A 45,689-nucleotide genomic window follows, 5' to 3' on the forward strand; every position below is an offset into this window, starting at 1 on the left:
GGGTCAGGTGCAGCACCGGCCGCAGCACCATGCGCGCCCGCGGCAGGCCGAGCGGAACCGGCACCACGCCAATCAGGTTGATGCCCAGGCTGACCCATTGCAGCGGATCGTTGCTGGGATTTCGTACCAGCTCGGCGATATCGAGCAGCGCATCCACCAGGGCGAAGGCGTTGGCCACAACCGGCACCGAGGCTTCGAGGTGATAACGCACCGATTGCAGGTCGAGCAGACCGCAGCTGATGTCCTGCAGCCACTGGTCGACGGCGGCGGCAGCGGCACCGAGGTCTTCGCGCAGCAGGGTTTCCAGCGGGGCGATGGCGATCTGGACCTCGCGCTCGGACAGCGCGGATCCGGGGGAACCTTGGGGCATTTGGCAGGCCTTCCTAGCCGGGGGATTACCCCGGGAAATCCGAGAAGGCCAAAGGGTATGAGTGGGGTTACCTGACTAGATGCCAGGCAAATTCGATCCGCACTGTAGGAAAAGTCGACGCGTGCAGATCGGATCTTGTGCGCCGATCTTCCATTAAATGACCAGATACCCCGCACTGGCCACCAGCAACGCCGCCAACCCTCGATTGAACACCCGCACTCGCCGTGGGTTACCCAGATACCGTCGAATCACACTGCCGGCCCAGGCCCAGCCGGCCACCGACACGAAACAGATCGGCCCGTAGATCCAAGTGAACAACCACAGCAAGTGCTGCTCGCCACCGGTGTAGGCACCGACCCCGGCCACCGCCGCCAGCCAGGCCTTCGGGTTGAGCCATTGCATGACTGCGCCATGCCAGGCAGTGGGGGCACTGTGGTGCAGTGCACTGTTCAGCTGACCGTCATCCAGGGCCAGCTTCCATGCCATGTACAGCAAGAATGCTACGCCCCCCCAATGCAACAGCACACCAACCATGGGCCAGCGCGCAAGGAGTTCGTGCACCCCGAGCCCGACCAGCAGCAACAGTGCACAGAACCCGAGCGTGGCGCCTGCCACGTGGCCCAGACTGGCCCGCAGACCATGGCGGGCACCGCTGCCCAGGGCAACGATGTTTACCGGGCCCGGTGAAATGGAAGCTGCCAGCGCAAAGGCGGCCATGGAAAGCGCGAGAGTCATGGGTGCATTTCCTCGTGTGGAAGATGCCACGATCCTGGCCTGGTAGGTGGGCGATGTATTGAAGAAAAGTCCCTCACAGCGGCGGTTACAGCTTTTGTAATATTTTTGCGCTGTCGAAAGAACCCACGGTGATTGTAGGATCACCTTCCTATTTCTTGATCAAGGTACGTATGAGCACCTTCGCGGAGCCCCCCAGTCTCCGGCCTTCCTGGCCATCCTTCCCCCGTCCTTGTGACGCTTTCCCCGTGAGTACCCGCTAATGGAATGGCTAGCCGACCCCACGGCCTGGCTGGGCCTGCTGACGCTTATCGTCCTCGAGCTGGTGCTGGGTATCGACAACCTGGTGTTCATCGCCATTCTGGCCGACAAGCTGCCACCCCATCAGCGCGATCGCGCGCGGGTGATTGGCCTGAGCCTGGCCTTGATCATGCGCCTGGGCCTGTTGGCCAGTATCTCGTGGATGGTCACTCTCACCGCGCCGCTGTTCGAGGTATTCGGCAAGAGCTTCTCCGGCCGTGACCTGATCATGCTGTTCGGTGGTGTGTTCCTGCTGTTCAAGGCCACCATGGAGCTGCACGAACGGCTGGAAGGGCACGTGGCCCAGAGCAGCGGGGTGGCACGCCATGCCGCGTTCTGGCCTATCGTGGCGCAGATCGTGGTGCTTGATGCGGTGTTCTCGCTGGACGCCGTGATCACCGCCGTGGGTATGGTCGAACACCTGTCGGTGATGATGATCGCGGTGATCTTCTCGATCGGCATCATGATCGTGGCCAGCAAGCCGTTGACCCGCTTCGTCAACGCCCACCCCACGGTGATCATGCTGTGCCTGGGCTTTTTGATGATGATCGGCTTCAGCCTGACCGCCGAAGGCCTGGGCTTCCATATCCCCAAAGGCTACCTGTACGCGGCCATTGGCTTCTCGCTGCTGATCGAGCTGTTCAACCAGTTGGCCCGGGCCCGTCGCAAGCGCAGCCTGCAACAGCACCGACCGCTGCGTGACCGCACCGCCCATGCCGTGCTGCGCCTGTTGGGCGGGCGACGGGTGGAAGCTGACGAGGTGGGCGAAGAAATTGCCGACCTGGTCGAAGGTGGCGAGGAGCAAGTGCTGTTCGACCGTCGCGAGCGGGTCATGATCAGTGGTGTGCTGAACCTGGCCGAACGGCCGATTCGCACAGTGATGACGGTGCGTACCCAAGTTGATGCCATCGACCTGGCGCAACCGGCCCAAGCCATTACCCAGGCGCTGGCCCATTCTCCGTATTCGCGTCTGCCGTTGATTCGCGATGGCCGGATCGACGAGCCGCTGGGCTTCGTGCACAAGAAGGAACTGCTCAAGGAGCTGTTGTCAGGCAGCCAGTTCGACCTCGAACGCATGGCACGGGCGCCGCTGAACCTGCTGGAGAGTTTCAGCATCCTTAACGCGTTGGAGCAGATGCGCAGCCAGTCGACCCACATCGCGTTCGTGGTCAACGAGTTCGGTGATTTCACCGGTCTGCTGACTATGACCGACATCCTCGAGTCGATTGCAGGCGAGCTGCCCGATGCCAGCGAAGTCGAGGGCCCAGGCGTAGTCGAAGACAGCGATGGTTTCGTGGTCAACGGCGCCCTGAACCTGAGCCAGGTGCAGGCGCGAACCGGCTTCAGCGCCCGTGCCACCGAGGACTACCAGACCCTCGCGGGCCTGGTCATGAGCTTGCTGGACCGCTTGCCGGTGGTCGGTGACCGTCTGGCCTGGAATGGCTGGGTCATGACGGTGGTGGCGGTGGAGGAGCGCCGGGTGCGCCAGGTGCGCCTTAAACCGGACGACGACGTTGGCGTAGCAGGTGCTTGATTCCTTCGAGCACCAGCACCAACACCGCGGCCCAGATCGGCAGGTAGGTCAGCCACTGGTCTGGGCCGATGGTCTCGCCCAGCAGCAACGCTACACCTACCAGCAAAACGGGTTCCACATAGCTGAGCAGGCCAAACAGGCTGAACGGAAGCAGCCGGCTGGCAAGCACGTAGGCGATCAGGGCGCAGGCACTGATCGCTCCCAATAACGGAATCAGACCGTATAGGGCAGGGTGCTGCAGCAGGTCGTTGGCGCTCAGGGGGCCTTGGGTCACAAAATACACGGCCCACGGCAGCAGCAGGCACATGTCGCACCAAAGCCCGCCCAGGTGGTCGGTGCGACAGCGGCGACGCAGCACGAAGTAGATCGGGTAACCGAGGGTCACCAGCAAGGTTTCCCAGGCGAAGCTGCCGTTCTGGTACAACTCGTGCCCCACGCCCAGCGCGGCGCAGGCCACTGCCACTTTCTGCAGGCGGGACAGCCGTTCGCCGTACACCATGCGCCCGGTCACCACCATCGCCAGGGGCAGCAGGAAGTACCCCATCGACACTTCCAGGCTACGCCCGTGCAGAGGAGCCCAGAGAAACAGCCACAACTGCACGCCCATCAACCAGGACGTGCCAACCATGCCCAGCAACAGCAGCGGATTCTGCCGCACTCGGCCAAGCAGCCCGCCGACCAGCTTGATGTCCTTGGTCAGCAGCATGAACAGGGTAAGGCAGGGAAGGGTCAACAGCGTGCGCCAGCCGAAGATTTCTTCGCCGTCGAGCGGTGAGAGCAAAGAGGTATAGAAGTACATCACAGCGAACAGACAGGACGCCATGACCGACGAGAGAATGCCTTTTGACACGAATGCCTCGAAATAGGGGGAGTTAAGCCGCTGGATCAGCCGCGCATGATCTCAGGGGGCGCGCCCTGCGGCAACTGCGTGATGCCTGGGCGGGCCGCCAGTGCCTGGAGAAACTGCGCCGCCGGCATGGGCTTGGCGAACAGGTAGCCCTGCTGGAAATCCACCTGGTGGTGTGCCAGGTAGTCCCGTTGGGCAGTGGTTTCCACACCCTCGGCGACGATGCCCAGGCCCAGCTTGCCCGACAGTTCGATAATGCTGTCGAGGATATGCTGGGACAGGGCATCGCCACCGATCATGGCAACGAAACTCTGATCGATCTTCAGGTAGTCGACCTGGAACTGCCGCAGGTAGTTGAGGCTCGATTGGCCGGTACCGAAGTCGTCCAGGGCGATCATCACCCCCATTTCATGAAGTTTCTCGAACAACTCCAGGGTGACGGGTGTGGGCTCGATCAGTTTGCGCTCGGTCAATTCCAGAGTCAGGATCACTCGGCCGGGCGGGAAGTGCTGGAGGAAAGTTCGACAGTCGTCGAGCAAGCCGAGGTCGCGGCAATGGTCGGCGGTAATGTTGATGCCGATGTGGAATCCGTCTTCGATCAGCGAGCAGTAGGGTGCCAGGGTCTGTGCCGTGTGCACCATCAGGGCGCGGGTCATGGCGACGATCTGGCCGCTGTGTTCGGCATATGGAATGAACAGGTCGGGGCGCACCAGTCCTTCGCGAGGATGGTTCCAGCGCATCAGCACCTCGGCCCCCGCCCAGCGATAGTCACCCTTGCGCACCACCGGCTGGAAGTACGGCAGGAACTCGTCGGCCTCCAGGGCGCGCCTTAGTTCATTGCGCGGCGACGAGGCACGGCGGATCTGCCAATGACATGCAACCCCGGCCACCGCGCCGATGAACAGCAACAGGCTGAGCAGCGCCGGGTAATGACTGCGCAGCACCGCGCCTTGCTTGCCTGCCTCATAACCGCCGTGGATGCTGAAGGGATAACGGGTGGAGCTTCGTTCGACACTGGCGATGGGCGCAACGGGGGGCATGCCCTGGCGTACCACGCCGTCCTTGCCCATCCATTTATCGCCGACACGGATCTGCAATACTTCATCTGGGCCGATCAGGCGCAGCGCCGTAAGCAGGTGTTCACCATCGACCGTGGTGATGGCGCCCCGGTCACCTTCGCTGGCACGGTACACCAGCAATGGATGACCGGGAGTCACCGAATTGCCGTCCATCAGCCACAGTTTACCCTCGGTGTAATCGCGGGCATCGACTGGCTCGTCGAACTCGCCGAACAATGAGGTGCAGTACAGGCTGTTGTGCTGGAACAGGTTGGTCGAGCGCACGAACGCGTTGCGGGTTACCTGGCCGCGCAGGTTGAGCTTGATCTGCTCGCATGGGCTGCCGGCCAGTGGCAGCAAGGCCTGGGCGGCTCCAGAGAGGTTGTCGAGAATGCGCTCGACATGGGTCACCACCTGACTCGTGGTGGCCAGGCTGTTGGCGCGCAGCTCGCGTTGGGTTTGCCAGTCGATGACCACCAGCCCGCACGCCAGTGGCAATACGCCAATGAGCCAGGGGAGCAGTGCTCGCCAACTCCAGCGGGCGGGGCGTTTAACCGTGAGGGGCATGCTGACCTAATCTTGTAAAGGAAGACCTGCACAGGATAGCCGCTCGTCGGCGTGCAGCGCGAACTAAAGCGCGACAAAGGTATTTACGCAATGTAGAATCGGTTTACGAATACAACAATAAGGTCCTTCGCCTACGGAGGATCCAGCCCGCCGAGAATGGGTCCATATGACATACCATGGGTTCAAGCTGATCATTGGTGACTTCCTCGCCCGCAGCGTGCGGGGTATCCCGTGCTCCCCACCATCTACGTTCCGCATCACAGGCAATTGATCATTTTTCGCTGCAGATGAGGACACGAACATGGCTGATATCTTCGACAATCCAATGGGCCTGATGGGCTTCGAGTTCATCGAGCTGGCGTCGCCGACGCCGGGGGTGCTGGAGCCGGTATTCCAGATGCTCGGTTTCACCAAGGTGGCGACCCACCGCTCCAAGGATGTGCACCTGTACCGTCAGGGTGGCATCAACCTGATTTTGAACAACGAACCGAAAAGCATCGCATCGTACTTCGCAGCCGAGCATGGCCCGTCGGTGTGCGGCATGGCATTTCGTGTTCGCAATTCCCATGAAGCCTACGCCCGCGCCCTGGAGCTGGGCGCTCAGCCGGTCGAAATCGAGACCGGACCGATGGAGCTGCGCCTGCCGGCAATCAAAGGCATCGGGGGGGCACCGCTGTACCTGATCGACCGTTTCGAGGAAGGCAGTTCGATCTACGATATTGACTTCAATTTCATCGACGGCGTGGATCGCAACCCCGTCGGTGCTGGCCTGAAGATCATCGACCACCTGACCCACAACGTCTATCGCGGGCGTATGGCTTACTGGGCCGGCTTCTACGAGAAGCTGTTCAACTTCCGCGAGATTCGCTACTTCGACATCAAGGGCGAATACACAGGTCTGACCTCGCGCGCCATGACCGCGCCCGATGGCATGATCCGTATCCCGCTCAATGAAGAGTCGTCCAAAGGTGCAGGGCAGATCGAAGAGTTCCTGATGCAGTTCAACGGCGAGGGTATCCAGCATGTGGCCTTCCTCACGGACGACCTGCTAAAGACCTGGGACGCCCTCAAGGGCTTCGGCATGCGCTTCATGACCGCACCGCCGCAGACCTACTACGAGATGCTCGAAGAGCGGCTGCCAGGCCACGGTGAGCCCGTGGCCGAGCTACAGGCTCGCGGCATTTTGCTCGACGGCGCGTCCGAAGCGGGCGACAAGCGCCTGTTGCTGCAGATTTTCTCGGAGACCCTGCTGGGGCCAGTATTCTTCGAGTTCATCCAGCGCAAAGGTGATGACGGCTTTGGTGAAGGCAACTTCAAGGCCCTGTTCGAATCCATCGAACGCGACCAGGTGCGCCGCGGTGTCCTGAACGTCGATTGACGACACAGGGGTGCTGCCGTCATGACCTGATGGCGGTGGCACCCAACGCCTTGCGACGCACCCTTACCATCCCCCAGTAGACGATCGAGCCTGTCAGTATCCCGACCAGGGCGATTGACGGCATCGTCTGCAACAACGACTGGCGGGCTTCTCGAGCGGTAAACCCTGTTTCATAGCCGCCTTTGACGGTATAGCCGTACTTCTCGGAGTGAGCCGTTTCAAAGAACTCCGATTGGGAAGGCCGATCAGCGTCGCGGCTGTCGCCATGACTCCAGATATAGTCCTCGCCAAATTCAAGGAGCAGCGTCAGGCCATCCTGGAAGCCGCGCAGCTCGTTACGGAGTTCCATGCCATAGGCTGATGCGTAGACACGCAGGTTGTCCTGCCTCAGCTGATACACGACCAACACTGCGTTGGGCGCAGTGGGCGGGTCGAAGACGAGCATTGCAGGGTGGTCTTGGTCGATGAACAGGCTGTCGTACAACAGCGCGTCATCCATCGACGAGCAATAGCCCTTGCCCTCCTGCGCCAGCACCAGCGATTGAAGGCGTTGCCCTCCCTGCAGCAGGCCCACCAGCTTCTCTTGGGCTTGCGAACAGGGTTTGCCAGCCAAAGGCAAAACCAGTTCTGCCGACGCGTGCAACCGATCCAATGCGCCATCGATCGCGTAGACGGCTTCCTGAACGGAAACTCGCGCGTTTTCTTCGAGCTTGCGCTCCAGTTGGTAGAACATCACCACCAGCCCACTGGCAACCGGCATCAGGCTGGTGGTCAAGGCCAGCATCGGTGCCAGCATGATGCGGCCGATCTGTGTGAGTTTCGCCATAGCCTGCATTTCCCCCTCGTAGGTCTGCCGCATGAGCAAACGAAGGGTGAGCCTAAGTAAGCTGTGTTACTCAGGCTGTAATCCGCAGGCGATGCGTAGGTAGGGATCAGGGGGAAATCGCTGTAAGGTTCATCGCACCTTGAGCTTTGCCAGTACCTTTTCCGCCAGCGCACCCGTGGAGGCGGGGTTCTGACCTGTAATGAGCCGGCCATCTTCAACCACGAAGGGCTGCCAAGGGTCGTCGTGTTTCAGGTACTGACCGCCCCGCGCTGTCAGTTCGTTCTCGGTCAGGAAGGGCACCACGGCATCGAGCTCGGCCAGTTTCTCTTCAATATTTGAAAATCCGGTGACTTGCCGATCTTTCAGCAACAGGCTGTTGTCACTGAGTTTTATGTTCAGCAAGCCCACGACACCGTGGCAGACGGCGGCAACGATGCCTTGGTTTTCGTAGATTCGACGCGCAAGGTCCTGCAGCGCCGGGTTGTCGGGGAAGTCATACATGACCCCATGTCCCCCCGTGTAATAGATGACCTTGTACTCATCGGCCTTGACCTGCCCGGGCTGCAGCGAAGCGCCTAGCCGGTTCATGAACGTCTTGTCGTTGTACCACTGCCAGTCCAGGTCTGGGGCCAGTTGCAGGCTGTGAGGGTCGATCGGCACATAGCCGCCGCTGGGGCTCACGTAGTCCACGGCATAGCCGGCCTGTTGCACTTTTTCGACGAAGTGCACTGCCTCCCCCAGCCACAGTCCGGTCGCTCGCTTGAGTGTCGGGTACTTGGCTGTATTGGTCAGCACAACCAGAATCTTCTTACTCATGACCAGGCTCCATTGGCAGCGAAGGAATAAAGCAACAGGCGGCAGGTGAGGCCTAATCAGCATAGCTGGGGTTTTCGCTCACGCCATTGTGATGGTGGCGTTATGCTATCTTCCTGAGGGCGCGCCATTTCGCAGCGCGTGTGGTGCACGCGTAATGGTTAACATTACAGATGTCTTGCAGAGGCGCTCGTTCGCGCAGATGATGCAGCCAATCCTTTCTTCTACCCCACAGTGGAATCGACATATTGGGCGCAAACCGTACGCCACACCCACCCGGTCCGCGGGGCGTTCCCCAGGCGACAGACACCGATGCCGCAGGCACCCTCGCCGAGCGAATCGCGCGCTTCGACTGGGGGCGTACTGCTTTGGGCCCCTTGCCGCGTTGGCCAGCTCCGCTGCGCATTGCGGTCGACATGGTGCTCAACACCCCATTCCCTAGCGCCTTGGTCTGGGGGCCGGACCTGACGGTCATCCACAACGAGGCTTACCAGGCGCTGCATCCCGTGCAACAGGATACCTTGGGCCAAGGGTTCGACAGGCTATGGCATGAGGCCTGGGACGAAGTGGGGCCGTGGGTATTCAAAGCGCTGCAAGGCCACGCGAGCTGCATCGGGGACAAGCCCATTGTGGTCGGTCGTGGCGCCCAGGGAGAGCAGGGCTCCTTCGCCTTTTGCTACTCCCCTGTGCGTGATGACCATGGGGAGGTGGCAGGTTTTCTGCACACGGTGATGGAAACCACGGCCGGCGCCGAGTTGCAGCGAGCGTGGCGGGACCAGGTGCAGGTGTTGCAGGCGCAAATCCAGAAATACATGGTCGACCGCGAGCACCTCTGGGCGCTGTCGCGCGATGCGATGGTGACTGTCACCTCGGAACTTGTGTTGAAGGATGCCAATCCCACCTGGTACCGCATTCTGGGGTGGAGTGAAGACCAGGTACGCGACCGTTCGGTACTTGAGTTGATCCATCCGGCGGACCGCGCCGAGGTGCAGGTGGCGGTGGTCGACTTCATCCTTGGCAATGCCGACGATACGTTCGAAACCCGTTTGCGTCATCAGGACGGGCACTACCGATGGTTCCGCTGGACCGCCAAGTTCGACGGCTCGCTGTTGACCGCGGTCGGCCGCGACATCACCGATGATCGTGACGAGGCCATGCGCCAATCCCAGGCGTTGCTACGCAACAGTCAGCGACTCGAAGTCGTTGGCCAGCTGGCAGGCGGTATGGCACATGAGATGAACAATTTGCTGTCCGGCATCGGCGGTAGCCTTGAGTTGTTGCAGCGACGCTTGGACCAAGGGCGTCTGGAGCGTTTGGGGGACTACGTCGACATGGCGCGCGATTCAGTGCAGCGCGCCATGAACCTGACCCATCGGTTGCTGGCTTTTTCCCGCAATCAACCGCTCAAGCCCCGTCCGTTGAACCTCAACCGGCAGTTGTCGGCACTTCAGCCCGTGTTACTTCAGACCCTGGGTGCCGAGATGCGCCTGCAATGGCAACTGGATATCGAACCCTGGACCGTTTGCCTTGACAGTACGCAGTTCGAGACGGCCTTGATCAACCTGTGCAGCAATGCTCGCGAAGCCTGCCTGGAGCGTGGCTGCGTGACCATTCGCTGCGCCAACGAGCGCCTTGCCACCGCGTTTCCCGATGAGACGGGTTTGCCGCCAGGGGATTATGTAGCGGTGCACGTGGAGGACGATGGCCATGGTATGTCCGAGGTGGAGATGGCCCGTGCCTTCGAACCGTTTTTCAGCAGCAAGTCCATAGGTAGCGGTGCTGGGCTGGGGCTGCCGATGGTCTACGGTTTCGTTCGCCAGTCCGGCGGATACGTATGGATCACTTCAGCACCGGACAAGGGTGCCAGGGTCTCGATGCTGTTCCCGCGCTGCCACCAACCACTGCCCGTTGACCCCCCCCCACCGACGCCGGTGGTTGAATGGGCCCGCGGACAACGCCTGCTGCTGGTGGACGATGAGCTGAACCTGCGCGCGCTGATGCGCGAGTATCTGCACGAGTGTGGCTTCGACGTTCACCAGGCCAGCGATGCTGGCGAGGCCCTGCAGCGTTTCCGCCAAGCTGGCCCCTTCGACCTGGTCATCACCGATATCGGCTTGCCGGGTGGATTCAGCGGTCGGCAGCTGGCACGGGCGATGCGCCAACTGGTGCCCGAACAGCGGGTCCTTTTCATCACGGGTTTTGTCGAGCCTGCATTGCAAACCCAGTTGTTCGAAGAACCGGGCACCGCGCTGCTGCTCAAGCCTTTTGAGTTCCAGAGTCTCGCCAGCCAGGCCTTACGGTTGCTGGCCGAGTGAGTCATCTCAAGGTTTGCCCAGCATCCTGGCAACCTGTCGCTGCAGCTCCTTGAGCTCGAACGGCTTGCTGATCAACTGCATGCCAGGCGCCAGGAAGCCTTCGCGGGCCATGGCCGTCTCGGCATAGCCAGTGATGAACAGCACCGCCAGCCCCGGCCGGAGGGTGCGAGCAATCTCGGCCAATTGTCGGCCATTCATGCCAGGCAGACCGACGTCGCTGATCAGCAAATCCACGTTTTGCGCAGAGCGCAACAACTTCAACGCGTCGTTGGCATTGCTGGCGCTCTGGCAGTTGGCCCCGTCCTCCTGTAGTGCCTGGCACAACAAGCAGCGCACATGTGGGTCGTCCTCGACCACCAGCACGTCACGGCTCTCCATGGGCGAGGTCGGTGGGTCCACGGCCTGCACTGTCTGCGCCGGCCCAGCATGGCGTGGCAGGTAAAGGTCCACCCGCGTACCCTGGCCGATCTGGCTGTACAGGGCGACATGGCCACGGGACTGTTTGCTGAAACCGTACACCATCGAAAGGCCAAGGCCGATACCCTGGCCCACGGGCTTGGTGCTGAAGAACGGTTCGAAAGCGTGTTCGAGGGTACTTTGCGACATACCTTGGCCATCATCGATGATGCTCAGCCGCAGATAGTCGCCGGTACTCAGGCTGTCACCCCTTCCGGGATCGGCTTCTACCCGCTGGTTGCTTGCCTCTATCCTCAACGCGCCGCCGCTGGGCATGGCCTCACAGGCGTTGAGCAGCAAATTGTCGAGGGCCTGCTGCAGTTGCACACCGTCCGCCTCGACGGCCCATAGTGTATCCGGCAGCTGCAGCTCAAGCGTGACCGAGTCGCTGTAGTTGTCCTGCAACCGCTGAGCCTCCAGTAAGGCGCGCAGTTCGATGCGCTGGCTGTGCAGCGACTGTCTGGAAGAAAATGCCAGTAGACGGTGGGTCAGCAGGGATGCCCGGCTGACGGCCTCCCGGCCCATCCGCAGCACGCTTTCGAGGCCCTCGCTGCGGCCTTGCTTCAAGCGGCGGTCGATCAGTTCGAAACTGCCTCCGATGCTGGTCAGCAGGTTGTTGAAGTCATGCGCCACGCCACCAGCCAACTGGCCGATGGCTTCCATCTTGCGTGCTTGATGCACAGCCAACGCCGGCGTCTGGCTGCGCGAATCGAGTTGTTGTTGCAGCGCTTGGAGCTGGTCGCGTGCCAAGTACTGGCGGCGACGATTACGCAGCGCATTCCTGGCCAACAGCAGAAGTTGTTCATCGGCGAAGGGTGAGCCCAAAAGGGACAAGTTTCCCAAGGGGTGCCCAAGGGGGGCGGTGAGGGGGGAGCGGGGGGCGGTGAGCAGGACGATGGGCAGGTCCGACCAGCAGGGCTGATCCTTGATGAACTCCCGCAACAACGTATCTTTGCAACTTCTGAGTGTCTTTTCGGCGATGATCGCCAAGCCTGCGCCCTCGACCAGGCAGCTATGCAGATGGTCGATATCGCGCGCGCACAGGCAGTCTATACCGGCTGTCGCCAGTAGCTTCGAGGTGCTCGCGCCGAGCTGGGCGGGGGCCAGGATCAGGGCGCGCTCATCCAGCGACAATGAACTGGCCAAAACGACTCTCCCGTGTCGATGGGCAGCGCCTGGGGGCGCTTTCGCCTTGAGGTCCGATAACCTCTGGACCACGGCGCATCGTCAAGGGTTCAACGACAATCTCCGAGCTTGCTACAAACCTTGTTGAAGCACCGGATCATCAGGGTTCTGTCGTTCCAGTTCAGCCAACAGCACCTGCACGTTCTGCAGTTGGCCGGTCTCTTTCCAGTACTTGATCAATAACAGCCTGGCGCGCCGGTTTGCCGGTTGACGGTTGAGCAGGGTTTCCAGTTGCTTCTGCGCGGCATCGCCCTGTTCCAGGTCGTGCAGGGTCACCGCCAGGGCATAACGATAATCAGCGTTGTCGGGTTCCAGTTCCACCGCGCGGGCCAGGGCCAGCAATGCGTATTCGCGTTGTTCATGACGGTTCAGCCATCGCCCGAGCTCGTACTGCAGAAACGCCGAGTCTGGGCGCAAGGCCAGCGCCTTGCCCAGCACCTGACGTGATTCATCATGCTGTCCCTGGCGCTCGAGCAAGCGCACCTGAGTGGCCAGGGCATCGAGGCCGTCCGGCGCCACGGCCAAGCTACGTTGCAGGGCCATGGCAGCCTGGTCATAGTCGTTTTCATGCAGATACAGGCGAGCCAGGTGCACCTGCGCGGCGGCATCCTCGGGCTGCTTTTCCAGCGCCTGCTGGTACTGCTCCAGCGCCGCTTGCAGGGGGCCGAAATACAGGCCGATGGCGTCCGGGTCCAGACCCAGCAGGGCGTCCACCGCCGCGAAGCGCACACTCTGGTCGTCGTCGTCCAGCAGCGGCCCCAGCACCAGGCTGCGCTGCGCGGCAGGCAGCAACCGACGAATGCCGGCGATGGCAGCCCGGCGTACCAGCGGCTCGTCATGCTCCAAATCTTGCTGCGCAAGCTTCAGTGCTTGTGGCGACGGGTAGTTGGGCAACTCGGCGTAGAGTGCGGCGCGGCGAATCGGCGCGAGGTCGTTGCGTTGCAATTGCTGGTACAGCACCCGCGCGGCGCCTGGCAGGCCTTCATGGGCCTGGCGCAATGCCTTGGCATAACTGTGCGCAGGCAAGGTCGGCGGCGTGGGTTGGTCATCGCGGCGCAGGAAGACCAACGCAGTCGTCGCCAGGACCAGCGCCAGCAAGGCGATCAGGTAGTGGTGGCGTTTGAGCATCGGGCGATCCATGGCGGTGGGAAGGCAGAGCTTGGGGCAGAATGCCCCTGTCTGCAAGGTGCATTGGCTCAACCCTTGTCTGCGGTCGGCTCGGTGCCGCGTAGGCGAAGGATGAACAAAAAAGCCCCGCAGGCGCGAGGCCAGCGGGGCAAACGGTTGGCGGAGGATCCAACCAAAGGAGTCGTTGAATCAGTGGGCGCTGGCCACTGTCTCGGGTTGCCAGCCGCCACCGAGGGCTTTGTAGATCGAGACGATGCCGCGATACAGCTCGACTTCACCCTGGGCTTGGGCGTCTTCGGCGCTCAGGCGTTCGCGTTCGGCGTCCAGTAGCACCAGGTAGTCCACCGTGCCCTCGCGGTAGCGCACCGAAGCGAGTTCGGCGGCCTTGCGGCTGGCGTCGCTTTGGCGCATGAGCGACAGCAAGCGTTGTTGCCGCTTGCCGTAGTCGCTGAAGGCGTTGGCCGATTCTTCCAGGGCCAGCAATACCTGCTGCTCGTAGTTGGCCAGGGCGCCTTCGGCATCGGCTTTGGCTCCACGCAAGCGTGCCCGCACGCTGCCCAGATCGAAGGCGGCCCAGGTGATGCTGGGGCCAAGCGCCCAGGCATTGGCCGCGGACGAGCCGATCTGCGAACCGCGCGCGGCGGTGAAACCCAGGAAGCCGCTGAGGCTTACCCGTGGGAACAGGTCGGCGGTAGCCACCCCAACGTTTGCCGTGGCAGCGGCCAGTTGGCGTTCGGCGCTGCGGATGTCCGGGCGGCGGCGCAGCAGCTCGCCCGGGTCACCCACCGGCAGGGCCTTGGCGATGGCCGGCAGCGCCTTGGGCGAGAGGTCGACACTCAGTGCATCCGGACGCTGGCCAAGCAGGGTGGCGATGCGGTTGCGCGCCCGGACCTGTTCGGCCTGCAGTTGCGGTACGGTCGCCTCGACCCCGGCCAGCCGCGCGTCGGCGCGCACTACGTCCAGTTCGTTGCCGACCCCGGCGTCACGCAGGGTTTCGGTGATGGCACGCGACTCCTCCTGGGTCTTGAGGTTGGCCAGGGCAATTTTCTCGCGCAACTGAGCACCGCGCAGTTGACCGTAGGCGTCGACCAGTTCAGCGATCAGGCTGACCTGCAGCTGTTGCAGGTCGGCCTGGGCGACTGCCTCCTGGGCTTCGCTGGCCTCGATCTGGCGTTGGATGCGGCCGAAAAGGTCGAGCTCCCAAGCCATGTCCAGGCCCAAATCATAGCGCTCGCTGTTGACTCGCTGTTCGGTCTGGCCGGGAATCTGGCCCTTGCCGATTTCGCTGCTGGCGCGACTGGTCACCACCGGCAGTTGATCGTTCGAGGCATCCTCACGGATCGCCCGCGCCGACTTGAGGCGGGCGAAGGCCACGCGCAAGTCGCGGTTGCCTTCCAACGAGGCCTGCACCAGCTGGTTGAGCACCGGGTCGTCGAACTGCTTCCACCACACGCTTTCGAAGTGGCTGCGATCGAACGCCTGGGCTTGGGCCTGGGTGTCCAGATGCGCAGGTTCGGTGTCCGGTGTCTTGTAGTCCGGGCCCACCGCGCAGGCCGCCAGGGCCAGTGCCAGCAGGCTAGGCGTCAGGGGTTTGAGCAGGTTCATGCGTGGCTCTCCAGCGATGGCACGTGCGAAGCCTTGCGGGCCTGGCGACGCTCGACGAAACGGCGGATCAGGAAGAAGAACACTGGCGTCAGGAACAGCCCGAACACGGTCACCCCGATCATTCCCGAGAACACCGCGACACCCATGGCATGGCGCATTTCCGATCCGGCGCCGGAGGAGAACACCAGGGGTACCACACCCATGATGAAGGCGATCGAGGTCATCAGGATCGGGCGCAGGCGCAGACGGCAGGCTTCCAGTACAGCCGCCAATGGGTCCAGGCCCTTGGCCTGTTCATCCTTGGCGAACTCGACGATCAGAATCGCGTTCTTGCATGCCAGTCCGACCAGTACGATCAAGCCGATCTGGGTGAAGATGTTGTTGTCGCCACCCGATACGATCACCCCGGTAATGGCCGACAGCAGGGTCATCGGCACGATCAGGATCACCGCCAGCGGCAGGCTCCAGCTTTCATACTGGGCGGCCAGCACCAGGAACGCCAGCAGCACGCACAGCGGGAACACCAGCAGTGCGGTATTGCCCGAGAGGATCTGCTGGTAGGTCAGGTCGGTCCATTCGAAGGTCATGCCATTGGGCAGTTCCTCTTTGAGCAGCTTCTCGATGGCGGCCTCGGCTTGGCCGGAGCTGTAGCCAGGTGCGGCCGCGCCGTTGATTTCCGCGGTGATGAAACCGTTGTAGTGCATCACCCGATCAGGTCCGGAGGTGTCGCTGACCTTGAGGAAGGTCGCCAGCGGGATCATCTCGCCGAGGTTGTTGCGTACCTTCAACTGGCCGATCTGCTCGGCATCGAGGCGGAACTGCTGTTCGGCCTGGACGTTGACCTGGTAGGTGCGACCGAAGCGGTTGAAGTCGTTGGTGTACAGCGAGCCGAGGTAGACCTGCAGGGTGTCGAAGATGTCGGTGATCGCCACGCCATGGGTCTTGGCCTTCTCACGGTCGATGGCGGCATCGACTTGTGGCACATTGACCTGGTAACTGGTGAACAGGCCAGCCAGCTCCGGCACGTTGTGGCTCTTGGCGATGATGTTCTGGGTTTCCTTGTACAGCGCTTCGTAGCCCAGGTTGCCCCGGTCTTCGATCTGCAGGCGGAAGCCGCCGATGGTGCCCAGGCCTTGTACCGGTGGCGGTGGGAAGATCGCGATGTAGGCGTCTTGGATGTCAGCGAACTGGGCATTCAACGCAGCGGCGATGGCTGCAGCCGACTGGCTCGGGTCCTTGCGCTCATCGAACGGCTTGAGCGGGGTGAACACGATGCCGCTATTGGGGCTGTTGGTGAAGCCGTTGATCGACAGCCCCGGGAAGGCTACCGAGTCGGCGACGCCGGGTTGCTTGAGGGCGATTTCGCTCATGCGCTTGATGACCGCCTCTGTACGGTCGAGGCTCGCCGCGTCTGGCAACTGGGCAAAGGCCACCAGGTACTGCTTGTCCTGGGCCGGTACGAAACCGGTCGGGGTGGACGAAAAGCCCAGGTAGGTGAGGCCCATCAGGCCAGCGTAGACGAACAGGGCGATGCCGCTGGAGCGGATGACCCGGCGCACGCCGCCGACGTAGCGATTGGAGGCACGGTCGAAGAAACGGTTGAACGGCGCGAACAGCCAGCTACCCAGCAGCTTGTCGAGGAACCGCGAGAAGCGGTCCTTGGGCGCGTGATGCTCCTTCAACAGCACGGCAGCCAGCGCCGGCGACAGGGTCAGCGAGTTGAATGCCGAAATCACGGTCGAAATGGCGATGGTCAGGGCGAACTGCTTATAGAACTGCCCGGTCAGGCCAGAAATGAACGCAGCAGGCACGAACACCGCGCACAGCACCAGGGCAGTGGCAATGATCGGACCGGTCACTTCGCCCATGGCCTTTTGCGTGGCCTCAAGCGGTTTCAGGCCAAGCCCGATGTTACGTTCGACGTTCTCCACCACGACGATGGCGTCGTCCACCACGATACCGATGGCCAATACCAACCCGAACAACGACAGGGCATTGAGCGAGAAACCGAACAGGTGCATCACCGCGAAGGTGCCGATCAGCGACACCGGGACGGCCAGCAGCGGGATGATCGAGGCGCGCCAGGTCTGCAGGAACAGGATCACCACCAGCACTACCAGCACCAGCGCTTCGAACAAGGTGTGCACTACCGCTTCGATGGAGCCACGAACGAAGATGGTCGGGTCATAGACGATGCTGTAGTCCATCCCTTCCGGGAAGTCCTTCTTCAGCTCGGCCATTTTCGCCCGCACTTCGTCGGAGATTTCGATGGCGTTCGAGCCAGGCCGCTGGAAGATCGGGATGGCCACCGCCGGCTGGTTGTTCAGCAGCGAGCGCAGTGCGTACTGGCTGGAGCCCAGCTCGACGCGGGCGATGTCCTTCAGGCGAGTGATTTCGCCATCGGCACCGGCACGGATGATGATGTTCTCGAACTCTTCCTCGTTGACCAGGCGACCTTGGGTGTTGATCGACAGCTGGAAGCTGGTGCTGCCAGGGGCGGGCGGGGCGCCCAGCTGGCCGGCGGCCACCTGGCGGTTCTGCTCGCGAATGGCGGCCACCACATCGCTGGCGGTCAGGTTACGCGAAGCGGTCTTGTTCGGGTCGAGCCATACCCGCAGCGAGTAGTCGCCCATGCCGAACAGTTGCACGTCGCCGACGCCGCCCAGGCGCGCCAGTTCGTCCTTGATGTTGAGGATGGCGTAGTTGGACAGGTAGAGCATGTCGTAGCGGTTGTCCGGCGAGGTCAAGTGCACGACCATGGTCAGGTCGGGCGATGCCTTGTCGACGGTGATACCAATGCGGGTCACTTCCTCAGGCAGCTTGGGCTGGGTACGCGTGACGCGGTTCTGTACCTGCACCTGCGCGTTGTCCAGGTCGGTGCCCAGGGCAAAGGTGATGGTCAGGGTCAGCTTGCCATCGGCGGTGGACTGCGAGGACATGTACAGCATGTTCTCGACACCAGTGATGGCCTGCTCCAACGGCGCGGCGACGGTTTCGCCAATCACCTTGGGGTTGGCGCCGGGGAAGTTGGCGCGCACCACCACGGTGGGCGGTACCACTTCCGGGTATTCGCTGATCGGCAGCTTGAACAGCGAGATCGAGCCCGCGATCAACAGCACCAGCGACAGCACGGCAGCGAAGATCGGCCGGGTAATGAAGAATTTCGAAAAGTTCATCGGTGTGATCCCTTAACCGCGTGGCGCTTGGGCGCTGGCGACTTTTTCGGTGGAGCCCGCTACCTTCTGCGTCCGATTGCTGGCCTCGAGGGCTTGGCGTTGCTGGGCGAGGGCGGCGAGGGTCTGCTCGCTGGCCATAGGCGTTTCTTCCGGCGTCACTGGCGACCCCGGACGCACACGCTGCAGGCCCTTGACCACGATGCGATCGTCCTTGGTCAGACCGCTGCGCACGATGCGCAGGCCTTCGAGCTTCGGCCCCAGTTCTACTGGGCGATAGCTGGCCTTGTTGTCCTTGTCCATGACCAGCACGAACTTCTTGCCAAGGTCCGTACCCACGGCTTCGTCGTTGATCAGCACCGCATCGTACTGGGCGCTGCCGACCAGCTTCAGCCGCGCATAGAGGCCTGGCGTGAACTGGCCGTCGCGGTTATCGAACACGGCGCGGCCGCGGATGGTGCCGGTACGTGGGTTGACCTGGTTGTCGACGAAGTTCATCTGGCCCAGGTGTGGGTTACCGGTTTCGTTGGTCAGGCCCAGGTAAACAGGCGTGCTCTGACCGCGCTGGCCTTCGCGGGCCAGTTGGGTGTACTTCAGGTACACGCGTTCGTCGGCGTCGAAGTAGGCATACACCTTGTCGGTGGACACCACGCTGGTCAGCGGGGTGACATCGGCGGTGACGATGTTGCCGGCGGTGAACTGAGCGCGGCTGACCCGGCCGCTGATCGGCGCAGTGACGCGGGTGAAGCTCAAGTTCAGGCGGGCCAGGTCCAGTTGGGCCTGGATGGCATCGACACCGGCACGGGCTTCGGCGGCGGCACTGCTGCGCGATTCGGCCAATTCCGCGGAGATCGCGTTGCTGTCGCGCAGGCGCTCGCCACGGCGGGCTTCGTTGGCGCTGCGAATGGCGGTGGCCTTGGCTTGTTGCAGTTGGGCTTCGAGTCGGCGGACTTCAGCCTGGAACGGACGTGGGTCGATCTGGAACAACAGGTCGCCTTTCTTGACCTGGGCACCTTCGGTGAAGGCTACCAAGTCGATCTGGCCTGAGACCCGAGGGCGTACTTCAACGGTTTCTGGCGCTTCGAGGCGGCCGGTGAACTCGTCCCACTCGTTGATCGGTTGCTCGATCACCTTGGCGACGCTGACTTTCGGTGCGGCGGGGGCCTGCACGGCGTCCGGGGTTCGACCGCATGCGCTCAGCACCACGACTGCCAGGGCAGCGAGGGGGAAGCGCAAGGGTTTGAGTGATTGTTCCATGGAGAACTCCGCCAATGTATTAGTAGTGGACGGAGTGTGAGTGTCTTGCGCGTAGCGCACGAATCGAATGGAACGAAGGTTATTATCACGCGCAATGATAAGGCGTGGTCAGACATCGATGTGGGGCATGGATCAGCGCTGCAGGCGTCCCTCCGAGCGAAGCGGCCCCGTTTCTCCAGGCTCTGTACGAAAAGCCTTGAAACTCGGTGGTGCTGCGTTGAAAACAGCCTCGGAATGCTCTTTACAACCCGTAAACTCCGCTTCCTCGGCTGTTTTCGCCTTGCCAGACCTTCGTCTCAAAACTTTTCTTACAGACCCTAGCTCAGCACCTGGAATCCATGAGTGCCATCGCGCTCCAACTGCGCAATCAGACCAAACTCCCAATCCAGATAACCTTGCATGGCCTCGCGCGGGTTATCGGTGCCTTCATAAGGCCGGCGGTAGCGGTCGGTGCGCGCCACCGCCAAATGGGTCTCACCGCTCTCCAGCGGCTTGCCAGCGGCAATCCAGCTGGCGGTGCCCCCGCTGAGCAGATACACGGGCGTGTGGGTCAGTGCTTGCAGGTCGACGGCTGCGAAACGGGCGAGCAGGCCAGTGCCGCAAGTCAACACATAACGTTCGGCTACAGGCAACCGCTCCAGGGCCTGGGGCAGTTGCGCCCGGATAGCCCAATGGGCACCCGGAACATGATGCTTGACGTAGTTGGCACTGGCCGTGAAATCCAGCACTACGGTACTGGCGGATTCGAGCCAGCCTTGCAACTGCTCGACACTGATTTCGGTCACTTGCGGCAGTGGCGGCAGCGGGGCTTTCCAGTCACCTGTCTCGCTGAAGTGGTCCTGGGTAAGCCCATCCAACACAGCCACCTGCCAGCCCATCTGCGCCAGCCACGAAGCACTCATGTTCGCCCGCACGCCATCGTCATCGACCAACACGATACGCGCACCGCGCACGCTGGCCACATGGTCGGTCTCCTGCACCAACTGCCCGCCAGGCACCGAACGGCTTCCAGGCACATGGCCCTTGGCATATTCCTCAGGTGTGCGCACATCGAAAAGGTACGTGGTGCGGTGGCTGTCGGCCTGCCAGACCCTGAGCCCCTTGACCTCCAGGCGCAGGACACCGGCCTTATCGGCAACCTTGCGCGCACGCTTGGCTGCCACGGCACGGTTGGACTCGGTCACTTCGGTAAAGCGGCGCTGTTGGCCATGGGCCAGTTGTTGCCCCGCCAAGGTCCAGCCGATGGTGCCATTGCGCAGCGCTGCCACCGGGTTGGGGATCCCGGCATTGACCAGTGACTGAGTGCCGATGATGCTGCGGGTGCGCCCGGCGCAGTTGACGATCACCTGGGTGTCGGCGCTGGGCACCAGCTCGGCAACCCGCAGCACCAATTCGGCACCCGGCACGCTGATACTGCCCGGTATGCTCATCGTCTGGTATTCATCGAAACGCCGGGCGTCGAGTACCACCACATCGGCCTTGGCATCCAGCAACGCCTGCACCTGCTCGGCCGCCAGCGACGGGGTATGGCGCACGCTCTCGACCCACTCGCCAAAGGCTTTGCTCGGTACGTTTACGTCTCTGAACAGCTCGCCGCCGGCAGCGCGCCAGCCGGCCAGGCCATCCTGCAGCAATGCCACATCGCTGTAGCCCAGCGCCAGCAGGCGCTCCGCCGCTCGGTCCGCGAGTCCTTCACCATCGTCATATAGGGTGATGGCGGTACTGCGACGCGGTACGCGGGCGAACATTTCCAGTTCCAGTTTCGACAACGGAACGTTGGCGGCGAACAATGGGTGCGCCTGGGCAAACGGGTCTTCTTCTCGGACGTCGATCAGTGCCAGCTCCTGATGGGCCAGCAGGGCTCGACGAATGTCCTGGTAGGTCCGGGTGGTCACAGTACTCATAGGTCAGGGGTCTCTTTGGACAGGTCCCAGATGTTGGGCAAGCGGGTATTGGTGTATCCGGAAATGAAGGCTTTTTCGCTGCCGTCGGCCAGGTATACGGCGCGCCGAACGGCACCGATGTTGGCGCCATAGACATGGATGCTGATCGACACCCTGTCGTCGAAGGCATTGCTTACTTGATGGATGTCGCCGATGCGGGGCGAGACAGCTTCGACATGCCCCGGATCGATGCGTACAGGTTCGCCAGCGGGCACCAGTGCGCCCTGTTCGGTGCGGGCAAAGCCTTGCGAGTATTCGGCTCCGCGCAGCATGCCGATCAGGCCCCAGACGCGATGGTCATGGATCGGGGTGCGCTGCCCCGGTGCCCAGACGAAACTGACGATGGAAAAGCGTTGGCGCGAGTCGCAATGCAACAGGTACTGCTGGTAACGGGTCGGATCGGGCTGAGCCAGGTCCGCGGGCAGCCAGTCATCGTGAGCGACCAGGCTGCCAAGCAGACCCTGGCCGTGGTCGAGGAGGGCGGCCTCGTCGGTCTCCCGGTCCAAAAGATCGGAAAGTTCGCTTATGAACAAGCGCAAACGGTCAAGACGCAGCGGTTGGCTCATGGTAAGGGCTCGATGGAGAGGTCTGAATCACCCTAGCAAAGTCAGAGAATATTCTCAAAATGCAAAATAATCATAAGCTAATATGCATAATTGGTATTTAGTGGCGCGCATTTCAGAAACATTAGGTTATGCCTAAAACGCATTTCACAGGGGTGTTTCGAGTCGTTAGCTTATAAACAGGCCTCTGTTTAGATTCAAAACACATAAATAATCTGCGAGACCGCACGGGCGGATCGACTTGCCATGCCGTGCCCCAAGGGCACCTGGAGACGAACGTGCGATACCTCAAAAAATTGGCTGCAGGCGTGCTGGCCTCAGCCCTGAGCCTGGCCGTCAGTGCGCAAACCCTGGTAGTGGGTGACCAGAGCTTCAATGCCCGCTCCGTGATGGAAGCGGCGGGTGTGCTCGATGACTTGCCCTACACACTGGAATGGAAGCAGTTCACTGCCGGCTCCCCAGTGGCCGAAGCGCTGAACGTCGGTAGCTTGGACCTCGGCCTGCTGGGCGATGCACCGCCGCTGTTCCTCGGGGCCCTGGGGGCGCCGATCAAAGTCATCGCGGTGAGCCGGCAGAATCTGGACGGTGTGGCGATCCTCGCGCGCAAGGATTCGAACATACACAGCCTGGCTGATCTGCGCGGCAAGCGCGCAGCGATCTGGAAAGGCTCGTGGAGCCAACAACTGTTGTTCAGCGCCCTGGACAAAGCCAATGTGCCCCGCGACTCGCTCGAGCTGCGTTATCTCAGTGCACTGGATGCTTCTCACGCCCTGGATGGCGGTTCGGTCGACGTGATCGCCACCTGGGAACCCTACGTCACCCAGCAGGAGCGCCAAGGCGCACGGGTACTGGCCACTGCGCAAGGGCTGATTCCAGCGCAGAGCTTCGTGGTGGCGAACGCCAAGGCCGTCGAGGGCAAGCGCGCGCAAATCGCGGACTTCCTGCAGCGCCTGAAAACAGCCCGCGAATGGGCCTTGGGCGACCCGGCCAATACCGAAGCCTATGCCGACGACTGGGCCAAGCGTACCCGGGCCGACCGCGACATCGCCCGCATCTGGTTCGCTCGCGCCCGTACCGACCTGGCACCGTTGAACCCACAGGTGGTGGTCGATGCGCAAAAAACCGTGGACTTCTTCGCAGGGCTCGGTTTGATCAAGGCGTACCCCGCCGCTACCCTGTTCGACACTTCGTTCTCTGCCGCTCTGCAACAGCCAGCCACGGCGCAGGCCAAAAACCAGTAGGTCCAAGGAGGCTAGCCCGTATGAGCAAGAGACAGATCAAATTGGGCGCGCTGACCATGGGTTGCGGCGGCCCTGGGCGGCACAACCTGTGGCTGGACCCGGAGTTGCCGGCTGATGCCAGCGTCAATATCGACTGGTATATCGATATCGCCCGCCAGGCCGAAGCTGCGCTGTTCGACCTGGTGTTCATCGTCGACAGCCAGTTCATCACACCTGGCTCGCCGTCGCATTATCTCAATCGCCTGGAACCGCTGACCCTGTTGTCGGCGCTTGCGGTGAGTACCCGCCATATCGGCCTGGTCGGGACCCTGACCACATCCTACAACGCGCCTTTCAACGTAGCCCGTCGCCTGGCGTCCCTGGACCTTATCAGCAAAGGCCGCGCTGGCTGGAACGTGGTCACCAGTGGCGACGCTGGCACCGCCGGCAATTATGGTCGAGACGAACACTACGATTACGATACTCGCTATGCCAGGGCCCAGGAGCACGTCCAGGTGGTGCAAGGGCTCTGGCATTCCTACGAGGACAATGCGTTCCCCCGCGACCGGGCCACGGGGCAATTTCTCGATCCGTCCAGGCTGCATGCGCTCAACCACAAGGGTGAGCATTTCTCGGTGGTGGGGCCACTGAACATCCAGCGCTCGCCCCAGGGGCAGCCGGTGGTCTTCCAGGCGGGTGATTCGCAACAAGGGCGTGACTTGGGCGCAGCCACTGCCGATGTGGTGTTCACCCATGCGTCTAGCATCGAGCAGGGGCAGGCGTTCTACCAGGACATCAAGGGCAGGGCGGCGCGACTGGGGCGCGACCCGGACCAGTTGCTGGTCTTGCCGGGCGCCGAAATCTACGTCGGTGACAGCGATGCCGAGGCCCGTGAGATCGAGCGGCACTATCACCAGCAGGACCACAGCTTCGAGCTGGCGCTCAAGGAATTCGGGCGCAATTTTGGCTGGCACGATTTCAGCCAATACGACCTGGATGCGCCGTTTCCCCAAGAAAGCCTTGAGTACGCGCGAAGTAGCTTTTTCACCAATGCCAAGCGCATTGCCGATCAAGCGCGGGACAAGGGCTTCAGTCTGCGCCAAGCCGTGGAGTACGGGCGCCAGCTGAGGCCGGGAGCGTTCGTCGGGTCGGCCGAAACCGTGGCGGCTAAGATGACTGAGTGGTTCGAGGCAAGGGCGCTGGACGGGTTCAATATCTACATTGGGCATCCGAGCCAGTTCAAGCGCTTCACCCGGGAGGTCGTACCGTTGCTGCAGGCGCGCGGGGTGTATCGCACCCAGTATGAAGGCACGACGTTGCGTGAGAGCCTCGGCCTGCGGATTCCGCGTTTCGTCCGGTAGCGAAAGCCGCTGGGAAAGGGGCGCAATGCGCCCCTCTGGCTATCAATGTGGCGCGCGGACAATGGTCTTGAGCAGGTCTTCCGGGCTGATGTGTCCCACTACCTGAGCCACCCCACTGCCAGGTGTCGGCAGGTCGATGATGTGCGGCTTCATCTTGCCGATCACATGCATCTCGCAGGGCTTGCAGTCGAACTTCAGGGTCAGTACTTCATCCCCCTGAATCAGCTGCATCGGCGCCACCTTGGTGCGAACGCCCGTCACACCCTTGGCCTGCTTGGGGCACAGGTTGAACGAGAAGCGCAGGCAGTGCTTGGTGATCATCACCGGCACTTCCCCATGTTCCTCGTGGGCTTCGTAGGCGGCATCGATCAGTTGCACACCATGGCGATGGTAGAACTCGCGAGCCTTCTGGTTGTATACGTTGGCCAGGAACGACAGGTGCGACTCCGGGTACACCGGTGGTGGGTTGGTTTCGGCTTTGCGTCCACCCCGCGGGTGAGCCTTGACCCGCGCTTCGGTCAGCGCCTCGATGGCTTCCCGGCGCAGGGCCTTGAGCTGCGAGTTGGGGATGAAATAGGCTTGCGGCGCATCCAGTTCGATGGCATCGGCGTGGTACTGGGTGGTGCCCAACTGACCGAGCAGGTCGTGCAGTTGTTCCAGCGCCTGTTGCGGCTTGTTGGCCTCGCCGAACGGGCCATCCAGCGCCACTTGCACGCTCACGCCTTCCTCGCTGGTGGCCGTCAGCGCCAGCCGCTGTTCGCGTAGCACGGCGTGCCATTCCACGCCTACACGACGCTCGGACGAAGTGCGCAGCAGGGCCTGCTGCCAGTTGTGATCCAGATTGCGCGACAGTGGGTGGTTCGGGCGCAGCTTATGCAGGCCCTCGGGCATTTCGTTGGGTTCGACCCTGTAGCGGTAGCGTTTCTGGCCGTCTTCTTCGAACTCGCCCCGTGGTTCGGCGATATTGGCGCGGAACCCCACCACCTCACGCTTGACCAGCACATTCAGGCCGTCGCCATTGGTCAGCGGCACCTCGGTGACCACCAACAGGTCGCGCTTGCCGACTTTCTCAACCACGCCTACCGGCAGACCGGTGAAGGTCGGCGAGTCGAAAGCACCGATGTCGACCTTGCGGTCGGTGACGAAGTAGTCGGTGCTGCCACGGTGGAACGTCTTGTCCGGGTCGGGCACGAAGAAGTGCTGGGTACGACCGCTGGAGGCGCGTGCCAGGTCCGGGCGGTCTTCGAGGATGGCGTCCAGCTCTTTGCGGTAGTGGGCGGTGATGTTCTTCACATAGCCCATGTCCTTGTAGCGGCCTTCGATCTTGAACGAGCGCACGCCAGCATCCACCAGGTCGCGCAGGTTGGCGGTCTGGTTGTTGTCCTTCATCGACAGCAGGTGCTTTTCGAAGGCCACCACACGGCCCTGGTCGTCCTTGAGCGTGTAGGGCAGGCGGCAGGCCTGGGAGCAGTCGCCACGGTTGGCGCTGCGACCGGTCTGGGCATGGGAGATGTTGCACTGGCCGGAGAACGCCACGCAGAGCGCGCCATGGATGAAGAACTCGATGGCGGCGTCGGTTTCGGCGGCAATGGCGCGGATCTGCTGCAGGTTCAGCTCGCGGGCCAACACCAGTTGCGAGAAGCCGGCCTGGTCGAGGAACTTGGCCCGCTCCAGGGTGCGGATGTCGGTCTGGGTACTGGCATGCAGCTCGATCGGCGGAATGTCCAGCTCCATCACACCCAGGTCCTGGACGATAAGCGCGTCGACACCTGCGTCATAGAGCTGGTGGATCAGCTTGCGCGCCGGCTCCAGCTCATTGTCGTGGAGGATGGTGTTGAGGGTGGTGAACACTCGCGCATGGTAGCGATGGGCGAATTCAACCAACTCGGCGATATCGCTGACTTCGTTGCAGGCGTTGTGGCGCGCGCCGAAGCTCGGGCCGCCGATGTAGATGGCGTCAGCGCCGTGCAGGATGGCTTCGCGGGCAATGGCCACGTCGCGGGCAGGGCTAAGCAGTTCCAGGTGATTCTTTGGAAGGGACATGTCGTTATGGTCGGGCTGTCACGGTCAAGGCGGGCATTGTAGCGGTGAATTGGGTTGGCGGCATCCTCGGGCTGCTCAGTGGGAAAGAAACACTGGCGTTGCCGGTGATCGCCGGCAAGCCGGCCCCGACGGCAGATGCTGAAACAAACGCAGGACCGTTGGGCGCTGGCTTGCCAGCGGCGGGGTGTTGCCGGCGGATCAGCGCTTGGCGGCCATCGCCGTCACTTCGACGCGCATGGTCGGGAACGCCAGCGCCGCCACGCCCACGGCGGCACGCACCGGCCACGGCTTTTGGAAGAAACGCTGGTATACCTCGTTGAACGCAGGGCGGTCAGCCATATCGGTGAGGTAGATGGTCAGGTGCATGACGCGGTCCATGCCGCTGCCGGCTTTTTCCAGCGCGTCCTTCAGGGCCTGCAGGGTACTTTCGCTCTGCGCGGTGATGTCAGCTTCGATATCGGCGGGAATCTGGGTGGTGACCAGAATGCCGTTGAACTCGGCGACGTCGGAGGAAATGGAGTCGGCGTCGGAGTCCGGGGTGTAGATGAGGTCTGCCATGGGAGTTTGCCTTGCAACGGAATGAAACCCGCAAGCCTACGCGAGCACGACGAGCGGGTCGAGCGACACCGTTGGGCCAACGTCCGTTGTAATGCCGGGCGCTGGCCGTCAGAATCGCGCCCGATTGTTGAGCAAGGGGCTTCACGTTGAACGAACAGACTTTGTCGATGCGCCTTGAGCGTGTGGCGGCCTATGTGCCGCGAGGCGCGCGGCTGGCCGATATCGGCTCGGACCATGGCTACCTGCCGGTAGCCCTGATGCTGCGCGGCATCATTGAAGCTGGGGTGGCGGGTGAAGTGGCGCAGACGCCTTTCGCCTCTGCCCAGCGCAAGGTGCGCAAGAACGGCCTGGAAGGTCGCATCACTGTTCGCCTGGCCAATGGCCTGGCGGCCATCGAACCTTCCGACCGGGTCAACACCGTCAGCATCTGCGGCATGGGTGGCGAAACGATTCGCGACATTCTGGAACAGGGCAAGGCCCGCTTGCAGGGCGTGACGCGCCTGATTCTGCAGCCCAATGGCGATGAGCGGGAACTGCGTCAGTGGCTGATGGACAACGGCTACCGGATTTGCCGCGAAGAATTGCTGCGCGAAAACCGCTTTGACTACGAAATCATCGTCGCCGAGCCTTGCGAAGCCGTGAGCTACACCGCCGAACAACTTTACTTCGGCCCAATGCTGTTGCAGGAAAAAAGTCCGGCGTTCATTACCAAGTGGCAGCGCATGTTGCGTCAGAAACAGCAGACACTGGCCCATTTCGAGCGCGCCCGGGACGCAGTACCGCAGGAAAAGACCCGTGACTTCACTCGTCAGGTCGCCTGGATCACCCAGGCCCTGGCCTGAATCACTGCTGAGAACAGTTGCCCATTTCCCGGTAGGCGACTTCGTGGGTCTGGCCCTTGTGGTCGACGTACTTCATATGTGCGGTACCGACCTGGCAGTCGGCGACGTTGCTGGCTGGGGTGACGGAGATGACTTTGGCCACATCCAGCGGCATGCCGTATTCGTAGGTGGCCTCGCTGGAGGCCGGTTGGCCGGCGCTCTGGTCGGCCACGGCGCCGAACGAGGCGAGGGCGGCGGACAAAGCAAGCAAAGCGATCGAACGTTTCATGGCAGGCTCCTTCTTCAATGTTTTACTAATGATGTATTCATTGATGATCCACAATAAATGGCCTAATTCGTGATAGATTCCTGCCTTGGATGTACGAATAAGGTCGAAGAAAGGAGCCGAATACGATGGACATGCTGCACGCCATGCGCACGTTCGCCCGGGTGGTGGAGTGCGGCAGCTTTGCCGCGGCCGCCAATGCCCTGGATATATCCGCGGCGCAGGTGTCGCGCATCGTTGCCGAGCTGGAAAACCAATTGCAGACCCGGCTGCTACACCGCACCACGCGGCGCTTGCGCATGAGCGAGGCGGGGGAGCGATTTCTTGAGCGTTCACGGCACATTCTGTCGTTGACCGACGAAGCCATGGATGAGGCCCGGGGTGCCCACCTCAACCCCCGGGGGCGTCTGCGTTTTCACTGCACCCATGGCCTGGGCTTGTTGATGATGCCCTTGGTGGCACGCTACAACGCGGCGTGCCCGGAAGTGGTGATGGAGTTGACCCTGTCACAGCGCAACCCCGACCCGTTGGACGAAGGCCACGATATCGTGATCACCATCGGCAAAGGGTTGCCTGACTCGCAATTGATCGCTATCCCGTTGGGCAGCATCTACAGCATCCTTTGCGCATCACCCGAGTACCTGGCGCGCCATGGCGTGCCGACCAAGCCGGAAGACTTGAACGATCATGCCTGCCTGCGCATGGTCGACCCCTTGTTCGAAGAGGACTGGTCATTCGATCACGACCAGGGACGCAGTGTGGTCGTGCCCCAGGACACCTTCCTCACCAACGTCGCCGATGCCATGCTCAAAGCCACTGAACTTGGCATGGGGGTGGGCTTGTTGCCATACTACTCTGCCAGCCATGCCATCGAGGAAGGCCGCCTGTTCCGCCTGCTGGCGCCGCACCGGTTGCGCCAGCGGGAAATCTACGCCATCTATCCGTCGCGTCATTACCTCGATGCCAAGGTACGCACCTGGCTCGATTACCTGAAGGAGCAACTCCCGGCGTTGTTCGAAGCCCATCAACAGGTGGTGGACGACCCCAGGTTCTGGCGCTGACCGCGAACCCGTGCCTCGGGTCGCGGTGGGGGCCTGACCGGGTTGCTTCTCAACGGCTGTCCTGGTCCTCGGCGGTACCCCCCGTACTGCCCGCGCCAGACCCTGTCGCTTCACCGGTGCTGTTGGAACCACCGCTGGCGCCATCGGCGGCGTCGGAGTCGCTTCCCGTGTCACTGCTGTCGTTATCCTTACTGCTGCCCGGGCTATTGACGCTGCTGCCTTTTTCGCCAGCAGTCTTGCCTTCGTCGTACGTTTTGCCTTCATCGTAAGGCTTAGGCTTGGAAGGGGCGCCAGACGGGGTTGCCGGGGGCTGGGTGTCGTTTCCATACCCGCCGCTGGCGGCGAAGCTGCCTGAGGCAATACCCAAGGTCAGGGCGAGGCACAGCGAAAGCGAACGAATGCGGACCATGTTAAATCTCCCGTGGGAACGATCTGTCATTCATTCGGCTTTCGCTGGACCTTGACGTGCCTTTCGGGCGACGGGCGGTCACCGGAAGTATCGTGGACCCGCCTGCGATGGATATCACCCGATGTCAGCCTTTGGCGCTGCCTGCGAGGGAGCAGGCTGTTGGGGGGGATGCTCCTGGCACGCGTGCATCAAATCTTCTGTCACCCGCAGCTCTGCGCCAGTGGGCGAGAAGGTCGTGGCCGGGGCGAAGGGAGCAGGGTGTTCAGGTGCCGGTCGCTTGCCCCTGCGCCACATGAAGAAGCTGACCATGGCCAGGTTGATGACGGCGAAGGCCCAGAACAGCCCGACTTCGCCGTAGCTGGTCATAACCGGCGAGATAGCCAGCGGGGCCAGCGCCGAACCCAGTGAGTTGATCAGCAGCAGGCCTTGGATCATCGGTACCAGCGCTTCGGCCGGGGCGCGGTCGGCTGCGTGGCTGACTGCAACCGGATACAGTGCGAACACCCCGCCACCCAGCAGGAACAGCATCGCCGGCAGCAACACCGACTGCGAGGGCAGCAACACGATCACTACCGACAGTACCGTGCACAAGGCGCCAAGGGCTATCAGCACGTCCTGGCGGTCCTTGCGGTCCGACCACCGGCCCACCGGGTACTGCAACAGCATCGCACCCAGGATCACCCAGGCCATCATGTTGCCGACCTCGCCCACGTCCAGGCCGATACGTTGCAGGTACAGTGGCAGCAAGGCATAGACGCCAGCGATGGCCGCGCCCGAGCCGAAGCAGCCGACCAGCCCGGTTGGGGCCACGCCCAGCAGTTGGCGAGGCTTCAGCGGTTCGACCTGCTCCAGCAGCGGCGACACCTGCGGCAGAATCACGATAGGCATCACCGACAGCGCCGCGAGCATGCCCGCGACCATGAACGGTGCGGTTGCGCCCCAGCCAGTGATTTCGCCCAGGGCCGCCTGGGCTACCACGCCAGCACCGTAGAAGGCGATCATGTACAGCGCCAGCAAGCGCCCCCGGATCTTCGCGTCGCCCGCCAGCAGCAACCAGCTTTCGATGACCAGGAACACACCGACGGTTGCCCAGCCGTTGATCAGGCGCAGGGCGATCCACCCGTGGGTATCGTAGAACAGTCCCTGCAGCAGGATGGTCGCGGCGATCAGCGAGGCGAAACTGCTGTAAGCGCGGATATGGCCGATGCGCAGGATCAGGCGGTCGTTGAAGATCGCGCCCAGGGTCAGGCCGACGAAGTAGGCCGAGGAGACGATACCGATCATCGAGGGCGACTCACCAGCGGCGTCCAGGCGCAGGGTCGTCAGGGAAGACATGAAGCCGTTGCCCAGGGCAATGATGAACAGCCCGAGCAGGGGTGCCAGCGCCATGGCCAGCAAACGCGGAGACATAGGTACCTCTGGTTGAGTAAGCGAAAAAAAGCGCCTTTTCTGACGCGCACGCTTTCCCGGCCTTGAACGGCCAGGGTTGTTGCACGGGTGTGCCTTCGTGATGCGACCTGGGCAAGACTCAACCGGAACCTTGGCAAGGGCGGTCGGGTGGGGTCGATTGAGCCTATTTCACATGTGCGGCCATGTGCTTAGGCGCGGACTCTGTCATTGCTGCCGGTTGCCACCGTTCAAGGCGACGGGCGAAAAGGAGGCGCGATTCTAAGGCCTTGGAAGGTTTTGCCCAAGAGCCTGCAGCCTGCGGCATAATGCCGCTTTTTGCCCTTTGGGATGTCGCGCGCCGGGGCTGGATCGGTCAACGCTCGTCACGCCTTCACGTGCACAGGGCAGCTCCATGGAGGGCTTGGTAGATGTTCGCTTCGTTGTTCGCCGTACTGGCGCCGGTGTTTATCGTCGCCGGTATCGGTTACGCCTGGGCCCGCAAGGGCTTGAGCTACCCCACTGAGTTCATTGCCAGCCTGGTGATGACCATTGGCACGCCGTCGTTGGTGTTGTCGACGCTGAGCCGCACCGAACTGGACCCGACGGCTTTCGCCAGCATGGCTCTGGGCTGCCTGCTTTGCCTACTCGGCATGGTCGTGGTCGGCTTGCTGGTATGCCGCATCTTCGACCAGCACTGGCGGGTGCTGCTGCCAGCGTTTCTGTTTCCCAACACGGGCAACATGGGCCTGCCGATCAGTCTGTATGCCTTTGGCGAGCATGGCCTTGCGCTGGCGGTGGCGTTTTTCCTGACGCTGTCGATATTCCAGTTCACCGTCGGCATGGCCATCTCCGGTACCGCGGCGTCACCCAAGGCGCTGTTGCGCAACCCCATCGTCATCAGCCTGGCCGGTGCGATGCCGATCATTTTCCTGGACGTCGAATTGCCCCGCTGGCTGGCCAACACGGTAGACCTGCTGGGCGGCATGACCATTCCGTTGATGTTGTTGACCCTCGGGGTATCGCTGGCCAGCATTCGTCTGCGGCACATTGGCAGCGGCATGCTGCTGGGTGGCCTGCGCATCGTGCTGGGGGCTGCGGTGGGCTGGGCGGTCGGTGCCCTGCTGGGTATGGAAACCCTGGAGCGGGCGGTGCTGATGGTGCAGTCGGCAATGCCGGTGGCGGTGTTCAACTACCTGATGGCGGTACGGGCCAACCGCTCACCAGAGCAGGTAGCTAACCTGGTGATGTGTTCGACGGTGCTGTCCTTTGTCTGGCTACCGGTGGTGTTGGCGTGGTGGTTGTGAACCTGCTCCGGCCTTATCGCCCGCAGACTCCCAAAGGGACCACGCAGATCCTGCAGGAGCCGGCTTGGCGGCGATAGGGCCCGTACAGGCAAACATCACTTGTCGAACAACCGTTCGTGTACCCAACCCTGTTCTGTCAGCACCATCAGGCGCTTTTCCCGCATGGGTGCGTCGTGGGTCGCCACCGCCCGATCCAGGTCTTGAATACTGGACCTGACGTTGTCATTCGCTGCCCAGGCCGGCAATCCGGTGATCTTGTAGGTATAGGTCACGTCGGAAACCGTGTGCCCCATCTTCTCGCCAGGTTCGCTGAACTGTTCAATGGCCATGACCTGTGCCTTGCCGAAGCACAGCCCGCCGCGGGTCTTGCCGTTGACCGTCCGTTGTGCATCGGCCTTGTAGTACTTGCGACCTTCTTCGGTGAGGTCGTAGGCGTAGTAGATATCCGTGCGGGCTGGTTGCCACAGACGTTCGGGAACCTGCGTGCGCGAGATTTCCTTCTCGCTGACCACTCCGACCTGGGCCAGGGCGTGCAGGGCCTTGTTGGTGCCGTTGACGTCGAAGTCCTTGGTTTTGGTCGGGAACGAGCTGACCACGAAACAGTGGGGGTATTGAGTGTCGAGATAGGCTTGGGCGGCCTTGTGAAAACTGGCCTCAGTGGCCTCAGGCGTGTCGGAGCAGCCAGCCAGGGTTGCCAGCAGCGCCAGCGGTACGATCTTCCTGTACATGATGAAGCGTCCTTGGATTGCGAAGATAAAACCGGTGGGTCGGAATTAGAACCCACGCGCTAGAGCGGGTGCAATCATGGCAGGACGGCATCTCGACGGAGGTCTCAAAACTGGCGGGGCGAATGATCGCCCCGGACAGCACCAAGCGTGTTCCACTCCTCGGAACCACATTCGATTGTGCTTGCGCACTACACGCGTTTATCTGTCGCCAAGCACGACCTGCCTTACCTGTCGTGATCTCGAAGCGAACAACAAGAACGGGAACCCACCCGCGCGAGGAGATTTCACATGTCCCGACATCAACACATCCTGGCCTGGCTCGACGATGTGGCCAGTGACCTGCATGCCATCCGCCACGACATCCACGCCCATCCCGAACTGGGTTTCGAAGAAGACCGCACCTCGGCACTGGTCGCCCGGTTGCTCAAGGACTGGGGATACCAGGTACACACCGGCATCGGCAAAACCGGAGTGGTTGGTGTACTGCGCAACGGCAGCAGCGCGCGCACGCTTGGGTTGCGCGCGGACATGGACGCGCTGCCGATCGTCGAGGCCACGGGCGCGGCCTACAGCAGCCGACACCAGGGCTGCATGCACGCCTGCGGTCACGACGGGCACACCGCCATGCTGCTGGGGGCCGCGCGCTACTTGGCAGCGACGCGTCAGTTCGATGGCACCCTGACGCTGATCTTCCAGCCTGCCGAGGAGGGCCAGGGAGGGGCCGAGGCAATGCTGGCCGATGGGCTGCTGGAGCGCTTCCCCTGCGATGCGCTGTTCGGCATGCACAACATGCCCGGGCTGCCCGCAGGGCAATTGGGTTTTCGCGAAGGGCCGATGATGGCGTCGCAGGACCTGCTCACGGTCATCATCGAAGGCGTCGGTGGCCATGGTTCGATGCCGCACCTGACGGTCGACCCACTGGTGGCCGCCGCCAGTGTGGTGATGGCGTTGCAGACAGTGGTGGCACGCAACATCGACGCCCAGGAAGCGGCCGTGGTGACCGTCGGCGCCTTGCAGGCGGGGGAAGCGGCCAATGTGATCCCGCAGCAGGCCCTGCTGCGCCTGAGCCTGCGTGCGCTCGATGCCCAGGTGCGCGCACTGATGCTCGAGCGAGTGCGGGCGATCATCATCAGCCAGGCCGAAAGCTACGGTTGCCGCGTCAGTATCGAGCATCGCCCGGCCTACCCGGTGCTGGTCAACCATGCCGCGGAAAACGCCTTCGCCCAGCAGGTAGGGGTGGAGCTGCTCGGCGCCGAGGCGGTCGATGGCAACACCCGCAAGCTGATGGGCAGCGAGGACTTCGCCTGGATGCTGCAGCGCTGCCCGGGCGCGTACCTGTTCATCGGCAATGGCCTGCAGCGGCCGATGGTGCACAACCCGGCCTACGACTTCAACGACGACATCCTGCTGACTGGCGCAGCCTACTGGGGCGCGCTTGTCGAGCGCTGGCTCGAGCCTGCCTGACCACTTCATTGACGACTGCCGCTGGAACCTGGGCGCGTGCGTCCGGGCTGTTCTGAACCGTTTCTGGCCAACAGATGGATGGAGTGTTCCCATGCAGATTTCCAACACAGGCGCGTCGCGTACCCGGCAGGTGGTCGCGGCTGTCATCGGTAACGCGCTGGAGTGGTATGACTTTATCGTTTACGGCTTTCTGGCGAGCATCATCGCCCGGCAGTTCTTTCCTTCCGACGACGAATACGCCTCGTTGCTGATGGCCCTGGCCACCTTCGGCGTAGGCTTTTTCATGCGCCCTGTCGGTGGCGTGCTGTTGGGGATCTACTCTGACCGCAAGGGGCGCAAGGCGGCGATGCAGTTGATCATCCGCCTGATGACGGTATCCATCGCCATGATCGCCTTTGCCCCCAACTACCTCGCCATCGGCATGGGTGCGCCGCTGCTGATCGTGGTGGCGCGGATGCTCCAGGGCTTCGCTACTGGGGGTGAATACGCCAGCGCCACAGCGTTCCTGGTCGAGAGTGCCCCCGCCCATCGCAAGGGCCTGTACGGCTCGTGGCAGCTGGTAGGGCAATGCATGGCGGTGTTCTCAGGCGCGGCGATGGTGGCGCTGGTCACCCACCTCTGCACCCCCGAGGCGCTGGACAGCTGGGGCTGGCGGATTCCGTTCGTGCTCGGCTTGCTGATCGGGCCGGTGGGGCTGTGGATTCGCAAGCACATGGAGGAGCCGGAGGAGTTTATCGAGGCACGCAAGCAGGCCAAGGGGCAGGCGCCGAGCCTGTGGCGGGTGCTGCGTGAACACCGTCGCAGCCTGTTGGTGTCCATGGGCCTGGCCAGTGGCGCGACGGTGTCGTTCTACGTGGTGCTGGTGAACATGCCGACCTTCGCTCACAAGAATTTGGGCCTGCCGCTGGACCAGGTGCTGCTGGTGCAGATGCTCGCGGTGGGGCTGATGACCGTGGTCATTCCGTTGTCGGGTGCGCTGTCGGACCGTTTGGGCCGCAGGCCGGTGCTGATGGCCTTCACTTTGGCGTTCTTCGTGATGGTGTACCCGCTGTATGTGTGGGTGGCGGCGGCGCCGTCGATCGAACGGCTGTTGCTGATGCAACTGCTGCTGTGCTCTGCCATTGGCGGCTTCTTCGGGCCTGCGCCCACTGCACTGGCCGAGCAGTTTCCGGTGGAGGTGCGCTCCACCGGGGTGTCGTTGGCCTATAACGTCGCGGTGATGGTGTTCGGCGGCTTTGCTCCGCTGATCGTGACCTGGCTGAGCAAGGTGCTGGGTACCCCCGTGGCGCCGTCGTTCTACGTACTGTTTGCCTGCCTGCTGACCCTGCTGGGCACCTATTGCCTGAAGGAAGCACCGCGTGGGGGCAGGTCTGCAGCGTTCAACCTTGGAGTGAAACCGTGATGCCGTTAGCTATCGACCCTATCGTCGCCCTCGATGCCGAAGCCCTGTCCCAGGCGATCCATGGGCGTCGGGTATCGTGCCGTGAGGTGATGCAGGCTTACCTCGGCCACATCGAGCGCTTCAACCCGCACGTGAATGCGCTGGTGTCGCTGCGCCCGGCTGAGGCAGTGCTGGCCGAGGCCGATGCCTGCGACCGCGAATTGGCCAGCGGCCGGTCGCGCGGCTGGATGCACGGCATGCCCCAGGCGATCAAGGATTTGGCAGCCACGGCCGGGCTTCGGACCACAATGGGCTCACCGCTGTTTGCCGAGCAGGTGCCGCAGCAGGATGCGGTCAGCGTAGCGCGGGTAAGGGCCAACGGGGCGATCATCCTCGGCAAGAGCAACGTGCCGGAGTTTGGCCTGGGTTCGCAGACCTACAACACGCTGTTTGGCACCACCACCAACGCCTACGATCCAAGCCGGGTGGCCGGCGGCAGCAGTGGCGGGGCAGCGGCGGCGCTGGCCCTGCGCCTGCTGCCGGTGGCCGACGGTAGCGACATGATGGGGTCGTTGCGCAACCCGGCAGCGTTCAACAACGTCTATGGCCTGCGCCCCTCCCAAGGCCGCGTGCCCCACGGCCCGGCACCAGAGGTCTTCATGCAGCAACTGGCGACCGAAGGGCCGATGGGGCGTAGCGTAACGGACGTAGCGCGGTTGTTGTCGGTACAGGCCGGTTACGACCCTCGAGTGCCGTTGTCGTTGAATGCATCGCCTGGTGAATTCGCCCAGGGTCTGCAGCGCGACTTCAAGGGTGTTCGGGTGGGTTGGCTGGGCGATTACAACGGCTACCTGCCCATGGAGGACGGGGTGATGGGGCTGTGCGAAACGGCATTGGCGGATTTTGCCGAGCTGGGTTGTCACGTCGAGGCATGCCAACCGGACTTCGCCTTGGAACGTTTATGGCAATGCTGGCTCACCCATCGCCATTTCCTGGTGCACGGCAACCTCGGCGCTGCCTATGCCGACCCCGGCAAGCGGGCACTGCTCAAACCCGAGGCGCAGTGGGAAGTGGAGGGTGGGCTGCACTTGAGCGGGGCACGGATATACCAGGCTTCGGTCGACCGCAGCGCGTGGTATCACGCCATGGGCCGCCTGTTCGAACGTTACGACTTCTTGCTGTTGCCCGCGGCGCAAGTGTTTCCATTCGAGGCCCGCGAGGCTTGGCCTAAGGTGGTCGGCGGGCGGACGATGGACACCTATCACCGGTGGATGGAGGTGGTGATCGGCCCGACCCTGGCGGGCCTTCCCAGCATCAGCGTGCCGGTCGGCTTCAATCCCCAAGGTTTGCCGATGGGCTTGCAGATCATCGGCCCGGCACAGGCCGACCATGCCGTGCTGCAACTGGCCCACGCCCATGAGCAACTCACCCATTGGGTCGAACGGTGTCCGCCGCCATCACTGCTGGCACCGTGACAGCCCTTGGCAGGCCCGTATCTTGCTGGGCATTCTGACCATCCACGCACAGACAGGGAGGTCATACCCATGGGCAGCACGGCGGACACCGGTGGCGTACGTTCGGTGGAGCGTGCGCTGGCGATCGTCGAATTGCTTGGCGAGCACCAGGCGCTTGGGCTGGAGGAGCTGCATTACCTGACGACGCTGCCCAAGGCGACGGTGTCGCGGATGCTGTCGACCTTGCAGGAGCAGGGATGGGTGTATCGAGGCCTGAGCGACCGGCGTTACCGGCTGTGTGCCCGGCGCCTGTTCGGCGACCGCCAGCTGCGTTTCAAGCGCCAGTTGGTCGAGCGTGCGGCGCCCTTGTTGCAGGAACTGAGCGAGCGCACCGGGTTGGTGGTCGACCTGTCCTGTTTCGATGGCCAGCGCCTGGAGGTCATGGAAAGCGCGATACCCCAGGTGCTGCGCAAGCGTTACCCGAACAACTGCCAGATCGTCGGGCACTACGCCAGCCTGTTCCATTCGGCGATGGGTCGGGCATGCCTGGGCGAACTTGGGCGTGAAGAGGTCCAGCGCCTGGCGGCCGATGAGCGGCTGGGGGCTGAAGCGGTCATGCGTAACCTGGAAGAAGATGCCCATAACGGTTTTGGGCAACGTACCGAAGGATTCTGGGAGTACCCGGTGCGATTGCCGTTCCTGATCCGCGCGATTGCCTTGCCAGTGCATGCCGATGGGCGGCTGGCGGGCAGCATCGCCTTGCACTGGCCGCTGGACCAGGCCCCGGTGGAGCGTGTGCTGAGCCTGCATCTGAACAGCCTGGCGAGCACCGTTGGCGAGGTGCAGCAGGCGCTGGCGGTGTGAACGCAGTCTCCAACAGTCTCCAACGCCTAGCCAGATCGGTGTGGGGGCGGCCTTGTGTCGCGATAGGGCCGCGCAGCGGCCCTTGCCGTCTGTTCACAGCCAAACAGCTGTCCCTCCACAAACGCCCTGGCATCTTGAAACACGCGCGCAAACCCGAGACAGACGCAATTACGTGGCCTTGTTGGCCCGAAAGGTACTCGGGCTCACTCCGCACTGTTTGCGAAAGAACCGACTGAAATAGCCCACATCGGCGAAGCCCAGTTCATGGGCGATCTCCTTCACGCAGGCGTCCGAGTGGCTCAATGCACGTTTGGCCTCCAGCACTAGCCGCGCATTGACTACGTTCATTGGCGTCATGCCCAAGTGCTCCTGGCACAGCCGCCCAAGGGTCGCCAGGGTCATGCCCAGTTCGCCGGCATAGAAGGCCAGTGGCGGGTGCGCACGGTAATGCATGTCCACCAGTTCACGGAACCCGGTCAACTGCTGGCTACGCCTTGAAGGTGGGCGGCGTGCTTCGTCGGGTGCGTGATGGGCGTGTCGCAGCGCCTGGATCAGCAACGCCAACAGCAATGACATGCTACTTGCCACATGTTCGCGGGCGCGGTTGTGGTACTCCTCGCTCAAGGCCCGGCACAGCGGTAGCAGCGGGTCTTCCTCCCCGCGCCATAGCGGCAGGGCGAGCACCTGCGGTTTACGTATCTGTGCCAGCAAGGTGGGCGCCAGCAGCTGGGCAATGCTCTCCAGGGGATGCTGCGCGGCAGTGATGACCTGGCCCTCGACCTGGCCGGCCCAATGGAAACCATGCACCACCTGCGCCGGCACATAGACCACGCACGGCGCGTGCACCTGCACGAGTTCACTGTCGAACAGCACCTCGCCACTGCCGCTTTGCAGGTAGAGCAATTGCAGGAGCCCGTCGTGACGGTGCGCGGCTATTTCCCAGTTGTGCGCGCCGGAACGCTTGGAGATCGACTCCACATGCAGGGACTCATGCCACACCGGCTGTGCGGTCTCGCCGTAGAGGGCGTAATTCGGGATCTTGTTCATGGTTGTTGTAATTGTTCTGGTCGTTACTCGATCACTCTGCCACAGCCGCACGCGAGCTTCAGGGGGCATGGACGAAATTGTCGGGAATGTGGGGTTGCTTGCAGGTTTTGTCCATTCTGCCGGGCGGGGCCTCGGCCCTAGGCTGACGACCAGATCAAGTAACACTCTGGAGAGCGGCATGCATAACAACAAGATTTCCTCCCACTGGTTGGGTCTGGACGGGGCCGTCTGCGTGGTCACCGGCGCGGCCGGAGGCATCGGTGCGGCGCTGGCTGGCGCCCTGGTCGAGCAGCAGGCCCATGTGGTACTGCTCGACCGGGATCGAGACAAGTGCCGGGCGCTGGCCGCCACCTTGGGTGAGCACAGCGTTGGTGAAGTGAGCGCCTTGGCATGCGACATTGCCGACCCGGCCAGCGTCGAGCAGGCCGCGGCCCAGGTGCAAGCCCTGCACGGGCGCTGCGATGTGTTGGTCAACAACGCCAGTGTGCTGCGGCCTGGCGCGCTGCAGACCCTGACCCTGGAGCAATGGAACCAGGTGTTGGCGGTGAATCTCAGCGGTTATCTGCTGTGCGCGCAGGCCTTCGGCCAGGCGATGCTTGCCCGCAGGCAGGGGCGCATCGTGCACGTGGCGTCGATTGCCGCCCATTTTCCGCAGCCCAACAGCGGTGCCTACAGTGCGGCCAAGGCCGGGGTCAGCATGCTCTCGCGGCAGATCGCCGTGGAATGGGGACCGTGTGGCGTGCGCAGCAACACCGTATGCCCTGGGTTGATCCGCACGCCGCTGTCGGCGGCGTTCTATGCCGACCCGCAAATCGAACGCCAGCGCAGCGCGATGACCGCCAACCAACGCATCGGCGAGCCGCAGGACATCGTCGAAGCCGTGCTGTTTCTGGCAAGCCCGCGAGCCGACTACATCAATGGTGCCGAACTGACCGTTGACGGCGGGCTGGAGAGCATGCCCATGGCGCTCATCCCGCGCCCAGGCTTCGAGGGGGTACGTCCATGAACACGCTCACATGTGATGTGCTGGTCATCGGTGCAGGTGCTGGCGGCCTGGCCACGGCCATCACTGCCAAGCAGCATGGGCTGGACGTACTGGTGATCGAGAAAGACGACTGCTTTGGTGGCACCACGGCCTTTTCCGGCGGGGTGCTGTGGATACCGGGCAACCCATTGACCGGCAAGCGCGATAGTCATGACGCGGCGCTGAGCTACCTGCGAAACGAAGCCGGAGCCTGCTTCGAGCGGGCCGAAGTCGAAGCTTTCCTGCGTTACGGACCGCAAATGGTGGAGTTTTTCGAACGCGAGACCGCGGTCAAGTTCGTCCCGACGTTGTACCCCGACTACCACCCGCTGGTCGAAGGCGGAGTCGATGTGGGCCGCTCGATACTTGCCGCACCCTATGACATCCGCGAGCTGGGTGCCGACATGGCACGACTGCGCCCGCCACTCAAGACCATTACCTTCATCGGCATGATGTTCAATTCGTCGAACGCCGACCTCAAGCATTTCTTCAACGTTACCCGTTCGCTGACCTCGTTCTTCTATGTGGCCAAACGGCTGTTGACCCACCTCAAGGAGCTGGCGCTGTACCGCCGTGGCACCCAGGTGACCAGTGGCAACGCCCTGGCGGCGCGTTTGGTGAAGTCAGCGCTTGACTTGGGTATTCCGATCCTCACGGGCACCCCGGCCAGGCAGTTGCTGCGCGAAGGCGGGCGGGTCAGCGGGGCCTTGGCCCGTCAGGGGGCGGGCGAGTTGCGCATCGAGGCCCGGCGTGGCGTGGTGCTTGCGTGTGGCGGTTTTTCCCACGACCTGCAACGCATCGGCCAGGCATATCCCCACGTGCGCCGGGGCGGCGAGCACTTTTCGCCTGTGCCAGCGGGCAATACCGGCGATGGCGCGCGCATGGCCGAGGCGCTGGGCGCCCGGGTGGATATGCGCTTGCAAGCAGCGGCTGCCTGGATGCCGGTATCGAAAGTCCCGATGGGCGCCGGACGCCATGTTGCTTTCCCGCACCTGCTTGACCGTTACAAGCCGGGGGTGATTGGTGTCTTGCGTTCTGGCCAGCGCTTCACCAACGAGTCCAATTCCTACCACGATGTGGGCGCGGCCTTGATCGAGGCATGCGCCGACCAGACCGAAACCGCCATGTGGCTGGTCTGTGACCGCCGTACGCTGGCCAAGTACGGACTCGGTTACGCCAAACCCGCCCCCATGCCGCTGGGCCCCTTGTTGCGCAATGGCTACTTGCTCAAGGGCAACAGCCTTGCCGAGCTGGCGTGCAAGGCTGGTATCGATGCACGGGGGTTGGAGCGCACGGTTCGCGAGTACAACCTTGGCGCCGTACACGGTGAGGACCGCCAGTTCGGCCGGGGCAGCACCAGTTTCAACCGCTACTTGGCCGATCCGCAGCAGCAGCCCAATCCTTGTGTCGCACCCGTCGGTGACGGGCCCTACTTTGCGGTGAAAGTGGTGATGGGCGACCTCGGCACCTTCGATGGCCTGCGCACCAGTGTGGTCGGCGAAGTACTCGGTGCCGACCAGCGCGCCATAGCCGGGCTGTATGCGGTGGGTAACGACCGAGCCAGCATCATGGGCGGCAACTACCCCGGCGCTGGCATCACCCTGGGGCCGATCATGACCTTTGGTTACATCACCGGCCGCCACCTGGCGGGTATCGACCAAGGACTGGCCGCGGCTGGCCCGGCACAGGAGGTGGCGTGATGGACAAGGCGATTGTCGACCACCGCATCTACACCATCCGGCCTCGGTGCATGCCTGCTTTCCTGGCGGCATTCGACCAGTTGGCGATGCCGATTCTGCTGCGTCACCTGGGCCCGCCGCTGGCGTTCTATGTGAGCAGCATCGGCACATTGAACCAGGTCGTCCACCTGTGGGGCTACGACAGCCTCGATGACCTCGAACGCCGCAGCGCGGCCCGCGACGCCGATCCGGACTTCGCCGCGTATCTGCATGCCACCCGCGACCTCGTGATGGCCCAGGAGACGCGAATCATCAAGCCCGTGCAATTCAAGGCCCTGGCAAGTCGCCTGTAGGAACCGGCCTGGCGCCGCCGAAAAAAACCTACGGCCCAATGCCCTCGATAACAACAAAAAGAGGTAAGGCAATGAGAACTCCCGACCCTATCGATATTCGCCAGTTGATCGACCAGCAACCCATCGGCCGCTACCAGAAATGGGTGGTCTTCCTCGGCTTCCTGATCATCGCTCTGGACGGACTGGACGTCGCCATAATCGGCTTCATCGCCCCGCAACTGAAAAGCGAATGGCAGCTGGGCCCTCAAGCCCTCGGCCCGGTGCTCAGCGCAGCACTGATCGGCCTGGCCCTTGGCGCTCTGGTGGCCGGCCCGCTGGCCGACCGTTACGGGCGCAAGGCTGTGCTCTTGGGCAGTGTCCTGCTCTTTGGCCTGTGGACCCTTGCCTCGGCCTTTTCCCCCAACTTGGAAACCCTGGTAGCCCTGCGTTTCCTGACTGGCCTGGGCCTAGGCGCGGCGATGCCCAATGCCAGCACATTGGTCAGCGAGTACGCACCGGCGCGCAGTCGCTCGTTGCTGATTACCCTGGCATTCTGCGGCTTCTCTCTCGGTGCGGCCATGGGCGGCTTCGTCAGTGCCTGGATGATTCCCAATCTAGGCTGGCGCAGCGTACTGGCGCTGGGCGGCGTGTTACCGCTGCTGGTGCTGCCTTTGCTGTGGCTGCGTCTTCCGGAATCCGTGACCTTCCTGGTCAGCAAAGGGGGCGACCCACAACGAATCCGCGCCATTGTCAGGCGCCTGGCACCTGGACACTGCGGCCCCGACAGCGGCTTCGTACTGCCCGCATGCGCATCCGTCAAGGGTGGGGCCATAGGCACCATCCTGTCCTCTCGCTACCGCTTCGGTACGATGATGCTGTGGGTGGGTTACGTGCTGGCTCTGTTTCTGGTCTATCTGTTCAGCGGTTGGTTGCCGACGCTGGTGAAGGAGGGAGGGGGTTTTTCGGTGTCCGAAGCGGCCATCGTCACCGCTTGCTTCCAGATCGGCGGCCCGCTGGGCGCCATCACGGTGGGCTGGGCGATGGATCGCTGGCATCCGCAGCGAGTGCTGATGCTGACGTTCCTGTTCAGCGGCGCGGTGATCTTCGCCATCGGCCAGGTGGCCGGGCATTTCGCCTGGCTGTGCGCCATTGCCTGGGCCGTGGGCTTTGGCCTGAACGGCGCCAGTGTAGGCATGAATGCGTTGGCCGCGGGCTTCTACCCGACCGAGGCGCGGGCCACTGGGGCCAGCTGGATGAGTGGTATCGGCCGGTTGGGGGCGATTCTCAGCGCCTTCGCCGGTGCGCAGATGTTGGCCATGGGTTGGAGCTTCAGCCAGGTCTTCGCCGCCTTGCTGATACCGGCTGGGTTGGCAGCCTTGGCAGTGTCGCTGCAGGGCTGGCACGCCAGATTGCGAGGTTCGCAGCGGCTACAGGCGATTTAAGGTTGCCGGAGGGAAGACATGCGCTCAGGCGTCGTCGCTGATCCAGGTCAGTGGCCGCGCCGGGTCGTCACTGAGCATGCGTTCGAATGCGGGGGACTCGATCATCGCGCGGGTTCGCTGGCCCAGCGTCAGCAGTTGCTCGATGAAACCAGGTTCGACGACGCCGCTGTGCTCCAGTGAAACGCCGCTGCGACCGTGCTGGATGGCCAGATGGTAGTGGCTGATTCCCCCACCTTCACCGCTGCCACACAGCACCACCGTGTAGTGCGGCCCGACCATCTCGGCCAGTCGCCGTTGCACCAGGTCGAGCACGGCGATTGGCGCTTCGCTGTGCAGCGCTGTGGCCAGCGCGCAGACGTTGAATGGAGTCATGGGTTGACCTGCTTGGCGTGAAGGGTTTCCAGCATAGGCAAGGTCACTGTCAACTTGGGTTAAGCGGGGGTAAAACCGAGTAATCATCAGAATGTCTGCCCCAAGGAGAATTGGAACATTTCGGTTTGCGCCCCCTCTGGCTTCTTGATCGGTGCGGCCAGGCTGAAGCTCAGCGGGCCCAGGGGGCTATACCAAGTGAAGCCCAGCCCCACCGACAGCGCCATCTGATCGAGACTCACGCCCCCGCAGCCCTGGGTGGTTGACAGATAACAGGTGTCGGCAAACACGTTGCCTGCATCGACGAACACCGAGCTGCGCAACTGCCGCTGGTCCTTGACGAAGGGCAGGGGAAAGAGCACTTCGGCGCCTCCGGTAATGAGGATGTTGCCGCCCAGGGCATCGGTGTCGCGGTCGGAGTAGTACGCCTGACCGGCGCTGGCGTAGTTGCCGGTCGCGGGCGTGTTGCGCGGGCCGAGGGTGCCGCTCTTGAATCCGCGTACCGAATTCAGGCCTCCGGCGGTGTAATTCTCATAGAAGGGCAGGCTGTCGGTCGAGCCGTAGCCGTTGCCGTAGCCCAGGTTGGTGTGCAGGCGAAGCGATGTGCTCTGGGTCATGGGCAGGTAAGTCTGACCGTCGTATTCGAGTTTGTAGAACGACAGGTCGCTGCCGGGGGTGGTGGCCATGAACGTCAGCCCCTGGGAGTGACCGCGAGTCGCCAGCACGCCTTTGTTCAGGGTCGACTCGGACCAGCCGACCGATGCCTTGAGGTTATTGAAACTGTCGCCTTCGCGCTGGATGAAGTCGTAGATCTCGTCGGCGCTGTAGGTGCCTGGGTTGATATCGTCGTGTTGCAGGGTCAGGCCGAAGGTCAGGCGTGATGTCTCATTGATCGGGTAGCCGAAACTGACGCCAGCACCATAGCTGTTGATGGCGTAGTACGACACGCCATCGTCGTAGTAATCGCTGTAGTCGGTGGTGCTGTAGAAGACGTTGTAACCCAGGCTGACACCGTCCTTGGTGAAATAGGGGTCGGTGAAGGCGAAGTTGTACTTGGTCTGGTATTCCGAACGGGTCAGGCCGATGGACACCTTGTTACCGGTACCCAGGAAGTTGGTCTGGCTGATCGAGCCTCCCAGGATCAGGCCGGCGCTCTGGGCAAAACCAACGCTGGCGGTGATCGAGCCGGAGGCCTGTTCCTCGACGCTGTAGTTGACGTCGACCTGGTCATCGGTGCCCGGCACCGGTGGGGTCTCGACGTTGACTTCCTTGAAGAAGCCCAGACGTTCCAGGCGGGTCTTGGACTGGTCGATCAGGTAGGTCGACGCCCAGCCACCTTCCATTTGGCGCATCTCGCGACGCAGCACTTCGTCTTCGGTCTTGGTGTTGCCGCGGTAGTTGAT

The 45,689-nt window shown here is 62.7% G+C and carries 38 protein-coding genes; 16 read left to right on the forward strand and 22 right to left on the reverse strand.

Annotated elements, in window-relative coordinates; genetic code table 11:
- A partial coding sequence (locus H620_RS25885) for a hypothetical protein (RefSeq protein WP_155950797.1) occupies positions 1-370 on the reverse strand: 370 nt, incomplete at its 3' end.
- 153 nt (positions 371-523) lie between these two features.
- Positions 524-1,105, reverse strand: coding sequence for a LysE family translocator (locus tag H620_RS0117505; RefSeq protein ID WP_027907766.1), 582 nt, complete (start codon positions 1,103-1,105; stop codon positions 524-526).
- A 259-nt stretch (positions 1,106-1,364) separates the two neighbouring features.
- Between H620_RS0117505 and H620_RS0117510 the strand changes: the two genes are divergently transcribed.
- Complete coding sequence (locus H620_RS0117510; RefSeq protein WP_023380403.1) at positions 1,365-2,936, forward strand: TerC family protein; 1,572 nt, start codon at positions 1,365-1,367, stop codon at positions 2,934-2,936.
- Here the strand turns inward: H620_RS0117510 and rarD are convergent.
- Both rarD and H620_RS0117520 read right to left on the reverse strand, forming a co-directional pair.
- On the reverse strand, positions 2,899-3,786 hold the full coding sequence (gene rarD, locus H620_RS0117515; protein WP_023380404.1) for an EamA family transporter RarD: 888 nt from the start codon (positions 3,784-3,786) through the stop codon (positions 2,899-2,901). The two genes, H620_RS0117510 and rarD, sit on opposite strands and share 38 nt — an antisense overlap.
- Positions 3,787-3,821: 35 nt before the next feature.
- Positions 3,822-5,408: an EAL domain-containing protein gene (locus H620_RS0117520; protein ID WP_027907767.1), complete on the reverse strand. Its 1,587-nt coding sequence runs from the start codon at positions 5,406-5,408 to the stop codon at positions 3,822-3,824.
- Positions 5,409-5,709: 301 nt separating this feature from the next.
- Between H620_RS0117520 and hppD the strand changes: the two genes are divergently transcribed.
- Positions 5,710-6,786, forward strand: a complete 1,077-nt coding sequence (gene hppD, locus H620_RS0117525; protein ID WP_023380406.1) for a 4-hydroxyphenylpyruvate dioxygenase — start codon at positions 5,710-5,712, stop codon at positions 6,784-6,786.
- 19 nt (positions 6,787-6,805) lie between these two features.
- On the opposite strand, the gene H620_RS0117530 is transcribed toward hppD, so the two are convergent.
- The gene (locus H620_RS0117530; RefSeq protein WP_238346517.1) at positions 6,806-7,645 is read right to left on the reverse strand and encodes a CSS-motif domain-containing protein; all 840 of its coding nucleotides are present in this window, start codon (positions 7,643-7,645) and stop codon (positions 6,806-6,808) included.
- Positions 7,646-7,741: 96 nt separating this feature from the next.
- The gene (locus tag H620_RS0117535; RefSeq protein ID WP_023380408.1) at positions 7,742-8,428 is read right to left on the reverse strand and encodes a type 1 glutamine amidotransferase domain-containing protein; all 687 of its coding nucleotides are present in this window, start codon (positions 8,426-8,428) and stop codon (positions 7,742-7,744) included.
- A gap of 245 nt (positions 8,429-8,673) precedes the next feature.
- Between H620_RS0117535 and H620_RS0117540 the strand changes: the two genes are divergently transcribed.
- Positions 8,674-10,740, forward strand: coding sequence for an ATP-binding protein (locus H620_RS0117540; RefSeq protein ID WP_027907769.1), 2,067 nt, complete (start codon positions 8,674-8,676; stop codon positions 10,738-10,740).
- 6 nt (positions 10,741-10,746) lie between these two features.
- Here the strand turns inward: H620_RS0117540 and H620_RS0117545 are convergent, their stop codons facing one another.
- The 7 genes from H620_RS0117545 to H620_RS0117575 form a co-directional block, all read right to left on the reverse strand.
- Entirely contained in the window at positions 10,747-12,342 is a 1,596-nt protein-coding gene (locus tag H620_RS0117545) for a response regulator (RefSeq protein ID WP_027907770.1), read from the reverse strand.
- Positions 12,343-12,453: 111 nt separating this feature from the next.
- Positions 12,454-13,509 (reverse strand): tetratricopeptide repeat protein, encoded by a 1,056-nt coding sequence (locus H620_RS0117550; RefSeq protein ID WP_023380411.1) that lies wholly within the window; start codon positions 13,507-13,509, stop codon positions 12,454-12,456.
- A 189-nt stretch (positions 13,510-13,698) separates the two neighbouring features.
- Positions 13,699-15,114, reverse strand: a complete 1,416-nt coding sequence (locus H620_RS0117555) for an efflux transporter outer membrane subunit (protein WP_023380412.1) — start codon at positions 15,112-15,114, stop codon at positions 13,699-13,701.
- On the reverse strand, positions 15,111-18,290 hold the full coding sequence (locus H620_RS0117560; RefSeq protein WP_023380413.1) for an efflux RND transporter permease subunit: 3,180 nt from the start codon (positions 18,288-18,290) through the stop codon (positions 15,111-15,113). The genes H620_RS0117555 and H620_RS0117560 overlap by 4 nt, the downstream gene beginning before the upstream one ends.
- A 12-nt stretch (positions 18,291-18,302) precedes the next feature.
- The gene (mexE, locus tag H620_RS0117565; protein ID WP_023380414.1) at positions 18,303-19,544 is read right to left on the reverse strand and encodes a multidrug efflux RND transporter periplasmic adaptor subunit MexE; all 1,242 of its coding nucleotides are present in this window, start codon (positions 19,542-19,544) and stop codon (positions 18,303-18,305) included.
- 317 nt (positions 19,545-19,861) lie between these two features.
- A complete protein-coding gene (locus H620_RS0117570) occupies positions 19,862-21,448 on the reverse strand; it encodes a rhodanese-related sulfurtransferase (protein ID WP_027907771.1) in 1,587 nt (528 codons plus the stop codon).
- Positions 21,445-22,053: a cysteine dioxygenase family protein gene (locus tag H620_RS0117575; protein ID WP_023380416.1), complete on the reverse strand. Its 609-nt coding sequence runs from the start codon at positions 22,051-22,053 to the stop codon at positions 21,445-21,447. The genes H620_RS0117570 and H620_RS0117575 overlap by 4 nt, the downstream gene beginning before the upstream one ends.
- A gap of 275 nt (positions 22,054-22,328) precedes the next feature.
- Between H620_RS0117575 and H620_RS0117580 the strand changes: the two genes are divergently transcribed.
- Both H620_RS0117580 and H620_RS0117585 read left to right on the forward strand, forming a co-directional pair.
- Positions 22,329-23,291, forward strand: coding sequence for an ABC transporter substrate-binding protein (locus H620_RS0117580; protein ID WP_023380417.1), 963 nt, complete (start codon positions 22,329-22,331; stop codon positions 23,289-23,291).
- A 20-nt stretch (positions 23,292-23,311) separates the two neighbouring features.
- On the forward strand, positions 23,312-24,631 hold the full coding sequence (locus tag H620_RS0117585) for an LLM class flavin-dependent oxidoreductase (protein ID WP_027907772.1): 1,320 nt from the start codon (positions 23,312-23,314) through the stop codon (positions 24,629-24,631).
- 42 nt (positions 24,632-24,673) lie between these two features.
- On the opposite strand, the gene H620_RS0117590 is transcribed toward H620_RS0117585, so the two are convergent.
- Positions 24,674-26,674 (reverse strand): peptidase U32 family protein, encoded by a 2,001-nt coding sequence (locus H620_RS0117590; protein WP_023380419.1) that lies wholly within the window; start codon positions 26,672-26,674, stop codon positions 24,674-24,676.
- Positions 26,675-26,872: 198 nt separating this feature from the next.
- Positions 26,873-27,232 carry a RidA family protein gene (locus H620_RS0117595; protein WP_023380420.1) on the reverse strand — a complete coding sequence of 120 codons (360 nt, stop codon included), beginning with the start codon at positions 27,230-27,232 and terminating at the stop codon, positions 26,873-26,875.
- A gap of 146 nt (positions 27,233-27,378) precedes the next feature.
- Here H620_RS0117595 and H620_RS0117600 point away from each other — a divergent pair, with 146 nt between their 5' ends.
- Positions 27,379-28,074 (forward strand): tRNA (adenine(22)-N(1))-methyltransferase, encoded by a 696-nt coding sequence (locus tag H620_RS0117600; protein ID WP_027907773.1) that lies wholly within the window; start codon positions 27,379-27,381, stop codon positions 28,072-28,074.
- A gap of 1 nt (position 28,075) precedes the next feature.
- Here the strand turns inward: H620_RS0117600 and H620_RS0117605 are convergent, their stop codons facing one another.
- Entirely contained in the window at positions 28,076-28,342 is a 267-nt protein-coding gene (locus H620_RS0117605; protein WP_023380422.1) for a DUF2790 domain-containing protein, read from the reverse strand.
- Positions 28,343-28,467: 125 nt separating this feature from the next.
- Between H620_RS0117605 and H620_RS0117610 the strand changes: the two genes are divergently transcribed.
- On the forward strand, positions 28,468-29,400 hold the full coding sequence (locus tag H620_RS0117610; RefSeq protein ID WP_027907774.1) for a LysR family transcriptional regulator: 933 nt from the start codon (positions 28,468-28,470) through the stop codon (positions 29,398-29,400).
- Between the two features lie 49 nt (positions 29,401-29,449).
- On the opposite strand, the gene H620_RS0117615 is transcribed toward H620_RS0117610, so the two are convergent.
- Positions 29,450-29,809 (reverse strand): hypothetical protein, encoded by a 360-nt coding sequence (locus H620_RS0117615; protein ID WP_023380424.1) that lies wholly within the window; start codon positions 29,807-29,809, stop codon positions 29,450-29,452.
- A 114-nt stretch (positions 29,810-29,923) separates the two neighbouring features.
- Positions 29,924-31,219 carry an MFS transporter gene (locus tag H620_RS0117620; RefSeq protein ID WP_023380425.1) on the reverse strand — a complete coding sequence of 432 codons (1,296 nt, stop codon included), beginning with the start codon at positions 31,217-31,219 and terminating at the stop codon, positions 29,924-29,926.
- A gap of 407 nt (positions 31,220-31,626) precedes the next feature.
- Between H620_RS0117620 and H620_RS0117625 the strand changes: the two genes are divergently transcribed.
- On the forward strand, positions 31,627-32,502 hold the full coding sequence (locus H620_RS0117625) for an AEC family transporter (protein WP_027907775.1): 876 nt from the start codon (positions 31,627-31,629) through the stop codon (positions 32,500-32,502).
- A gap of 95 nt (positions 32,503-32,597) precedes the next feature.
- On the opposite strand, the gene H620_RS0117630 is transcribed toward H620_RS0117625, so the two are convergent.
- Complete coding sequence (locus tag H620_RS0117630; protein ID WP_027907776.1) at positions 32,598-33,230, reverse strand: hypothetical protein; 633 nt, start codon at positions 33,228-33,230, stop codon at positions 32,598-32,600.
- Between the two features lie 288 nt (positions 33,231-33,518).
- Between H620_RS0117630 and H620_RS0117635 the strand changes: the two genes are divergently transcribed.
- The 4 genes from H620_RS0117635 to H620_RS0117650 all read left to right on the forward strand — a co-directional run bounded on the left by H620_RS0117635 (position 33,519) and on the right by H620_RS0117650 (position 38,393).
- The gene (locus H620_RS0117635; RefSeq protein WP_023380428.1) at positions 33,519-34,694 is read left to right on the forward strand and encodes a M20 aminoacylase family protein; all 1,176 of its coding nucleotides are present in this window, start codon (positions 33,519-33,521) and stop codon (positions 34,692-34,694) included.
- Between the two features lie 91 nt (positions 34,695-34,785).
- On the forward strand, positions 34,786-36,096 hold the full coding sequence (locus H620_RS0117640) for a citrate-proton symporter (RefSeq protein WP_027907777.1): 1,311 nt from the start codon (positions 34,786-34,788) through the stop codon (positions 36,094-36,096).
- Positions 36,093-37,550 (forward strand): amidase, encoded by a 1,458-nt coding sequence (locus H620_RS0117645; protein ID WP_027907778.1) that lies wholly within the window; start codon positions 36,093-36,095, stop codon positions 37,548-37,550. The genes H620_RS0117640 and H620_RS0117645 overlap by 4 nt, the downstream gene beginning before the upstream one ends.
- A 69-nt stretch (positions 37,551-37,619) precedes the next feature.
- On the forward strand, positions 37,620-38,393 hold the full coding sequence (locus tag H620_RS0117650; protein WP_027907779.1) for an IclR family transcriptional regulator: 774 nt from the start codon (positions 37,620-37,622) through the stop codon (positions 38,391-38,393).
- A gap of 168 nt (positions 38,394-38,561) precedes the next feature.
- Here H620_RS0117650 and H620_RS0117655 read toward each other — a convergent pair whose 3' ends face one another.
- Positions 38,562-39,440, reverse strand: a complete 879-nt coding sequence (locus H620_RS0117655) for a helix-turn-helix domain-containing protein (RefSeq protein ID WP_027907780.1) — start codon at positions 39,438-39,440, stop codon at positions 38,562-38,564.
- A 178-nt stretch (positions 39,441-39,618) separates the two neighbouring features.
- On the opposite strand from H620_RS0117655, the gene H620_RS0117660 reads away from it, so the two are divergent.
- From H620_RS0117660 to H620_RS25890, 4 genes are all read left to right on the forward strand, one after another.
- The gene (locus H620_RS0117660; protein ID WP_023380433.1) at positions 39,619-40,446 is read left to right on the forward strand and encodes an SDR family NAD(P)-dependent oxidoreductase; all 828 of its coding nucleotides are present in this window, start codon (positions 39,619-39,621) and stop codon (positions 40,444-40,446) included.
- Positions 40,443-42,164 carry an FAD-dependent oxidoreductase gene (locus H620_RS0117665; RefSeq protein WP_027907781.1) on the forward strand — a complete coding sequence of 574 codons (1,722 nt, stop codon included), beginning with the start codon at positions 40,443-40,445 and terminating at the stop codon, positions 42,162-42,164. The genes H620_RS0117660 and H620_RS0117665 overlap by 4 nt, the downstream gene beginning before the upstream one ends.
- Positions 42,164-42,496: an NIPSNAP family protein gene (locus H620_RS0117670; protein ID WP_023380435.1), complete on the forward strand. Its 333-nt coding sequence runs from the start codon at positions 42,164-42,166 to the stop codon at positions 42,494-42,496. Before H620_RS0117665 ends, H620_RS0117670 begins: the two co-directional genes overlap by 1 nt.
- Positions 42,497-42,567: 71 nt before the next feature.
- Complete coding sequence (locus H620_RS25890; protein WP_049818812.1) at positions 42,568-43,917, forward strand: MFS transporter; 1,350 nt, start codon at positions 42,568-42,570, stop codon at positions 43,915-43,917.
- Between the two features lie 24 nt (positions 43,918-43,941).
- On the opposite strand, the gene H620_RS25895 is transcribed toward H620_RS25890, so the two are convergent.
- Together H620_RS25895 and bamA are read right to left on the reverse strand one after the other, a co-directional pair.
- Complete coding sequence (locus tag H620_RS25895) at positions 43,942-44,289, reverse strand: hypothetical protein (RefSeq protein WP_023380437.1); 348 nt, start codon at positions 44,287-44,289, stop codon at positions 43,942-43,944.
- An 86-nt stretch (positions 44,290-44,375) separates the two neighbouring features.
- The coding region (bamA, locus tag H620_RS0117685; protein WP_027907782.1) for an outer membrane protein assembly factor BamA at positions 44,376-45,689 on the reverse strand (1,314 nt) is incomplete at its 5' end.

It is taken from the genome of Pseudomonas taiwanensis DSM 21245 (genome assembly GCF_000425785.1).
Taxonomy (GTDB): domain Bacteria; phylum Pseudomonadota; class Gammaproteobacteria; order Pseudomonadales; family Pseudomonadaceae; genus Aquipseudomonas; species Aquipseudomonas taiwanensis.

Coding starts and splice junctions, on each gene's coding strand:
- H620_RS0117595 (WP_023380420.1), bottom strand. CDS start 27,232: ATGGCAGACCTCATCTACACCCCGGACTCCGACGCCGACTCCATTTCC.
- H620_RS0117560 (WP_023380413.1), bottom strand. CDS start 18,290: ATGAACTTTTCGAAATTCTTCATTACCCGGCCGATCTTCGCTGCCGTG.
- H620_RS0117640 (WP_027907777.1), top strand. CDS start 34,786: ATGCAGATTTCCAACACAGGCGCGTCGCGTACCCGGCAGGTGGTCGCG.
- H620_RS0117550 (WP_023380411.1), bottom strand. CDS start 13,509: ATGCTCAAACGCCACCACTACCTGATCGCCTTGCTGGCGCTGGTCCTG.
- H620_RS0117615 (WP_023380424.1), bottom strand. CDS start 29,809: ATGGTCCGCATTCGTTCGCTTTCGCTGTGCCTCGCCCTGACCTTGGGT.
- H620_RS0117620 (WP_023380425.1), bottom strand. CDS start 31,219: ATGTCTCCGCGTTTGCTGGCCATGGCGCTGGCACCCCTGCTCGGGCTG.
- H620_RS0117660 (WP_023380433.1), top strand. CDS start 39,619: ATGCATAACAACAAGATTTCCTCCCACTGGTTGGGTCTGGACGGGGCC.
- H620_RS0117610 (WP_027907774.1), top strand. CDS start 28,468: ATGGACATGCTGCACGCCATGCGCACGTTCGCCCGGGTGGTGGAGTGC.
- H620_RS0117605 (WP_023380422.1), bottom strand. CDS start 28,342: ATGAAACGTTCGATCGCTTTGCTTGCTTTGTCCGCCGCCCTCGCCTCG.
- H620_RS0117555 (WP_023380412.1), bottom strand. CDS start 15,114: ATGAACCTGCTCAAACCCCTGACGCCTAGCCTGCTGGCACTGGCCCTG.
- H620_RS0117630 (WP_027907776.1), bottom strand. CDS start 33,230: ATGTACAGGAAGATCGTACCGCTGGCGCTGCTGGCAACCCTGGCTGGC.
- H620_RS0117635 (WP_023380428.1), top strand. CDS start 33,519: ATGTCCCGACATCAACACATCCTGGCCTGGCTCGACGATGTGGCCAGT.
- H620_RS0117670 (WP_023380435.1), top strand. CDS start 42,164: ATGGACAAGGCGATTGTCGACCACCGCATCTACACCATCCGGCCTCGG.
- H620_RS0117590 (WP_023380419.1), bottom strand. CDS start 26,674: ATGTCCCTTCCAAAGAATCACCTGGAACTGCTTAGCCCTGCCCGCGAC.
- hppD (WP_023380406.1), top strand. CDS start 5,710: ATGGCTGATATCTTCGACAATCCAATGGGCCTGATGGGCTTCGAGTTC.
- H620_RS0117570 (WP_027907771.1), bottom strand. CDS start 21,448: ATGAGTACTGTGACCACCCGGACCTACCAGGACATTCGTCGAGCCCTG.
- H620_RS0117510 (WP_023380403.1), top strand. CDS start 1,365: ATGGAATGGCTAGCCGACCCCACGGCCTGGCTGGGCCTGCTGACGCTT.
- H620_RS0117625 (WP_027907775.1), top strand. CDS start 31,627: ATGTTCGCTTCGTTGTTCGCCGTACTGGCGCCGGTGTTTATCGTCGCC.
- mexE (WP_023380414.1), bottom strand. CDS start 19,544: ATGGAACAATCACTCAAACCCTTGCGCTTCCCCCTCGCTGCCCTGGCA.
- H620_RS0117535 (WP_023380408.1), bottom strand. CDS start 8,428: ATGAGTAAGAAGATTCTGGTTGTGCTGACCAATACAGCCAAGTACCCG.
- H620_RS25895 (WP_023380437.1), bottom strand. CDS start 44,289: ATGACTCCATTCAACGTCTGCGCGCTGGCCACAGCGCTGCACAGCGAA.
- H620_RS0117575 (WP_023380416.1), bottom strand. CDS start 22,053: ATGAGCCAACCGCTGCGTCTTGACCGTTTGCGCTTGTTCATAAGCGAA.
- H620_RS25890 (WP_049818812.1), top strand. CDS start 42,568: ATGAGAACTCCCGACCCTATCGATATTCGCCAGTTGATCGACCAGCAA.
- H620_RS0117520 (WP_027907767.1), bottom strand. CDS start 5,408: ATGCCCCTCACGGTTAAACGCCCCGCCCGCTGGAGTTGGCGAGCACTG.
- H620_RS0117530 (WP_238346517.1), bottom strand. CDS start 7,645: ATGCGGCAGACCTACGAGGGGGAAATGCAGGCTATGGCGAAACTCACA.
- H620_RS0117665 (WP_027907781.1), top strand. CDS start 40,443: ATGAACACGCTCACATGTGATGTGCTGGTCATCGGTGCAGGTGCTGGC.
- H620_RS0117585 (WP_027907772.1), top strand. CDS start 23,312: ATGAGCAAGAGACAGATCAAATTGGGCGCGCTGACCATGGGTTGCGGC.
- H620_RS0117505 (WP_027907766.1), bottom strand. CDS start 1,105: ATGACTCTCGCGCTTTCCATGGCCGCCTTTGCGCTGGCAGCTTCCATT.
- H620_RS0117650 (WP_027907779.1), top strand. CDS start 37,620: ATGGGCAGCACGGCGGACACCGGTGGCGTACGTTCGGTGGAGCGTGCG.
- H620_RS0117655 (WP_027907780.1), bottom strand. CDS start 39,440: ATGAACAAGATCCCGAATTACGCCCTCTACGGCGAGACCGCACAGCCG.